Here is a 53,675-nt window from a genome sequence, read left to right as displayed (position 1 = left end):
GAGAGGCGGTCGACCGCTGCCCCTTCCAGGGCGGCCACCGCCTCCAGGATCGCGCGCTTCGCACCGGGGTCGAGAGGGATCATGGAGCCGTCCTGGAAGTCGTGAGGGCGCGCAGGCTACGCCTTCCGCACCGCGTGTCGAGGCATGGGGGCCGCCGCGTGGACAAGAGTCCGGGGCACCCATAGGGTCGGGCGATGCAAGCCTTCGACCACCCCGCGGAATCGGCGCATGCGCCGCGGTTCTTCCTTCAGCGCGGGGTGCTTCGGCCGAATTTCGAGGTGCCGGCCCGCGCGGCGGCGCTCCGGGACGGGCTGAGGACCCTGGGCATCGTGCCCGCCGTGCCCGCCCTGCCCTCGCGCGCGGCGCTGGAGGCGGTCCACGCCCCCGACTACCTGGACTGGCTGCGCGACGGGCCGGCGGAATGGGCGGCCGCGCCCGGCGCCGGCGAGGAGATCGTGGCGAACATCCATCCCTCGCCGGAGATGCTGGCCCAGGGCGCCCGGCCCTCGACGCAGGCCGTCGGCAGGGCCGGATGGTACACGGCCGACACGGCCTGCCCCGTGGGTCCGGGCACCTGGGAGGCCGCGCTGGGCGCCGCCGGCTGCGCCCTGGCCGCGGCCGGGGTCGCATCGAACGGCGGCACCGCCTACGCGCTCTGCCGCCCCCCCGGGCATCATGCCTACGCGGCGCGCGCGGGGGGCCACTGCTTCGTCAACAACGCCTCGCTCGCCGTGCAGGCGCTGCGCGACGCCGGGGCGCGCCGCGTGGCGACGCTCGACATCGACAGCCACCACGGCAACGGCACACAGGGCATCTTCTGGACGCGCGGCGACGTGCTGACCGTTTCTGTCCACGCCGATCCGGACCGCTACTATCCCTGGTTCGTCGGCCACGCCTCGGAGACGGGCGCGGGCGACGGCGATGGGTGCAATCTGAACCTGCCGCAGCCCTTCGGCACCGCCGACGAGGCCTGGCTGGAGGCCGTGGCGGCCGGCATCGCGCGCATCCACGCCTTCGGGGCGGAGGCGCTGGTCGTCTCCCTCGGCTTCGACGCCTCGGAGCACGAGCCGCTGGCCGCGCTGCGCGTGACGGAGAGGGGCTTCGCCCGCGCGGCGGAGGCGATCTCCGCGCTGCGCCTGCCCACCGCCATCATCCAGGAGGGCGGCTACAACGTGGAGGTCATCGGCACCCTCCTCGCGCGGTTCCTGGGAAGCTGGCGCGGGTGAGTCTCGCCCGCGTCACCACCTTCTCCCTCCAGGGCGTCGAGGCGGTTCCGGTGGAGGTGCAGGTGCAGCTCTCCGCCGGGCTGCCCGCCTTCACCGTGGTCGGCCTCGCCAACAAGGCCGTGGTGGAGAGCCGGGAGCGGGTGCGGGCTGTGCTCTCCGGCCTCGGCCTCTCGCTTCCACCGAAGCGCATTCTGGTGAACCTCGCCCCGGCCGACCTGCCGAAGGAGGGCAGCCACTTCGACCTGCCGATGGCGCTCGGCCTGCTGGCCGCGATGGGCGTGATCCCCGCGGACGAGCTGGCCCATTTCGCCGCCATGGGGGAGCTGGCGCTGGACGGCAGCATCCAGCCCGTGGCCGGCGTGCTGCCCGCGGCGCTGGCCTGCGGGGAGCGGGAGCTCGGCCTGGTCTGCCCCGCCGCGCAGGGCGCCGAGGCGTGCTGGGCCGGGATGACGGAGGCCGTCGCCGCGCCGGACCTGCGCGCCCTCATCGCCCACTTCCAGGGCCGGCAGGTGCTGGCGCCCCCTGCGCCGGCCGCGCCTTTGGCCGGTGAGGCGCGCGGCCCCTGCCTCTCCGAGGTGCGCGGGCAGGAGAGCGCGAAGCGGGCGCTTGAGATCGCGGCGGCCGGCAACCACCACCTCCTGATGGTCGGTCCGCCCGGTTCGGGGAAGTCGATGCTGGCAGCGCGCCTGCCGGGGATCCTGCCCGACCTCAGCCCCTACGAGGCGCTGGAGGCCAGCCTCATTCGTTCCGTCGCCGGCGGGCTGGAGGGCGGCCGGATCAGCGCCCGCCCGCCCTTCCGGGACCCGCACCATTCCGCCTCACAGGCCGCGCTGACCGGAGGCGGCCCGAAGGCGCGGCCGGGGGAGATCAGCCTCGCCCATCGCGGCGTGCTGTTCCTCGACGAGCTGCCCGAGTTCCCGCGCCCCGCGCTGGAGGCCCTGCGCCAGCCGCTGGAGACGGGCCGCGTGACGGTGGCCCGCGCCAATGCCCACGTCTCCTACCCCGCGCGCGTCCAGCTCGTGGCGGCGATGAACCCCTGCCGTTGCGGCTACCTGGGCGACGCAGCGCGGGAGTGCGGGCAGGCGCCGCGCTGCGGCGAGGGCTACCAGTCCAAGCTCTCCGGCCCCCTGCTGGACCGGATCGACCTGACGATTGAGGTGCAGCCCATCCCGCCGCGCGAGCTGGCCCGTGCCCCCGCCGGGGAGGCGAGCGCCGCGGTCGCGGCGCGGGTGGCAGCCGCCCGCGCCGTGCAGCGGGCGCGCTACGCCGGGATCGGGATCGCCACCAACGCCGAGGCGCCCGTGGAGGCCATCCGCGACGGCTTCGCGCCCGAGGCGCTGTCCCTGGCTGAGAGCGCGGCGGAGCGGCTGGCCCTCTCCAGCCGCGGCTTCACCCGCGCCCTGCGCGTGGCCCGCAGCATCGCGGACCTCGCGGGCGCCGCGACGGTGGCGCGGGCGCACTCGGCGGAGGCGCTGGGCTACCGGCTGCGGAAGCCGGCCGCAGGCTAGCCGCGGCGGGCCCCGGTGCGGACTGCGAGGACGATGCCCGACATCGTCAGCGCCAGGGCGGCCGCCTGCCGCGGGCCGAAGGGTTCGTTCAGGAAGGTGGCGGCGGACAGCACGCCGATCAGCGGCACCGCGAGGGTGCCGATCGCCGCCACCCCCGCCGGCAGGGCGGCCAGGGCCGCGAACCAGGCGAGGTAGCAGAGGCAGAGCGGCAGCGCCGCCATGTAGAGAAAGGCCGCCCAGCCCGCCTGGGAGACCTGCGAGGCGTCAAAGCTCTCGAGGAAGGGCCCGAGGAGCGCCATGGGCAGGCATCCCAGCCCCACCTGCCACGCCACCGAGGCGACTGGGTGCAGCCCCAGCGGGTGCCGCTTGAACCACACCGTTCCCAGCGCGAAAAGCACGGCGCCGCCGAGGATCATGGCCACGCCCGGCATCTTCGCGGTGTCGAGCGAGACGCCGTTCCCGGTGACGAGCAGCGCCACGCCGCCCATGCCGAGGAGCAGCGCGAGGACGCGCGAGGCGGAGGGACGCTCGCCCAGCACGGGCCAGGCGGCGAGCGCGGTCCAGGCCGGCATGGTGTAGCAGATCATCGCCCCCTCCCCCGCGCCGAGGTAGCGCAGCCCCATCGTCGCCAGCCCCATCCAGGCCGTGACGTTCAGGAGGGAGGCGACGAGCAGCGCGGGCCATTTCCGGCCGGGGACAAGGAGCGGCAGCCCGCGCGAGAGGGCGAAACCGGCCAGGGCCAGGGAGGCCAGCAGCCCCGCGAAGCCGCGCGCCGTCAGCGGCGGCATCTCGGAGAGCAGGAACTTCAGCACCGGCCAGTTCAGCCCCCATCCCAGCGCCGTGACGCCGAGGCAGAGCAGCCCGAAGCGCCGCGCGCCCGGGTCCTGGCCGGGCAGCGCGACGGCCGGTGCGGGGGCGCTAACCGGGGCGCTAGTCGAGATAGCCCGGCTCCTCGCGCGCGAGGATGCGCTTCACGCTCTCCAAGTGCAGCCGCGCGCTCTCGCGGTCGCCTTCGCGCATCTGGGCGTAGGTGCGCTCCGCCACGTCCTTCGCCACGGGCTTGAGGGGGCGGTTGGTGGAGAAGGCCAGGCGCTGCACCTCCGCCGCGCGCTCCAGGTAGTAGAGGTCGTCCCAGGCCTCGGCGATGGAGGGGCCGACGACCATCACGCCGTGGTTCTTCAGGAAGGCGATGTCGGCCTCCCCCATCACCGCCGCGATCCGGTCCCCCTCCGCCTCGTCGAGCGCGAGGCCGTTGTACTCCTCGTCCACGGCGGTGCGGCCGTAGAACTTCAGCGCGGTCTGCCCGGCCCAGACCAGCGGCGGGCCCTCCAGCATCGAGAGCGCCGTGGCATTCGGCATGTGGGTGTGGAAGGCCGCCACGGCGCGGGGGTGGCGCATGTGCAGCCGGGCGTGGATGTAGAAGGCGGTCGCCTCCGGAACCCCCTCCCCGGCCAGGACGTGTCCCTCGAAGTCGCAGACGAGGAGGCGGGAGGCGGTGATCTCCCCGAAGGCCCAGCCATAGGGGTTCACGAGCATCAGGTCCGGCCGGCCGGGGACGAGGGCGGACAGGTGGTTGCAGATCCCCTCCTGCAGCCCCAGCCGCGCCGCCATGCGGAAGCAGGCGGCAAGGTCGATCCGCGCCTGCCGGATCTCCGGCGCGTCCAGCGCGCTGTTGCGGAGGATGGGTGGGGCGGAGGGGAGCGCGTGCGCCATGGTCAGGTCTTCCGGCCGTGCGGGGGGCAGGGTCGCGCCGTCACGGCCGGACTGCAAGGCGGGGCGTCGCTCGTTTCGGCGCTGCCGTGGCCGGAGCGGGAGATGCGGCCGGCCGGGCCCTTGCCTGCCCTTCCCGCCCGCCGCATTCATCGGGAAGCCATCACGGGAGAGCGGGCATGTCCGGTACCAACCAGCGCATCGACGGCCGCCGCCTCTGGGACGCGCTGATGGGCATGGCGGAGATCGGCGCGACGCCGAAGGGCGGCGTGAAGCGCCTGACCCTGACGGAGGTGGACCGCGCGGGCCGCGACAGGTTCCGCGGCTGGTGCGAGGCCGCCGGGCTGACGGTGCGCGTGGATGAGATCGGCAACATGTTCGCCCGCCGTCCCGGACGCGACCCGGGCCGAAGGCCCGTCCTCCTCGGCAGCCACCTGGACAGCCAGCCCACGGGGGGCAAGTTCGACGGCGCGCTCGGCGTGATCGCCGGGCTGGAGGTGATGCGGACGCTGCAAGACCTCAACATCGAGACCGAGGCGCCGCTGGAGCTCATCAACTGGACGGACGAGGAGGGCAGCCGCTTCGGCCACTCCCTCATGGGCAGCGGCGTCTGGGCCGGGGTCTACGACCGCGACGCGACCTACGCGCTGAAGGACTTGGAGGGCACCTCGGTGGTCGAGGCGCTGGAGGGGATCGGCTACCGGGGCCCGGAGCCCGCCCGGCCCTTCGAGGCGGATTCCTACTTCGAGCTGCACATCGAGCAGGGCCCGATCCTCGAGCGGGAGGGGAAGCGCATCGGCATCGTGACCGGCGGGCAGGCACAGGTCTGGTACGACGCGGTGCTCACCGGCCAGGACTCCCACGCCGGCACCACCCCGCCCTCGGCCCGGCGCGACGCGCTGCTCGGCGCCGCCCGGATCGTGGAGCTGGTGGACGCCCTGATGCGCGAGCGCGGCGAGGACGGGCGCGGCACGGTGGGCCGCCTGCAGGTCTTTCCCAACTCCTGCAACGTGGTGCCGGGCGAGGTGCGCTTCTCCGTGGAGTTCCGTCACCCCTCGGGCGAGGAGATCGAGGCCCTGGCGGAAGGCTTCCCGCGCCGGGCGGGGGAGATCGCGGCGGCCCTCGGCCTCTCCCTGGACCTGCACGAGCTGTTCCGTATTCCCGCCCAGCCTTTCGACCCGGACCTTGTCGGGCTGGTGCGGGACGCCGCCGCCCGGCTGGGCCTGCCGGCGCGGGAGATCATCTCCGGCGCGGGGCACGACGCGATCTACGTTGCCCGCCGGGTGCCCACGGCGATGATCTTCACCCCCTGCAAGGACGGCCTCTCCCACAACGAGGCGGAGAGCATCCTGCCGGAGGCGGCGGCGGATGGCTGCCAGGTGCTGTTCGAGGCGGTGCTGGCCCGGGCCAACCGGCAGCTCTGAAGCGGTGGCAGCCGGCGCTGGAGACGGTCCCGCCCGGCGAGGGTCACCGGAACGGGCGGGTCGGCTCCGCGAGGGAAAGGCCGGAGCGGCTGGGGTGAGCCGGGGCGAGAGGAGACGGCCCTAGCGGGCCATCAGCTCGCCCGCCGGCACGGCCCGGCCGAAGAGCCAGCCCTGCATGACCGTGCATCCCTCGGCCAGCAGGGCCTCGCGCTGGGCCTCCGTCTCCACTCCCTCGGCGAGGAGGGGAATCTCCATCCCCCGCGCCAGGGTGGCGACGGCGCGCAGGATCGCCCTTTCCCGCGCCCCTCCGGGAAGGCCGGCGACGATGCTGCGGTCCAGCTTCACCTGGTCCACCGGCAGGCGCAGGAGATGGGCCAGGGCGGACCGGCCGCCGCCGAAATCGTCGAGCGAGAGCCGCACCCCGTCCGCGATCAGTTCGTGCAGCACGGGGGCGATGGCGTCCAGGTCCCGCGCCGCCACGTCCTCGGGGATCTCCACCTCCAGCTCTTCCGGCGGCACCCCGTAGAGGGCGAGGGCCGCCTGCACCCGCGCCGGAAACTCCTGATCCCGCAGCGTGACCGGGGAGATGTTCACGCCCACGATCTCCGGCCCCGTTCCGGCGGCGCGCCACGCAGCCTTCTGGCGCAGCGCCTCGTTCAGCACCCAGGCGTCGATCTCCGGCATCAGCCCCATTGCCTCGGCCTCCGGGAGGAAGTCGGCTGGGGAAACAACGCCGCCGGACCCGAGCGGCCAGCGGATCAGCGCCTCCGCCCCGCGCAGCGAGCCGGTCCGGGCATCGACCTGGGGCTGCCAGGCCAGCTGGAACCCGCCGGCCGCGATGGCGGCCGCGAGCCTCTGCCGCATGGCCAGCCGGCGGGCCACGCGCTCGCCGAGGGCCGGATCATAGGCGACGACGGCGCCGTTGCCGGCCCGCTTCGCCTGCGCCAGGGCCAGGGCCGCCGCCCGGTGCAGGCCGTCCGCATCCGCCGCGTCCTCCGGCAGGCAGGCATGGCCGATGCTGGCCCGCAGCGGCAGGGACCCGCCGTTGAACTCGAAGGGGGCGGCGAGGGAGCGCTGGATCCGCCCCGCGATGGCTCCCGCGGCGTGGGGGGTGCGTATGCCGACGGCGGTGAGAGCGAACTCGTCCCCGCCGAGGCGGAACACGCCGTCCCTCGGCCGAAGCCCCTCGCGCAGCCGTCGCGCCGCTTCCCGCAGCACCGCGTCCCCGGCCCCCTGGCCGAGCGAATCGTTCACCGCCCTGAGCCCGGCGAGATCTAGGACGAGGAGGGACCCGCCATCCGGCGAGGCGGCGAGCTCGGCGAGGGCCTGCTGGAAGCGGAAGCGGTTGGGCAGCCCGGTCAGGGGGTCGTGCCAGGCGAAGTGCAGCGCCTGGGCCTGGGCGGCGTGCAGCCGGGTGACGTCCAGCAGCATCAGCACCGCCTGCGAGCCGCCGGACTCCCCCGGGAGCCAGGGCGAGGCGACCACGATGACCCGGCGCTCCGGCACGCGGCCGCGCGCGGGAAGCAGCCCTTCCACCTCCCGCCCGGGCGGCAGGCCGAAGGGTCCCTCCCCCGGCTGGCCGAGCTGTTGCAGCCCGGAATCCGCCAGCCCCGCCGGGAGCCTGCCGCCGAAGAGGTCGGCGAGCCGGCCATTCCCGGCGATGGTGCGCCCGGTGGGGTCGAGGTGCCAGATCGCGGCCGGCACGCTCTCATGGATGGCGCGCGCGCGCAGGTCCCGCGCGCGGGAGCCGGTGACGTCGAGCGCGAAGCGCGCCACCTCCCCGCCGGAGAGGCGCCGCTTGCTCACCTGCAGGGTGCGGCCGTCCGGCAGGGCGCGGTCGTACTCCGAGCGGGCGTCGTCCTCGTGCTCGACGATCTGCTGGGCCACGGCGAGGGAGGCGTCCGGGCCCCGGCCCTGGGCGGCGGCCAGCAGGTCGTCCAGCTTCGTGCCGGCGGGCACCGGGCGCGGGTCCACGCCCGGCAGGTCATAGCCGGGGCTGCGGTCCAGCAGCGTGCGGTCCCGCGCGAAGACGGCGTAGCGCACGGCGGTGCGGTCCACTGCCTCCCGCAGCAGGGCCGCCCGCCGGAGCCGCGGCCAGGTCGCAAGAAGGGTGACGAGAACGCCGCCCGCGAGCAGCAGGACGAGACCGGCCAGCGCCGCGGCCGCCATCGCGGCCGGCAGGGAGATCAGGGCCAGGGCTGCCGCCAGGACGGAGGCGAGGAGCAAGCCGGAGCCCAGCGCCACCATCCGCCGCAGCCGGCGCATGGGAGCCTCTTCCGGAGGCATCAATGTTCAAATCCCGCTGTTCTGCCGACGCGATGGCACCATTTTGGATCAGCGCGAGAGTTTTTCTCACGCGGTGAGGCATTATGGCAGCTTCGGTCGTGCCGGCCTACGAGAAATCGATGCCTGCCCGCAAGCACGCCCGGCCCGCGCCCCGCCCGGCCCGATCCGGGAGGCAGGGTTGGCATCGGCCCGGCCCGCCTCTATAGCGGCCGCGACGCCCCCCCTGTCGCGACCCCCTGTCGCGAGCCCGCCGCCGGATCACGCCCGGTTGGACGCCCTGGCCGCGAGCGAGGGGTGGCGAGGAGCCGGCGGGCGCCCCCCTGCCCGTCCGGCAACGCCGCCGGAGGACCCCCGACTTGGCCACCACGGAACCCGACCGGCAGCCTTCCACACCCGAGCGAAGCCCCGCGCTCGTCGCGCAGGACGCGATCCTGGCACGGCCCGTGACGCCCGCGCGCCGGATGGCGGACGCCATCCGGGCGCTCGCGATCGATGGGGTGGAGGCCGCCAAGTCCGGCCATCCCGGCATGCCCATGGGCATGGCCGATGCCGCCACCGTTCTTTTCACCCGCTTCCTGAAGCACGACGCGGCCGACCCGCGCTGGCCGGACCGGGACCGCTTCGTCCTTTCCGCCGGCCACGGCTCCATGCTGCTCTATGCTTGGCTGCACCTGTCCGGCCATGCCGGCATGGGGGTGGAGGAGCTGCGCCGCTTCCGCCAGCTCCACTCCCCCGCGGCCGGCCATCCGGAGGTGCATGAGCACCCGGGCATCGAGACCACCACGGGCCCGCTGGGCCAGGGCATCTCCACCGCCGTCGGCATGGCCATGGCGGAGCGGCACCTTGCGGCCCGGTTCGGCAAGAGCCTCGTGGACCACCGCACCTGGGTTATCGCTTCCGACGGCGACCTGCAGGAGGGAATTTCCCACGAGGCGGCCTCGCTGGCGGCGCATTTCCAGCTCGGCAAGCTGACCGTCCTCTGGGACGACAACCACATCTCGATCGACGGCGACACGGCGATCTCCGTCTCCGAGGACACGCTGGCCCGGTTCCGCGCCTATGGCTGGGCCGTGCGCCGCGTGGACGGGCACGACCACGAGGCGATCGCGGCGGCGCTGAACGCGGCCACCAAGTCCCGCAAGCCCACCCTGATCGCCTGCCGCACCATCATCGGCTTCTCCGCGCCGAAGAAGGCGGGCACGGCGGGCAGCCACGGCGCCCCGCTGGGTCCGGAGGAGGCCGCGGCGGCCAAGGCGGCCCTGGGGTGGGAGGGCGGCCCCTTCGAGGTGCCGGACGACATCCGGGCGGAGTGGGAGAAGGCCGGCAGCCGCGGCGGCGGCACGCGCCGGTCCTGGCTCAAGCGGCTGGCGAAGCACCCGCAGCGCGCCGATTTCGAGCGCGCCATGGCGGGCAAGCTGCCGGAGCGCTGGGACGATCCCATCGCCGAGTGGAAGGCCAGGGCGGTGGCCGAGAAGCCGAAGATCGCCACCCGCATCTCCGGCCAGAAGGCCCTGGAGGCGCTGGTGCCGGCCGTGCCGGAGATGATCGGCGGCTCGGCCGACCTCACCGGCTCCAACAACACGAACGTGAAGGGCGTGCCGGCGCTGAACGCCGAGAACTTCGGCGGGCGCTTCGTCCACTGGGGGATCCGCGAGCACGGCATGGCCGCGGCCATGAACGGGATGGCGCTGCACGGCGGCATCATCCCCTATTCCGGCACCTTCCTGGTCTTCTCCGACTACATGCGCCCGGCCATCCGGCTGGCCGCGCTGATGCGCCAGCGGGTGATCCACGTGCTGACCCATGACAGCATCGGCCTCGGCGAGGACGGGCCGACCCACCAGCCGGTGGAGACCCTGGCGGCGCTGCGCGCCATCCCGAACCTCCATGTCTTTCGGCCCGCTGACGTGGTGGAAACGGCCGAGGCCTGGGAATTGGCGGTGAAGCGCGCGGATGGCCCGAGCGTGCTGGCCCTCTCCCGCCAGAACCTGCCGACGCTGCGGAGCGAGGCCGGGGAGAACCACACGGCGCGCGGCGGCTACGTGCTCGCCGAGGCCTCCGGCGAGCGGCGGGCCACGCTGATCGCCACTGGGTCCGAGGTGTCCCTAGCCGTCCAGGCGCGGGAGATGCTGGAGGAGGCGGGGATCCCCACCACGGTGGTCTCCATGCCCTGCTGGGAGCTCTTCGCGCTGCAGGACCCGACCTACCAGGAGACGATCCTCGGCACGGCGCCCCGGGTGGGTATCGAGGCGGCACTGGAATTCGGGTGGTCGCGCTGGCTCGGCCCCGATGGCATCTTCGTCGGCATGACCGGATTCGGCGCCAGCGCGCCGGCGGACGAGCTCTACAAGCACTTCGGCATCACCGCGGACGTCGTGGTGGCGGCCGTGAAGCGCCGCGTGAACTAGAACGACACGGACGGAAGAAGAGGAAAGAACATGGCGGTCAAGGTTGGCATCAACGGCTTCGGGCGCATCGGCCGCCTGGTTCTCCGCGCGGCGATGGAGAGCGGCCGCGACGACGTGGAGTTCACCCACATCAACGACCTCGGCTCCGTCGAGGCGAACGCGCACCTCTTCCGCTTCGACTCCGTCCATGGCCGCTTCCCCGGCGAGGTGCGCGTCGAGGGTGACAGCCTGATCATCACCGTCCACGGCAAGACCCACAAGCCGATCAAGGTCACCGCCGAGCGCGACCCGACCAAGCTCCCCTGGCAGGGCGTGGACGTCGCCGCCGAGTGCACGGGCATCTTCACCGACACGGCGAAGGCCGAGCTGCTGCTGCAGTCCGGCGCGCGCAAGGTGCTCGTCTCCGCCCCCGTGACCTGGGGCGAGACCTATGCCGACGCCTCCGCCCAGGCGACGATCGTCTACGGCGTGAACCACAAGGCGCTGAAGCCCGAGCATAAGATCGTCTCCAACGCCTCCTGCACCACTAACTGCCTCGCGCCCATCGCGAAGGTGCTGCACGAGAAGTTCGGCATCCTGCGCGGCTACATGGTCACCATCCACGCCTACACCGGCGACCAGAACACGGTGGACACGCTGCACAAGGACCTGCACCGCGCCCGCGCGGCGGCGGTCTCGGCCATCCCGACCTCCACGGGCGCGGCGAAGGCCGTGGGCCTCGTGCTGCCGGAGCTGAAGGGCAAGCTGGACGGCACCGCCATCCGCATCCCGACCCCGAACGTCTCCCTCGTCTCCCTGGACTTCGTCCCGGCCCGGACCGAGGGGCTGACGAAGGAGGCGATCAACGCCGCCATGAAGGAGGCGTCCGAGAGCGCCGAGCTGAAGGGCATCCTCGGCTACAACACGGCGCCGCTGGTCTCCATCGACTTCAACCACGACAGCCACTCCTCCACCTTCGACGCCACCCAGACGCAGGTGGTGGATGGCGGGCTGGTCCGCGTGATGTCTTGGTACGACAACGAGTGGGGCTTCTCGAACCGCATGAGCGACACCGCGGCCCTTCTCGGCACGCTCTGATCGACCTGCGGGGGCGCTTCGGCGCCCCCGCTTCGGTTCTGCTGCGGCGCTTCGGCGCCCCCGCCCGTTTCTAAGACCGGATTTCCAGGACAACGCCCATGGCCGCCTTCCGCACCCTCGACGACCTCGACGCCAACGGGAAGCGCGTGCTGCTGCGCGCGGACCTGAACGTGCCGGTGCGGGACGGCGCCATCACCGACCGCACGCGGATCGAGCGCCTCCTCCCGACGATCAAGGAGCTGTCGGACAAGGGCGCGAAGGTAATCATCCTCAGCCACTTCGACCGGCCTAAGGGCCAGCGCGTGCCGGAGATGTCGTTGCGGCCGCTGGCCGAGGCGCTCTCCTCCGTAATCGGCAAGCCCGTGGGCTTCGCCGATGACTGCGTCGGCCCGGAGGCCGGGGCGGCGGTGGCAGGGATGGCCAATGGCGACGTGCTCCTGCTGGAGAACACGCGCTACCACGCCGGCGAGGAAAAGAACGACCCGGCGCTGTCCGCCGCGCTGGCGAAGCTCGGCGACGCCTACGTGAACGACGCCTTTTCCGCCGCCCACCGCGCCCACTCCTCCACCGAGGGCGTGGCGAAGCTGCTGCCCTCCTATGCCGGCCGGCTGATGCAGGCGGAGCTGGAGGCGTTGCAGGCGGCGCTGGGCTCCCCTTCCCGCCCCGTGGTCGCCATCGTCGGCGGGGCCAAGGTCTCCACCAAGCTGGACCTGCTGGGCAACCTGTCCAAGAAGGTGGACGTGCTCGTCATCGGCGGCGCCATGGCCAACACCTTCCTGGCGGCCCAGGGCTACGGCATGGGCAGGTCGCTGCAGGAGGCGGAGATGCACGCCACGGCGCTGCAGATCCTGAACGACGCCAAGGCCGGCAATTGCGAGATCCTGCTGCCGCGCGACCTGGTCGTCGCCGCCGAGTTCAAGGCGCACCCGGCCACCCGCACCGTGACGGTTGATTCCGTGCCCTCCGACATGATGGCGCTCGACGTGGGGCCGGAGACGGTGGACGCGATCGAGGACCGGCTGCGCAAGGCCTCCACGCTCGTCTGGAACGGCCCGCTCGGCGCCTTCGAGACGCCGCCTTTCGACGCGGCGACCGTGGCCGTGGCCGAGAGCGTGGCGGGGCTGACCCAGTCCGCCGGGCTGAAGTCCATCGGCGGCGGCGGCGACACGGTGGCCGCCCTGCGCCACGCCGGGGTGGCGGAGCGGATGACCTACGTCTCCACCGCCGGCGGCGCCTTCCTGGAGTGGCTGGAGGGCAAGACCCTGCCGGGCGTCGCCGCCCTCCAGCAGGACTAGCCCAGGGTCAGGATCCGCTGCCCGGGCCCGGGTTGCAGCACCCGGGGCGGAAGGACGGGGTCGTGGGTGCAGAGGATCGTCACCTCCTCCCCATGGTCCCGCGCCAGAGCGCGCAGACGGTCCCGGCTCTCCAGCCGGGCGTCGCGGTCCACCTGCATGAAGTTGGCGTAGGCCGAGGCGAGCGGCGGCATGCGCGGCGGCTCGTCCAGCTCCGCGTGCATGAACACGGCGTCTCCGGCGTGCAGCACCCAGCCATGGCCCGTGTCGAGCGCCACGCCGCAGTGACCAGCCGTGTGACCGGGCAGCGGGACGAGGAAGATCCCCTCCGGCAACCCGTCCAGCCCGCGCAGGGTGGGAAGGCCGAACCAGGGCTCGCCGGGCGCGTCGTACTCCCGCATGGGATGAGCGAGCTGGGCCGGGCGGTAGCGGCCGCGGGCCTTCGGCGTGGTCCTGCGGCGGGCCGCCGCCGCCTCCTCGGCCGAGACGTGGACGCGCGCGCCGGGGAAGTCCGTCAGGCCGCCGGCGTGGTCGAAGTCGAGGTGCGTTATGACGATGTGGCGCACGTCGCGGGGGTTGAAGCCCAGCGCCCGCAGGCGGGAGATGGCGGTCTCGTCCGCCTCGAGGTGGATGCGGTCGGCGACGAGGAAGGTCCGGCTCAGCCGGGGCACGGGGCGGTTCACGTCGTCCAGGCCGAAGCCAGTGTCCACCAACACCAGCCCTTCCTCCGTCTCCACCAGGAGGCAGCGGCAGGCCAGATGCGCAGGGCCTATGCCGGGCGTTGTGCCGTCCCAGAGCCGCCCGCCGAAGGGGCGCATGGAGCCGCACTCGATGACATGGATCCGCATAGCCCCGCCAACGCCGGGCTCCGGGCCCGGGTTCCGGCGCCGCCGCTAATAACCCTTTGCAGGATCGATGCGATTCGGCAGCGAGCGTCCCTCCCGCAGCGCGCGGATGTTCTCGAACAGGATGTCCAGCGTGCGGTCGTTGTAGCGCGCCCGGTCGTCCGCCGAGACGTGGGGCGTGACCACCATCCCCGGCGTGCGCCAGAGGCGGCTGTCGGCGGGCAGTGGTTCCGGCACGGCCACATCGGTCACGCAGCCGCCGAGGTGCCCGGCCTCCAGCGCGTCGCAGGCCGCGTCCTGATCCCACACGGCGCCGCGGGCGATGTTCACGATTCCGGCGCCGCGCGGCAGCCTCGCGATCCGCTCGCGGGAGAGGAGGTTGCGGGTGCGGTCCGTCAGCGGGCAGGCCAGCACCAGGAACTCGGCCTGGGGCAGCAGGGCATCCAGCGCCTCCGTCGCGTGGGTCTCGTCGCAGTCGGGGTGGGGCTCGGGACCGTTCCGCACGCCGACCACGTGCATCCCGAAGGCCCGCGCCCGCCGGGCGACGCCGCCACCGAGCGATCCCATCCCGACGATGACCACCCGCCGCCCCGCCAGGGTGGAGGAGAAGATCGGCTTCCACTCGCCGCGCCGCTGCGCGTCCGCGAAGGCCGGCATCCCCGTGTTCAGCATCAGGATCGCCATGATCCCGAACTCGCCGGCCTTGTCCGCGTGGGTGCCGCTGTTGTTCAGCAGGGCGATGGAATCCGGCAGCCAGTCGAAGGGGGCCGCGCTGTCCACCCCGGCGGAGGTGCAGGCGATGACCTTCAGCCTTGGCGCCACCCCGGGCAGGGCGCCCACGGGGAAGCGCTGGCGCAGCGGGCGCACCCAGGTCAGCAGCACCTCCGCCTCGGGCAGGGCGCGGGTCAGCCCCTCCTCATCACTGGCGAAGGAGACCTCCAGCCCCGCCATGTCCGGCGCGCGGGCGAGGGCCGCGCTCCACTGCGCCTCGGTCACCGAGAAGTGGGGATCGTTGGCGGGGTTCTGGACGTGGATGCGCATGTCCAGGCTTTGGCACGGCCCATCTTCGGCGGGAAGCGGGGCTTGCACCCGATACGCCGCCTTCCACGTTAATCTGTGACACACCGGAGCGTTCCATGATGCGTCGCGGCATGTTGTTGGCCATGGCAGGCCTACCTTTCCTGGGCGCCCTGCCAGCACTGGCCCAGGGAACGGCGGCACAGGCGGCGCCGCCGCGCCGGATCCGCGGCATCATCCAGTCCGTCAGCGGGCGGGAGATGGTGGTGGCGACGCGGGAGGGGCCCATGGTGAACCTGCGCCTGGGCGACAACCTCGGGGTCTCGGCGCTGCGGCGGCTGAGCCTTTCGGACGTCGCGCCCGGGAGTTTCATCGGCACCGCGGCCGAGCCCGGGCCGGACGGCGTTTGGCGCGCGCTGGAGGTACTGGTCTTCCCCGAGGCGATGCGCGGCACCGGCGAGGGGCACTTCGCCTGGGACCTTACCCCTTCATCCTCCATGACCAATGCCACGGTGGATTCGGCGGTGGAGGGGAATGACGGCCGCAGCCTGACGCTGACCGCCCGTGGACAGCAGGTGAAGGTACTGGTGCCGCCGGACGTGCCGGTGGTGACGCTGATCCCCGCCGCGGCGGAGGACCTGAAGCCCGGCGCCCAGGTGTTCCTGACCGCCGTGCCGGCGGCGGACGGCACCCTGAACGTCGCCCGGGTCACCGTGTCCCGTGACGGCGTGGTTCCCCCGATGTGAGCGACGCGGCCCTCCCTTCCCCCGCCGCCGCCCGGCCGCGCCGCGCCCGCCGGGATGGCCCGCCACCGCCCAAGCCGGGCCCCTGGCCCTGGCTGGACCGGGGCGGGCGCTTCTCCCCGTTCAAGGCAGCGGTGCTGCTGGGCTGCCTGGCGCCGGCCCTGTGGCTGGCTTGGCTCTGGGGCAGCGACGCCATGGGGCCGGAGCCGCTGAAGCTGGCGACGCATGAGACGGGCGACTGGTGCATCCGTCTCCTCCTGATCAGCCTCGTCGTCACCCCGGCCCGCTGGGTGCTGGACTGGCCGCGCGCGATGCAGGTGCGGCGGATGCTCGGTCTGGCGGCGCTCGCCTACGGTCTCGCCCATCTCGCGCTCTACATCGGGAACGAGCATTTCCGCCTCTGGCACGTGCTCCTGGAGACCGTGCGGCGCCCCTACCTGTCCATCGGCTTCACGGCCCTGATCGGGCTGGCCGTGCTGGGCTGGACCTCCACCGACTCATCCCTGCGGCGGCTGGGCAGGGAGTGGAAGCCGCTGCACAAGCTGGTCTACCCGCTCACCGCCCTGGGAATCCTGCACTTCTACCTGCAGTCGAAGATCAACGTGTCGGAGCCGGTGCTGATGACCGGCCTGTTCCTGTTTCTGCTGCTCTGGCGCGTTCTGCCCGCGCGCTGGCGAGGCCTTCCCTGGCCCTTCTTCGCGATCGCCCCGGCGGCGGCGGCCGGAGCGGCGGGGCTGGAGTATCTCTGGTACGCGCTGGCCACCAATCTGCCGGCGGCGGAGATCTTCTGGGCCAATTTCGACCTGGAGTTCGAGATCCGCCCGGCCGTGTGGGTTCTGGTGGCTGGCCTCGCGGCCGCGGGTCTCTCTGCGGCATGGTGGGGGGTGCGGCAAGTGTTCCGGAGAGAGCCAAGCCTGCCCGGGGCACGACCGAGCGCACGACCGAGCGCACGACCGATCGAGGAGTGAGGCGCGGCCGCGACGTGAACCGCCCCGGTCGGGGCGGTTCGGTGCCGTTCTTTCGGGTTACCGCCTCTTAGGACCCGGAAGGAGCCGCCGGAACTTGCGACGCCGTGGCCTGGGGAGAGGCGGGCGGCGCCGCGGGAGCGGCCGGGGCGGACGCCGTGGCCGTGACCGGGGTTGCTGCCGGGGTCGCCGCCTGGGGGGTAGCCGCGTGCGGGGTGACTGCCGGTGCCGCGGCCTGCGCCGCCCCGGCGGGCTCGGCCGGCCGGCCGGCCCCGCCCGGCGCCGTCGCCTCCGCCGGGCCGCCGGGCATGCAGCGCACCGTCCCCGGGTTGAAACGGGCCGGAGTGGGCACGGTGCCGGTCGGGCAGGCGAGCTGCTTGTGGCTCGCCGGAGCGAGATCCGTGTGCCACCCGGCCACGTCCGAAGCAGCGCCGGCCCCGCTCCCGCGCGCCACGCCCCGGCCATCGCACCGGCCGGGACGGCCGCGGACGGGGGTGCCGCCATTCGGGCAGAGCCAGCGATTGATGGAGGCGCGGTCCATGACCATCACCTGCTGCAGCCGGCCCCCGCCGTTGCCGAGGCTGGTGTCCAGGCGCGGCGGCTCGCTTCGCGGGCCCGGCGTTACCTGGAAGAAGCGCCTCTCCTGCGCCTGAGCCGCTTCCGGCCACAGGACCGGCCCGGCCAGGAACGCGCCCAGGCCGAGGCCGACAAGACAACGGGTGCCGATCATGCCGCGGCAGATGGTGCGGCGCGGCACCCTTACCAACCCCGCCCCGCAACCTTTTCCGCGCCGCTTGACGCGCCCCCGCCTCCGCGCGAATCCCGGTGGGTACAGCACCAAGGCAGGAGACCCGCTTGACCCTCGACCCCCAGATCAAGGCGGCGCTGGAAGGCGTCTCCACCGCCACGCTCACGACGGTGCTGCTGAAGAAGGGCCTGCGCAACGTCTGGATGCGCGGCACCCGGCCCATTCGGGAGGGCCAGCCCCGCCTTGTCGGCCGCGCCTTCACCCTCCGCTTCGTCCCCGCGCGGGAGGATCTGGCGACCCCCGCTTCCTGGTCGAACCCCATCTCCACCCGCGCCGCGATCGAGGCGATGCCGGAGGGTTGCATCGCCGTGGTGGACGCCATGGGCTGCACCGACGCCGGGATTTTCGGCGACATTCTCTGCGCCCGCATGGCCAAGCGCGGCGTGGCCGCCCTTATCACGGACGGTGTGGTGCGGGACTTGGCCGGGGTGCTCGGCACCGGCCTTCCGGTGTGGTGCCAGGGCGCGGCGGCCCCGCCCTCCGTCGCCGGGCTGACCTTTGTCGCCTGGGACCAGCCGATCGGCTGCGGCGGCGTGGCCGTCTTCCCCGGCGACGTGGTGGTGGTGGACCAGGACGGCGCCGTGCTGATCCCGCAGGACCTGCTGGAGGCGGTGACGGCCGACGCGGTGGAGCAGGAGCGGCAGGAGAACTGGATCATGGGTGAGGTGGATGGCGGCGCCTCCCTCCCCGGCCTGTACCCGCCGAACGCCGAGAACAAGGCCCGCTACGAGGCCTGGAAGAAGGAGCAGCCGTGATGGCCCTCGATCTCACGCAGGCGAAGGGCGTTTACGCCATCGCCCCGACGGCCTTCCACGAGGACGGGCGGCTCGATGAGGCCTCCAACGACCGTTACACCGACTTCTGCGTCGAGAGCGGGTGCACCGGCATCACCGTCCTCGGCGTCATGGGCGAGGCCCCGAAGCTCGACATGGCGGAGAGCGTCTCCCTGGCTTCCCGCATGATCAAGCGGGCGGGCATCCCGGTGATCGTCGGCGTCTCCGCCCCGGGCTTCGCCGCCATGACCTCCCTCACTAAGGCGGTGATGGACGCCGGCGCGGCAGGGGTGATGATCGCGCCCCCGAACACCCTACGGACGGACGACCAGATCGTGGGCTACTACGCCCAGGCGGCCGAGGCGATCGGGGCGGAGGTGCCCTTCGTGGTCCAGGACTTCCCGCAGACCTTCAGCGTGGTGATGACCCCCGGCGTGATCCGCCGGATTGTGCAGGCCAGCCCGAACTGCGTGATGGTGAAGCACGAGGACTGGCCGGGGCTGGAGAAGATCTCCGCCCTGCGCGGCTTCGAGGCCGACGGGTCGATGAAGCACATCTCCATCCTCTGCGGGAATGGCGGGCTGTTCATCGACTTCGAGTGTGAGCGCGGCGCGGACGGCGCCATGACCGGCTACGCCTTTCCCGACATGCTGTCCGACCTCGTCCGCCTCCAGGCCGAGGGAAAGCGGGACGAGGCACATGACCTGTTCGACGCCCACCTCCCCTTGCTCCGCTATGAGCAGCAGCAGGGGCCGACGGGCCTGGCCGTCCGCAAGTACGTGCTGATGCGCCGGGGCGTGCTGGCCAGCGACGCCCAGCGCCGGCCGGGCGTGGGGCTTTCGGCGAGGGCGCGGGCCGAGGTGGACTACCTGCTCTCCCGCGTGGCCCGCCTCGACAAGCGCGCCGATGTGGGCGCGGTCAGCCGCGCCGCCTGAACAATCGGTGGGGGAACCTTTCCCGGGTTCCCCTATCGGGTGAAGGTCACCGCCGTACTGGCAGCACGGCCGCAGGCTCGATGGCGTAGCCCATGGCGAGATAGCCCGCGCGGTTGGGGTGCAGCTTGTCGCCCGGCCCGCCCGTGGTGCTGTCCGGCACCATCTCTCGCTTCAGCCCACCGGTTCCCGGGTCGAGTGTCGCCCGGTCGAAGTCCACCACCGCGTCGAACAGCCCGCCCTCGCGTATGAAGGCGTTCAGCGCCTTCCGCTTCTCGTCCTGCTCGGCATGGCCATGGGCCGCGCTGGTGCTGCCGAGCGCCGAGGTGACGGTCGCGCCGACGACGCGCAGGCCGGGAATGCGCTCCCGCAGGCGTCGCACGCCCTCCCTCATCCCGTCCCGGACGGCCTCGAAGCTCGCATTCCCGTTGCGGCTGAAGTCGTTCGTTCCCTCCAGCCACACCACCGTCGTGACGCCGGAGAGGGAGATCACGTCCCGCTCCAGCCGCGCCAGTGCCGAGGGACCGCCGGGAAAGGGCCGTTCCGGCCCGTACTGGGCCGGCCCGACCACCTGGTTGCCGCCGATACCCGAGTTCACCACGGCGACGCGGTTGCCCATCGTCGCGTTCAAACGGCGCGCGAGCACGTCGGGCCAGCGGTCGTCCCCGTTCATGGTGGAGGCCGTCCCGTCCGTGATGGAGTCCCCGAACCCGACGATGACCGGCGTGCCGGCCGGCGCCGCCATGTCCACCGCGTCCAGGAAGAACCAGGAGGCTGTCGGGAAGGGAAAGCTCCCCTCGCCTTCCTCGGCGCCCTTCGACCCGGTGCCCGGCCCGGTGGCGTAGGAGGTCTGCAAGGCCTTGGCATGCCAGGTCATCGGCCCGCTCGCCGTCGCGACGTGGAAGGACACGGCGAGCTTTCGCCCCATCAGCAGCGGCGAGTCAGGTTCCGCGGCGAAGGGAAGGTCCACCGGATCGGACCAGGCCTGGCCCCCCGGCGGAACCGTCACCCCATCGGTCCCGCCGAAGCGGACTGGGCGGTTGCTGCCAGGCAGGAGGGCCGCCCCGCCGAGCTGAAGCCCCACATGAACCCCGTCCAGCACCAGCGGGCGCGTTCCGAAGGCGTTGGAGAAGCGCAGCCGCGCCCTGCGCCCCCAGATCGAGGGCCGCACCACCAGCCGCAGGGTCTGGTCACGGGCCCCCTCGGCGGGATTGGGAAAGATGAAGGACTGGTCAGGCTGTGCGGAGGGGTTCCCGACGGGATAGGGGCCCTGCACCGGGCCTGCCCAGCTTGTCACCCAGCCCTCCCCGCCGCCGGATTGGGCAGCCAGTTCCGGGGCGATCGCCTGGGCGAGCGCGAGGGCAGCGAGGCCCTGGCCAAGGGATCGGCGTTCCATGAGCGTCTTCCTCCGCCGGCTCTTGGGACCGGTGGTGGAAGGCTTTCACGCCTGCTGCCGGGCAGCAAGCGGCTGGGATGCCAGGGGGCAAGGGTGCGGCCCGGGCGCGTCAGGCCCCTCAGCCGCGATCGGGCGGCCCATCGCGCGGCGGCGGGAAATCCTCTGGGCGCGAGCGATGGATGCGGCGACGGGTGCGGAGCCCCCGGCGCCGCAGGACCGAGGGGATGAGCAGCAAGGGGGCTGTCAGAATCGGCAGGATGCCCGCCCAGGCCGCGAAACCGCGGGGGGCCAGGATCGCCGCGGAGGCAGCGAACCCGGCGGCGGCCGCATTGGCCATCACGGCGGCAACCCACCAGCGCCGGACATGCGCCTCCAGTGCCTCGAGGGCACCGGGCGGGAGCGGGTCGCTTGTGTAGGGGCGGCCATCCCGCCCCACCTCGTAGAGGCGCCCCGGATCGGGCGTGAAACCGCCGAATCCTTCCGGGCGAGACGCCGCCAAGCCCTAGCGGCGGATGATGACGAAGGCCGGCATGCCCGGGCGGCCACCCGGCCGGCCGCCGCGCCGCGCGCGCCACCAGAGCGTGACGAAGCCGACCAGCCCCGCCACGATCACCACGGGGATCAGCAGGCCGAGCAGCAGCACGGCGGAAGCCGCGAGCACGAGGCCGCCCGCCACCACCGCGGCGAGGACGGCGAAGCCGCCGAGCCGCAGCAGGGTGCGGTCCAGCCAGCCCGCGCGCGGCACGGCCTGCGGGGCGTCCCGGAAATCGCCCTCCGGGGTCATGTCGAGAACCGGGGGCCGGTGCGGAGCCTGGGTCATGGGATCCATGTTGCCGCACCTGTCCCCGGCTTCAAGGGGCGCTCCGGGGGGATTAGAGGAGTGGGATGAGCCCTCCCCGCCTCCGTTCCCTGGACGAGCTGCACCCCGGCGACCGCTACGAGCTGGGCCACCTCTCCCTCTCGCTGGAGGAGATCCGGGACTTCGCCTCGCGCTACGATCCCCAGCCGTTTCACCTGGACGAGGAGGCGGCGCGGGACTCCATCTTCGGCACGGTGGTTGCGGCGGGGCTGCACACCCTCTCCGCCTGCTTCGGGATGCTGATGTCCGGCCCCCTTCTGCGGGACATCAGCCTCGCCGGCTCCGCCATGGACGTGCGCTGGCCCGCCGCGCTGCGACCGGACGAGGAGGTGCTGGTGACGGTGGAGGTGGTGGAGGTGAAGACCTCCCGCGCCCGGAAGGACCGGGGCTCCGCCCGGCTGCGCTACGTGGCCACCCGGGTGGCGGACGGGGTGATCGTGCTGGACGCCACGGGGCTGCACCACCTTCGGCGCTGAAAAGACGAACGGCGCGGGCGATCCCTCGCCCGCGCCGTCCGGAAAGGGTCCGGCCCTGCCCCGTCAGTTGCCTGGGGGCAGGGCCGGGATGGATCAGGCCGAAGCCTTCATGATCTCGTCCGCCACGTTGCGCGGCACCGGATCGTAGTGGTGGAACTGCATGGAGAAGGAGGCGCGCCCCTTCGTCATGCCGCGCAGGTTGGAGATGTAGCCGAACATCTCCTTCAGCGGGACGTGGGCCCGGATGATGACCGAGGTGGAGGCCATGTCCTGGCTCTGGATCACGCCGCGGCGGCGGTTCAGGTCGCCCACGACGTCGCCCACATGGTCCGCGGGTGTGGTCACCTCCACGTCCATGATCGGCTCCAGGATCACCGGGCCGGCCTTCTTCATGCCCTCGCGGAAGCAGGCCTTGGCGGCGATCTCGAAGGCCAGGGCCGAGGAGTCGACGTCGTGGTACTTGCCGTCCACGAGGCTGTACTTGAAGTCCACCGTCGGGAAGCCGGCCAGCACGCCCGTGTCGGCCTGGACCTTGATGCCCTTCTCGACCGCCGGGATGTACTCCTTCGGCACCGAGCCGCCGGCGGTGGCGTTCACGAACTCGACGCCCGTGTTCCGCTCCTTCGGCTCGAAGACGACCTTCACCTCGGCGTACTGGCCCGAGCCACCCGACTGCTTCTTGTGGGTGTAGGTCTCGGTGTGCGGCTTGGTGATGGTCTCGCGATAGGCCACCTGCGGGGCGCCGATGTTGGCGTCCACGCCGTACTCGCGGCGGAGGCGGTCGATGATGATCTCGAGGTGCAGCTCGCCCATGCCGGACAGGATGGTCTGGCCGGTCTCCTGGTCGGTCTTCAGGCGCAGCGAGGGGTCCTCGCCAGCCAGCTTCTGCAGCCCGAGGGTCATCTTCTCGATGCCCTCCTTCGTCTTCGGCTCCACGGAGATGTCGATCACCGGCACCGGGAAGGCCATGCGCTCGAGCACCACCGGGTCCTCGGAGGAGGCCAGCGTGTCGCCCGTGCCGGTGTCCTTCAGCCCCACGAAGGCCGCGATGTCGCCGGCGGAGACCTCCTTGATCTCCTCGCGCTTGTCGGCGTGCATCTGGAACATGCGGCCGACGCGCTCCTTGCCCTCCTTGGTCGTGTTCAGGACGGTGTCACCCGTCTTGAGCACGCCGCGGTAGACGCGGACGAAGGTCAGGTTGCCGTACTTGTCGTTGATGATCTTGAACGCCAGCCCGGCGAAGGGCGCGTTCTCGTCGGCGGGGATGACGCGGCGATCGGCCGTCTCGTCCTGGCCCTCCTCCGGCGCCACCTTGATGCCCTCGATGTCCACCGGGGAGGGCAGGTAGTCGATCACGCCGTCGAGCAGAGGCTGCACGCCCTTGTTCTTGAAGGCGGAGCCGCAGAAGACCGGGCGGAACTCGCCGGAGATCGTGCCCTTCTTGATGGCGCGCTTCAGGGTGGCGACGGAGACGTCACCCTTGTCGAAGTACTCCTCCATGGCCGCGTCGTCGGCGCCGAGTACGGCGTCGAGCAGGGTCTGGCGGTACTCGGCGGCCTTCTCCTTCAGGTCGTCGGGGATCGGGGCCTCGTGGTACTTGGCGCCCAGCTCGTCGCCCTCCCAGATCAGCGCCTTCATCTCGACGAGGTCGACGATGCCCTTGAGGGTGTCCTCGATGCCGATCGGGAGCTGCAGGGCCACCCAGTTGATGCCGAGCTTCTCGGTCAGGGTCGCGGCGGCGCGGTAGAAGTCGGCGCCCGTGCGGTCCAGCTTGTTGATGAAGATAATGCGGGGAACGTTGTAGCGGTCCGCCAGGCGCCAGTTCGTCTCGGACTGCGGCTGCACGCCGGCCACGCCCTCGATGATGAAGACGGCGCCGTCGAGCACGCGGAGCGAGCGGTTGACCTCGATGTTGAAGTCGATGTGGCCCGGGGTGTCGATGACGTTAATGCGGTGGTCGTTCCACTCCGCGGTCACGGCCGCGGAGGTGATCGTGATGCCGCGCTCGCGCTCCTGCTCCATGTAGTCGGTGGTGGTGTTGCCCTCGTGCACCTCACCGATCTTATGGGACTTGCCGGTGTAGTAGAGGATCCGCTCCGTCGTGGTCGTCTTGCCCGCGTCGATATGCGCGGTGATGCCGATGTTGCGGATGCGATCGAGAGGGGTGCGCGCCACTTGGGCCTCCGTCGGTCGCGGCCCCTGGCCGCGAGAGTGGTTCTGCGGCAGCGCCGCGTGGTCGTTGCGGCGCATGGGATGGCCCATGTCCGCGGGTGCTTGCAACGGCTCCAGGGGGGTCCCACCGGGGGTGGCTCCGCCTGCTGGCCTCACGGCGGACGGGCCGGATGCGATGGCACGGGCCGCCGGCAGTTCTGCCGCGCCCGCGCCTCATCCGGCCTGCCTGATGCCGCCGGGCGCCGCTGCCGCGCCCCTGCTGCGGGCGCACACATGCTCTGCCGGGCGGCAATTTGCAAGCATTGCCCGCCCGTTCCGCGCGCATCCGGCACGCAAGGGTCATGCGCGCGTTACGCTTCGAAGCGCCGCCGCGCTTGAGAGGCCGCGCCGGGCGCATGCTACTATCCCCGGCATGAACGCCTCCGGCCACGTCGCGGCCCTGCGCTTCGGCCTGGGGCCGCGGCCCGAATCCCCTAGCCCGGCCGGCGGGCGGGAGGAGGCGCGCGCCGCGCTCCTCGCCCAGCTCGGCGCCCCGCCCGACGCGGCGGCGCCGCCCGAGGGCTGGCAGGCGGACCCGACCCCCGACGAGATCATGGGGCTGACGGTGCTGGACCGGCGCGACCCGCTCCCCAGGCGCGAGGGCAGCCGGCAGAGCCAGCTCTTCCGGGCGGAGGCGCGGGCCTACCTCGCCCGGCTGGTCGCGACACCCACCCCGTTCCGGGAGCGGCTGGTGGCCTTCTGGGCCAACCACCTCACCGTCAGCCGGAAGAAGGCCACGGCCGCCGGGTTCATCGGCAGCTATGTCCGCAGCGCCATCCGGCCGCATGTCACCGCAAGCTTCGGGACCATGCTGAAGGCGGCGGTCCGGCATCCCGCCATGCTGCAGTATCTGGACCAGGCCTCCTCCATCGGGCCCGACAGCCAGTACGGGCGCCACACCGGGCAGGGCCTGAATGAGAACCTGGCGCGGGAGGTGATGGAGCTGCACACCCTTTCCCCGGCGGCGGGCTACACCCAGGCGGACGTCACGGAGTTCGCCCGCGTCCTCACCGGCCTCGGCGTCGGACGGGGCTCGCACCCGCAGCCCACCGTGTTCCGGCCCGGCAGCCACCAGCCCGGGACCAAGGTGGTGATGGGCCAGTCCTTCCCACCCGGCCCGGCCTCCGTCGATGCGGCGCTGGACTGGCTGGCGGCGCACCCCGCCACCCACCGGCACCTCGCCGCCAAGCTGGCGCGGCACTTCGTCGCGGACGACCCGCCGCCGGCCGCGGTGCGGCGGCTCTACAGCGTGCTGCGCGACACCGGCGGCGACCTCGGCGCCGTGTCGCGGGAGATCGTGGCGCTGCCGGAGGCCTGGGACCCGCCGCTTTCCAAGCTGCGCACCCCGATGGAGCTGGTGGTGGCGGCCTACCGGGCCTTCGGGGCCGGGGCGGAGTCGGCGGACGCCGCCTACGGGGCGCTCGGCCCTCTCGGGCAGCCGCTCTGGGCGTCCGAGGCGCCGAACGGCTGGCCCGACACGGCCGCGGGCTGGGTCCATCCGGAAGGGATGATGCTCCGGCTGGACCGGGTGCACGCGATCACCGGCGGCTACGCCCGGCAAGACGCCCGCGAGGCGCTGGAGCGCGCGCTCGGCCCGCTCGCCTCCGAGAGCACGCGCGAGGCGGTGCTGCGGGCGGGATCGAACCGCGAGGCCCTCACCTTCCTTCTCGGCAGCCCGGAGTTCCAGCGGCGATGAGGCGGCACCTTCCCCTGATCGGATCCCTCCTCGGCCGGCGCGGGCTCCTCCTCGGCCTCACGGCGGGGGCGGTGCTGGGTGGAGCGCGCCTGGCGCTCGGCGCCGGGCCCGCCGGGGAGGCGCGCCTCGTCGTCGTCCTGCTGCGCGGCGCGCTGGACGGGATGGCGGCCGTGCAGCCCTATGGCGACCCGGCCCTGACCGCTCTGCGAGCGCCGATCGCGCTGCCGGAGCCGGGGCAGGAGGGCGGAGTGCTCGACCTCGGCGGCTTCTTCGGGCTGCACCCGCGCATGCCGAAGCTGCACGCCATGTTCCGCGCGAACGAGGCCATGCCGATCCACGCGGTCTGCGGGCCCACCCGCTCGCGCAGCCATTTCGAGGCGCAGGACCTGCTGGAGAGCGGGGCGTCGCAGCGAATGACCTCCGGGTGGCTGAACCGCGCCCTGGCCGGGCTGCCGGGCCACGGAAGGGGCGGCAACCGGGCCGCCTTCGCCGTCGGGGACGACCTGCCGCTGATCCTGCGCGGGCCGGAGCCGGTGGGGATGTACGCCCCCACCCGCGCGGATCGCCCCGCCCCCGACCTCTACGCCCGGCTGATGGAGCTGAACCACGCGGACCCCGTGACCGGCCCCGCCATCGCGGAGGGGCTGCGGGCCCGCGGCTTCACGGCCGGCGTGCTCTCGCCGACGGAGCAGCGGGACGGCTTCGTGGAGTTGGCGGGCGCCGCCGGGCGGCTGATGGCGGCCCCGGGCGGCCCGCGCGTGGCGGCGCTGGAGATCGGCGGCTGGGACACGCACCGGGCACAGGTACAGGGACTGCGGCGAGCGCTGGCGCAGCTGGATGACGGGCTGGACGCGCTGCGAGAGCGGCTGGGCCCGGCCTGGGCCCGCACGGCCGTGCTGGTGATGACGGAGTTCGGCCGCACCGCCCGGGTGAACGGGAATGGCGGCACGGATCACGGAACGGCCGGCGCCGCGTTCCTGCTGGGCGGCGCGGTGGCGGGCGGGCGCGTGCTGGCGGACTGGCCGGGACTCGGAGAAGGCCGGCTGCACGAGAACCGGGACCTCGCCCCGACGCTGGACCTGCGAGCCGTGGCCAAGGGGCTGCTGCGGGATCATCTCGGCCTGCCGCCGGCAGCGGTGGACGCGGCCTTCCCCGGCAGCGGCGCCATTTCGGCGCGGAGCGGGCTGCTGCGGGCTTGATGGGCCGAGCGGGGGCTTCCTGCCGGCCCGATCGCCCTCCGGCTCAGTCGTCCCGGTGGACGCGCTCCATACGCTCGTGGCGCTCCTGCGCCTCGATGGAGAGGGTGGCGATCGGGCGGGCCTCCAGGCGGCGCAGGCCGATGGGCTCGCCGCTCTCCTCGCAGTAGCCGTAGGTGCCGTTGTCCACCCGCTCCAGCGCCTGATCGATCTTGGAGATGAGCTTGCGGGCCCGGTCGCGGGTGCGAAGCTCGAGCGCCCGGTCGGTCTCGACGCTGGCCCGGTCGGTCAGGTCGGCCTCGACGATTCCGCCCTGGCCCATGGAGGAGAGGGTCTCGCCGGCCTCGCGGATCAGGTCCCCGCGCCAGCGCAGCAGCTTCTGCCTGAAGTAGGCGAGCTGCCGGGGGTTCATGAAGGCCTCGTCTTCCGAGGGCTTGTAATCCGGCGGCAGGGTGATGAGCATGGCTTGCATCCCGATGGCCTAGCCCGACCCCTCCGGTCCCCCCGGCCGGTCAGGTAGCCGCGTATACAGACGGCACCGGGAGAGAAACAAGAGGAACGCCCCGGCGGGCGGGCGGCCACGGGCTTCCTTCACGGCTTTTCACGTTCCTGCAACCATTATGCCACGCCGCGCCAGCTCCACCCGGGCGCGCAAAGCGATACCGGTCAGCGCGTCCCGGAGCACGGGGTCTTCCGGCGACTCGCCCTCGGCCAGGAGGGCGATGCGCGCCAGGCCGTCCGGATCGACCGTGCCGCGCAGCAGCCCGGCCTGCAGGGCGGAGAGCTCCCTCAGGAGATCCCGCGCACGGGCGGCACCGCGCCGGTCCCGCTCCGCCGCCTCGTCCGCCCCATGCATGGCGAGGAGGCCGATCGGGGCCGCGGCGGCTGTGGGAGCCGCCCCGGCCGCCTCCGCCGAACGCGCCACCCCCGGCAGGCGGAAGGCCCCGCCCGGGCGCGCCGCGCCGCGTGCGCCCTGCCCTCCGCGCGCCCATCCCACGCCGCCGATCCCAGCCATGCCCATCGCAGCCTCCTGCCGCCCTTTGCCGCCGCACCCTGACGTTTCCTGCCGCCCCGGAGGGAAGAGAACTCCCCTACCCCGGCAAGGCCTGCCGACCCTCCCCCGCCCTGCCCTGGCACGGGCGTTGCGCCGGGGGATGCAGGAAGTGTTGGAGGCCAGATTGCCCCGGACGGGTTTCCGAAGCGCGAAGACGGCGATGATCCTGCTGCTCACCCTGCTGTGGCCGGCGCTGGCCGCCGCGCAGGTGCGAATCAAGGACATCGCGGACATCGAGGGCATCCGTGACAACCAGCTCGTCGGCTACGGGCTGGTTGTCGGGCTGCCCGGCACGGGGGACCGGCTGCGCTCCGCGATCTTCACGCGCCAGTCCCTCGTCGGGATGCTGGAGCGGCTGGGGGTGAACACGCGCGACCAGGAGGCGCGGCTGGACACGCGCAACGTGGCCGCGGTGATGGTCACGGCGAACCTGCCGGCCTTCGCGCGGCCGGGCAGCCGGCTGGACATCGCCGTCTCCTCCCTCGGGGACGCGACGAACCTCACGGGCGGCACCCTGCTGGTCACGCCGCTGCTGGGCGCGGATGGCGAGGTCTACGCGGTGGGACAGGGGGCGGTGGCCACGGGCGCGATCGCGGCGCGCGGCCAGGCCTCCTCCGTGCAGCGGGGCGTGCCGACCTCCGCCCGGATCTCCTCCGGCGGGGTGGTGGAGCGCGAGTTGCCCTTCCAGCTCGCGGGGCGCGACCGGATCCGCCTCTCCCTCCGCAACCCCGACCTCACCACGGCGCAGCGCATGGCCGCCGCCATCAACCGCGTGGCGGGCGCCGGCAGCGCGACGGCGACGGACCCGCGCACGGTGGTGGTGCTGACCGGCGGGCGCGACGTGGCGCGGCTGCTGACGGAGATCGAGGGCCTTCGCGTGGAGCCCGACCAGTCGGCGAAGGTGGTGATCGAGGAGGCGTCCGGCACCATCGTCATGGGCGCCAATGTCCGCGTCTCCACCGTCGCCATCGCCCAGGGAAATCTGACCATCCGCGTGACGGAGACGCCGCAGGTGAGCCAGCCCGGCCCGCTCTCGGGCGGCGGGACGGCTGTGGTGCCGCGCACCGGGATTGAGGTGGACGACGCGCGGGACCGGCGCCTGGGCATCCTGCCCCGCTCCGTCACGCTGGAGGAGCTGGTGCGTGGGCTGAACTCCCTCGGCGTCGGACCGCGGGACCTGATCACCATCCTGCAATCGGTAAAGGCCGCCGGCGCGCTGCAGGCCGAACTGGAGGTGCGGTGATGGACCCGGTCGCCTCCAACCATGCCGCCCTGGCCCGCGTGGCCCGCCGCTTCGAGGCGCAGGTGTTGGGCGCGCTGCTCAAGCCCGTCTTCGGGGAGGCGTCGAAGGGGCTGCTCTCCGGCGGCGCCGCGGAGGAGCAGTGGCGGCCGATGCTCGTCGAGCGATACGCCCAGTCCTGGTCGGACAAGGGTGGGGTGGGCATCGCCGACGCCGTGTACCGCGAGCTGCTGCGCGTGCAATCCGCCGCGCAGGCGCCCCAACAGGAGAGGACCGCATGAGCCAGACCCCCGCCCCCATCGTCCAGGCGCTCCTCGCGGCAGGCCAGCGCCTGGCGGAGGCCTTGCGGGCCGAGAACGAGGCGCTCGCGCGGCTCGACCTCGGCCGCGCCGCCACCCTCGCGACGGCGAAGGTGCAGGCGAGCGACGCCTTCACCGCCGCCTACGGCGCCGCGACGAGGACGGGGGCCGCGCCCGGCGCCATGACGGGCGAGCTGCGCGCGGCGGCGGAACGGCTGGCCCTCGGCCTGCGCGGCCTCTCCGACGAGAACCGGCGCCTGCTGGAGCGCGCCATTACCCTGCAGTCCCGCGTGATCGAGACCATCGCGGGCGCCGCCATCCCGGCCAGCCGCCCGGCGACCTATGGCGGGCTGGGCCAGCGCGCGATGCCGCGCCAGGTGCCCTCTCTCACCCTGGCGGCCCGGGCCTGAGCGACCCGGGCGGGCTGCTGGCGCGGGGCGCGGCGCTGGGGCATAGCTGCGCGGGATGGACGCCACGCCGCACAGCGCGCCCGACGGCGCGACCGACAGCGCGCCCGACGGCGCGACCGACAGCGCGCCCGACGGCGCGACGGATCGGGCCTGGGCGGCGCTGCTGGCGCGCCGCGCCGGAGATCCCGCGCCGCTGCCCGACCATCCGCTCTCCTCCCTCTTCACGCCCGTGCTCGCCGCCGGCGCGGGAGAGGATGGCTGCACCCTCGTCGGCCGCCTGGCGCAAACGCTGGACGGGCGCATCGCCACGGCCGGCGGTTCCAGCCAGTGGATCGGCGGTCGAGGCGACATTCTCCACACGCACCGGCTGCGCGCGCTCTGCGACGCGGTGCTGGTCGGCGCGGGCACGGTGGAGAAGGACGACCCGCGCCTGACCACGCGCGAGGTGGCGGGGGCGAGCCCGGTGCGCGTGATCCTCGACCCGCGCCGTCGCCTCTCGCCGTCGCACCGTGTGTTCTCCGACGGCGGCCCGCCCACCCTTCTTGCCTGCCTCGCGGATTCGCCTCTCGGGGATCGCCACGGCGCGGCGGAGGTGCTGCGCCTGCCGCGCGGGCCGGAGGGGATGGACCTGGCCGCGCTGCTGCGCGCCCTGCGCGCGCGCAGGCTCTCCCGGCTCTTCGTGGAGGGCGGGGGGATCACCGTCTCCGCCTTCCTCTCAGCGGGGCTGCTGGACCGGCTGCACGTCACCGTCGCGCCCGTCATCCTCGGCTCCGGCCGCGCGGCCTTCATCCTGCCAGAGGCGGCGCGCATCGCGGACGGGCTGCGTTTCGACTGGACACCCTATCCCCTGGAGGGCGGCGACATCCTTTTCGACATCCCGCTGCGCCGCACGCGCCCCCGCGTCTGCGAGGGCGCTTGAGCCGCACCGCCACCGCCTTCTGGACCACCGGCCCCGGCGAGGGCGCGATCCACGGGGAGACGCTGCGCCCGCCCGGACCCGGCGAGGTGCTGGTGCGGACGCTGGCCAGCGGCATCAGCCGCGGCACGGAGCGGCTGGTGTTCAACGGCCGCGTGCCGGAGAGCGAGTGGGCACGGATGCGCGGCCCGATGCAGGGCGGCGCCCTCCCCTTCCCGGTCAAGTACGGCTACGCGGCCGTTGGCGTGGTGGAAGAAGGCCCGGAGGAGTGGGTGGGAGAGCGCGTTTTCTGCCTGCACCCGCATCAGGACCGCTTCGTCGCGCCCGTCTCCCTCTGCGCCGTCGTGCCGGACCGCGTGCCGGAATGGCGCGCCGTGCTGGCGGCCAACATGGAGACGGCGCTGAACGCCATCTGGGACGCGCAGCCCCTGCCGGGGGAGCGCGCGCTGGTGGTCGGCGCCGGGGTGGTGGGGCTGCTCTGCGCCTGGCTGCTCTCGTGCTTCCCGGCGCTGGAGCTGGCGGTGGCCGATCCGGACCCGCTGCGGGCGCCCGTGGCGCAGCGTCTCGGCCTGCGGCTGGTGGCACCGGAGGAGGCGCCCGGCAATCGCGACCTGATCATCCACGCCTCCGGCAACCCGGAAGGCCTGCGGACCGCGCTGCGCTGCGCCGGGTTCGAAGCCCGGATCCTGGAGGCCTCCTGGTTCGGCGCCGCCGAGTGCGCCCTGCCGCTGGGCGAGGCGTTCCATGCCAACCGGGTCACGATCCGCTCCACCCAGGTCGGGCATGTCGCCGCGCCGATGCGGGGGCGGCGCAGCCACGCGGAGCGGATGGCGCTCGCCCTCTCCCTCCTCTCCGATCCGGCGCTGGATGCGCTCTGCGGCCCGATGATCGCCTTCCGCGACCTGCCGCGCGCCATGCCCGGCCTGCTCGGCGCCCCGCCCGAGGGGCAGGCGGCGCCGCTGCTGCCCGTCGTCACCTACGAACCCTAGACGAGATCCCGATGTACAGCCTCACCGTCGCCGACCACGTGATGATCGCGCACTCCTTCAAGGGAGAAGCCTTCGGTCCCGCCCAGCGGGTGCACGGCGCGACCTTCGTGGTGGAGGCGGAGTTCCGCGCGCCCGCGCTGGACGACGCCAACCTGCTCGTGGACATCGCCGCGGCCCGGGTGGAGCTGCGCCGCATCCTCGACAGCTTCGACTACGATAACCTGGACAACCTGCCCCAGTTCTCCGGCCAGAACACCAGCACGGAGTTCCTGTGCTTCCACGTCCACGGCCTGCTCTGCGCCGCCCTGGCCGAGGGCAGGCTGGGCGAGGGCGGGCGCGCCGTGGAGGCCGTGAAGGTGCTGCTGCGGGAGAGCCCCCTGGCCTGGGCCGCTTACGACGCGCCGGTGCGGAAGGCCGCGACCGCGTGAGGATTGTTCTCGCCGTCCCGGCGCCGCTCTCGGCCACCAGCGGCGGCTACGCTTACGACCGCCGGATCGTCGAGGGACTGCGCGCGGCGGGCCACGCGGTGCGCGTGGAGGAGATGCCCGGACGCCACCCCCTGCCGGACGCTGAGGCGGAGGCGGCCGCGCGCGGCGTCCTGGACCGGCTGCTGGCGACGGAGGCGCTGGTGGTGGACGGGCTCGGGCTGCCGGCCTTCGCGCCGCTGGCAGGCTCCCCTGCCCTCGCCCGCGCGCTGGGGCTGATCCACCATCCCACGGCCCTGGAGACGGGCTTCCCGGAAGGGGAGCGCGAGGCCCTGCGCGAGCGGGAGCGCGCACTGCTTCCCCGGCTGGGCGGGCTCGTCACTACGTCCCGCCTCACGGCGGAGCGGCTGGCGCCGGAGTTCGGCGCCGACCCGGCGCGCATCGGCACGGTGGAGCCGGGCACCGATCCCGCGCCCCGCGCCCGCGGCTCGGGCGGGCCGGGTTGCGCCATCCTCTCCGTCGGCACGATCGTCCCGCGCAAGGGATATGATGTGTTGCTGCGCGCCCTCGGGCGGCTGACCGACCTGGAATGGAGCCTGACGATCGCCGGCCCGGTGCGGGACCCCGTGCACGCCGAGGGGCTGCGGGCGCTGGCGGAGGAGCTCGGCATCGCGCGTCGCGTCGCCTTCGCCGGGGAGGTGGAGGGCGCGGCACTGGAGGCGCTCTACGACTGTGCCGACCTCTTCGCTTCGGCGAGCCACTGGGAGGGCTATGGCATGGCCGTGGCTGAGGCGCTGGCGCGGGGGCTGCCGCTGGCCGTCACCGCCGGTGGCGCGCTGGCGGAGCTGGCGCCGCGCGACGCCGCGGTGATCGCGGCTCCCGGCGACGGGAACAGCCTGTCCCGCGCCATGCGCCGGCCGATCTACGACACCGGGCTGCGGCAGGCGATGGCGGAGGCCGCGTGGCGCGCGGGGCAGCGCCTGCCGCGATGGTCTGACCGCGCGGAGGCCTTCGCCCGCGAGATCGAGAGGGTGCGCGCGTGAGCGAGAGCTTCGACGCCGACTGGCTGGAGCTGCGCGAGCCCTTCGACGCCCGCGCGCGCGACATCGGCCTCGCCCTCGCCCTCTCCGCGGCGCTGCCGGCGCGGCCGCGGCTGCTTGATCTCGGGGCGGGCACCGGAAGCCTGTTCCGCTGGCTCGCCCCCCTGCTGAACCGGCCGCAGGCCTGGACGCTGGTGGACGCGGACGTGACCCTCATCGAGTTCGCCTTCGACACCATTGCCATGCGCGCGGTGGAGGTGGGGTTCGAGGTCTCGGCGCCGAACAAGCGCACGCTGCTGGTCCACACGCCCGCAGGCGCGTGGCGGGTGGACGGGCTGGTACGGGACCTGGCGGACGCGCCGGACGGGCTGCCGCTGGGCAGGGCGGACGGCGTGGTCTGCTCCGCCCTTCTCGACCTCGTTTCCCGCCGCTGGGTGGGGAGATTGGCGGCGGGGCTGCGCCTGCCCTTCTACGCGGCGCTGAACGTGGCGGGCGACGCGCGCTTCCTGCCGCCGCACCCGCTGGACCGGGCCATCGCGCGCGGCTTCCGGCGCGACCAGGGGCGGGACAAGGGATTTGACGGGCCGGCCCTGGGGGGCGAGGCGGTGCGCGCGACCGCCGCCGCCTTCCGCGAGGCGGGCTTCGCCGTGGCCACCGCGCCCTCGCCCTGGCGGATCGGGCCGGCGGAGACGCAGATGCTCAACGCGCTCGCGAAGGGGCACGCGGAGGCCGCGGCGCGCTGGACGCCGCGCGGCGCCAGGAGGATCGGCGCCTGGCCGGCCGCGCGCGCGCTGCAGGCACGGCGAGGGGCGCTGCGCGCCGCGGTCGGGCACGCGGACCTGCTCGCCCTGCCGCCGCGCTAGGGAGCGCGCACGAAAAAGGGGGCGCCGAGGCGCCCCCTTCTCCGTGACGGCGAGCCGATCAGGTCTGGTCGCCGTTCTCCTGCGCCTCGGTCTCCTGCACGGGGGACTCCTGCGCGGCGGCGGCGGCCTCGGCCTTGCGGCGCGCGCGGGTTTCGGCGCCCTTCTTCGCGGCCTCGCTGCGCGAGCTCGTCGCGGCGCTCTTGCGGGCGCCCGTGCTGCGGCTGGCGGCGGCGCGGGTGGCCGTGGTACGGGTCGCCGTGGTGCGGGAGGCCGGGGCCTTGCGGGCCGTCGTCCGCGCGGTGGTGGTCTTCGCCGCGGGCTTGGCGGCGGCGGTGCGCTTCGGCGCGGCCTTGCGGGCGGTGGTGGCCGCCGCAGTGGTGCGCTTGGCGGCCGGGCGGCGCGCGGTGGCGGACTTGGCGGCAGTGCGGGCCGTGGTAGCGCGCTTGGCCGGGGCGGCGCGGCTCGCCGCCGCCTTGCGGGCGGGCGCGGCCTTCTTCGCGGCCGTGCTGCGCGTGCTGGTGGTCTTGCGCGCGGCGGTGGTCTTGCTCGCGGCGGCCTTGCGGGCCGGGGCGGCCTTCTTCGCGGCGGTGGCGCGGGTGGCCGTGCTGCGCGTGGCCGTCGTCTTGCGCGCGGCGGTGGTGGTCTTCTTCGCCGGGGCGGCCTTCTTCGCAGCCGGCTTCTTGGCGGCGGCGGCCTTCGTGGTCTTCGTCGCGGCCTTCGCGGCGGGCTTGGCGCGGCCGGCGGTGCTCGCCTTGCGCGTGCCGCTGCTGCGGCGCGTCGTGCTCATTGCCATGGCGGCGGCGCGGGGGGTCTTCTCTTCGCTCACGTGCTGGATCTCCTGATGGTTCGTGCCTGGTGGGTTCGCGTCATGGATCGCTCTCGACCCGCGGACGCGCCCACCACTCGGGGGGAAGGCATCACAGGGCCTGGTTCCGCCACGCGAGGCGATGGAGCGGGCGCGCCGTGCCGTCACCGGCCTCGCCTTCCCGGGCAGCTCGGCCGGCGCTTCCGCCGCCGTCTCCGCCGCCCACTCTCCGATCCGGCTTGAGACTTCCCGTTCGTGGAAACCCAAGAACCGTCCTTTCGCGTTGCGTCGCGCCGATCACCGCCCCGCTCCCTGCCGCGTCGCTGTCCTGCCGGGTGCATCGTGGCTGCACATGGTGCTTGACAGCATCGCGCGCGAATCGCGTTGGGCAGTTCTTGCGCGCTTCACGCTATCTGCAGCGCACTCCGGCTTGTCAACGAAAAGACTTTGCGCGCGCGCAGATTTTCGCGCGCATCCGACTCGCGTCGTCGCACGTTGCGCCGCGCCGTGCTGTCGTGTTCGTCGCCGCGTGCGGGCGGCGCGCGCGTCGCGCCGCCCGCACGCGGCTCTCTCAGCCGCGCTCCGCCATCGCGGGAACCGCGCGCTGGGCCGCGCCTGTGTAGTGCGACAGCGGGCGGATGAGGCGGTTGTCCGCGGCCTGCTCGATCACGTGCGCCGCCCAGCCGGTGATGCGGGAGGCGACGAAGATCGGCGTGAAGAGCGGGATGTCGAAGCCCATCAGGTGGTAGGCGGGCCCGGCCGGGAAATCGAGGTTCGGGTGGATGTTCTTCTTCGCCAGCATCTCCCCGGCCAGCAGGCGGGACATCTCCATCCAGCGGCGGTCGCCCACCACCTCCGCCATCTTCTCGGCGTATTTGGTCATGGTGGGCACGCGGCTGTCGCCGTTCTTGTAGACGCGGTGGCCGAAGCCCATGACAAGCGCCTTGTGATCGAAGCGGGACTGCAGCCACTCCACGGCCTTGGTGGGGTCGCCGATCTCGCTCAGCATGTGCATCACGGCCTCGTTGGCGCCGCCGTGCAGCGGGCCCTTCAGCGCGGCGATGCCGCCGGTCACCGCCCCGTGCAGGTCACCGCCGGTGGAGGTAATGAGGCGGGCCGTGAAGGTGGAGGCGTTGAAGCCGTGCTCCGCGTAGAGGATGAGGGAGACGTCGAAGGCCTTCACCACCTCGGGCTGGGGAACCTTTCCGAAGACCACGTGGAAGAAGTTCTCCGCGAAGGTCAGGGAGGGGTCGGGCGCGACCGCGTCTAGCCCCTTGGAGGCACGGTGGGCGGCCGCGATCGCGGTCGGGATCTTCGCCAGCAGCCGCATTGCCTTGCGCCGGGTGGCGGGCTCCGACACGTCCGCCGTGTCAGGGTCTTCCATCCCGAGGAAGGAGACGGCGGTGCGGATGGCGTCCATCGGGTGGGCGTCGCGCGGGAAGGCGCGGATCACCTCCAGCAGCGCCGGCGTCAGCGCGCGCTGGGAGGCCTCCTCCCGCCGGAACTCGGCGAGCCGGGCGGCGTCCGGCAGCTCCCCGTTCCAGAGGAGGTAGGCCACCTCCTCGAAGGAGCACCCCTCCGCCAGGTCCTGCACGGGGTAGCCGCGGTAGGTGAGGCTGTTCGTCTCCGGCATGACCTTGGAGACGGCGGAGACGTCGGCGACGACGCCGACCAGGCCCTTCCGGATATCGGGCTGGGCTTCGCTCATGGTTCTTCCTCCTGGTTGTCGCGTGGCGGTTCTGTCGCGTGGCGGTCCCGCGCCGCTGGCCGGGCCGGCGGCGCAGGCATCGGTCAGAAGATGCCGGGCCTGCCGACGGCCAGCTTGCCGTCGGGCAGGCGCACGTTGAGCCCGTCCAGCTCCCCGGCCTTCAGGTTCGGCAGGTTCTCCGCCGCCGCGATGAAGCGGTCCGCCTCCGCCGGGTCGATCAGGCCCTCGGTCAGGATGCGGAACTTGCGGATGTAGTCGGCGCGGCCGAAGGGCTTCGCCCCCAGCGGGTGGGCGTTGGCCACGGCCAGCTCGTCCGTCAGCACCGTGCCGTCCTTGAGGGTGATCTCCACCCGGCCGCCGAAGGCGAGCTCGTTCGGGTCGCGGGAGTGGTAGCGGCGGGTCCACTCCGGGTCCTCCCGCGTCTCCATCTTGTGCCAGAGGCGGACGGTGTTGGGCCGGGCGGCGCGCTCGGGCGCGTAGCTGTCCACGTGGTGCCAGCGCCCGTCCTGCAGGGCGACGGTGAAGATGTACATGATGGAGTGGTCCAGCGTCTCGCGGCTGGCGGTCGGGTCCATCTTCTGCGGGTCGTTGGCGCCCGTGCCGATGACGTAGTGGGTGTGGTGGGAGGTGTGGAGGAGGATCTTCTCTACCTGCTCCAGGTCACCGATCTTCTCCCGCATGCGGAAGGCGAGGTCGATCAGCGCCTGGGACTGGTACTCGGCCGAGTGCTCCTTCGTGTAGCTGTCCAGGATGGCGCGCTTGCCCTCGCCCGGGCCGGGCAGCGGCACCTCATAATAGACCGGCTCGTAGACATCCCCCTGGTAGCGCTGCGTGCGGCCGGCCAGCACCCAGGCGATCACGCTGTCCTCGCCCTCGTAGATCGGGCTCGGCGCGCCCTCCCCGCGCATGGCGCGGTCCACGGCCTCCACCGCCAGCTTGCCGGCATGAGCGGGGGCGAAGGCCTTCCAGCTGCTGATCTCGCCTTTGCGGCTCTGCCGGAAGGTCACGGAGACGTGGAGAGCCTGCTGCACGGCCTGGAAGATCGTCGCCTGGTCCAGCCCCAGCAGCGTGCCGAGGCCGGCGGCCTGGGCGGGGCAGAGATGGGCGATGTGGTCCACCTTGTGCTCGTGCAGGCAGATGGCGCGCACGAGGTCGATGTGGATCTCATAGCCGGTGGCGAGCCCGCGCAGCAGCTCCGCGCCGCTCTTCCCGGTCGTCTGGGCGACCGCCAGGATCGGGGGAATGTTGTCGCCGGGGTGGGAGTAGTCGGCGGCCAGAAAGGTGTCGTGCATGTCCAGTTCGCGGACCGCCGTGCCGTTCGCCCACGCCGCCCATTCCGGCGAGACCCGCACGGCGGGATCGGCGCCGAACACCGTGGCGCCGCCCGGCCGCGGGTGGCCGAGCGCCATCTGCCGCGCGGAGGTGGGGGCGGAGCGGTTGATGGCGGCGATCGCGACGGAGGCGTTGTCGATCACGCGGTTGATGATCATGGCCGCCGTGTCGTCGGGAACCGCCACGGGATCGGCGGCCACGGCGGCGATCTTCCAGGCCAGCTGGTCCTCGCGCTTCAGCAGCGCCTTGGACGGATGGACTTTCACGGGATGCGTCTGCACGGGCGTTCCTTCCTCTCTCGGGACCGCGGTTCTGCACCCGCACCGGATCATCGTCCAATCCGATTGACGGCGCCGCGCGATAGCGTTTCCGTATCGCGCATGGATTTCCGCCTCGTGCGACGCCTGGGTCATTTCCTTGCAGTTGCCGAGGAAGGGCATTTCGGCCGCGCCGCCGCCCGCCTCGGCCTCTCGCAGCCGCCCCTCACCGCGCAGATTCAAGCGCTGGAGAGGGAGCTGGGCGTGCGGCTGCTGGAACGCACGGGTCGCGGCACGCGCCCGACGCGCGCCGGCGAGGCCTTGCTGCCGCTCGCGCGAAGGCTGGCGGAGGATGCGGGCGCGCTGGAGGCGCTGGCGCGGGAACTGCGCGCGGGGCGCCACGCTCCCGTGGCGATTGCCTGCGTCACCTCGGCCCTATTCGACGAGCTGCCGCCGCTGGTGCGTGCCCTCTCCGCCGCGCGGCCGGAGGCGGCGGTCTCCGTTCGGGAGATGGACACGGCGGACGCGCTGGAGGCGCTGCGGCGCGGCGAGGTGGACATCGCCCTGCTGCGCGACGACCGCGCCCGCCTACCGATCCGCATCCGCCCTCTGGGCGAGGACCATCTCCTCGCCGCGCTGCCGGCGGGGCACGCGCTGCTCCACGCGCCCGATCCCCTGCCGCTCGCGATGCTGGCGGACGAGCCGATGCTGTTGCTGCCCCGCGCCATCTCCCCGGCCTACGCGGATTCCATGGTCGCGGCCTGCCGTGACGCCGGCTTCGCGCCCCGCACCTTGCGGGAGGTGGGGTCGGCCATGGCGCAGCTCGGCTTCGTCGCGGCGGGGCTGGGCGTCGCGCTCGTCTCCTCCGGCATGGCGCGGCTGCACCCGCCGGGGGTGGCGTTCCGGGCCCTGGCCGGGCCGATCCGCGCCGTGGGCGTGGCCCTGGCCTGGAACGCGGAGCGGGAGAGCGAGGCGGCAGGCCTCGCCCTCTCCCTGGCGGACGAGCTTTTCCCGGTGCCGGGTGGGTTACGCGCCGCCGCCGATCTGCCCTAACCTTCGCTGCCCCGCAGCAGATCCGGACGCCGCATGAGCCAGCCCTATGACCGCGTGATCCTCGGCGACCTCGTCCTGCCGGACGGGGTGATGAAGGGCGGCTACGTCGCCGTGCGCGGGGAGACGGTCGCGGCCATCGGCAGGGGCGAGCCGCCGCCGGCGGTGGAGACGGAGGACCAGTCCGGCCGCCTGATCTTCCCCGGGCTTGTGGACGGGCACATGCACACCGCCAGCTCCATCGGCTGGCCGGGAATCGAGGGGGCGACGCTCTCGGCCGCCGCCGGCGGGGTCACGACCTGCGTGGACATGCCGTACGACATCCCCCTGCCCGTGACGGACGCGACGATCTTCCGCGAGAAGGTGGAGTGGCTGCACCGGCTGGCCCATGTGGACGTGGCGCTCTACGGCACCATCAGGAAGGACGGCGGCGCGGAGGCGATCGCGCCGCTGGCGGAGGCCGGCGCCTGCTCCTTCAAGTTCTCCACCTACGAGTACGACGCGGTGCGCTTCCCCCGGATCGAGCCGGGGCTGATGCGGGAGGCCTTCGCGGAGATCGCGAGGACGAACCTCATGGTCGCGGTCCACAACGAGGACCAGGAGCTGGTGGTGAAGCTGACGGCCGAGGCGAAGGCGGCCGGCCACACCGATCCCATCTGGCATTGCCGCACCCGCCCGCCCCTGGCGGAGAACCTGGCCAACCTCGCCATCTTCGAGATCGGGCTGGAGACGGGGGCCCATGTCCACATCGCCCACTCCTCCCTCGCCCGCGGCTTCGACATCGCGGAAAGCTTCCGGCGCAGCGGCGCCCGTTCCTCCGGCGAGGGCTGCCTGCACTACTTCTGCATGACGGAGGAGGACATCGTCCGGCTGGAGGGCTTCGGGAAGTGCAACCCGCCCTTCCGCACGGCGGAGGAGGTGGAGCGGATGTGGGCCGCGCTGCTGGCCGGCAAATGCGCCTACATCTCCACCGACCACGCGCCCTGGCAGCGCGAACGCAAGATCTACAAGGGCGACATCTTCGCCCTCGGCGCCGGGCTGACGGGGATGCAGAGCTTCGCCCCGGTCATGTTCACCCTTCTGGAGGAGCGCGGTCTGCCGCTCACCCTCATGGCGAAGTACCTCGCGGCGGAACCGGCGCGCTACCACGGGCTCGACCCGAAGAAGGGTTCCATCGCCGTCGGGTCGGACGCGGACCTCTGCGTGATCGAGCGCGGCAGCTTCACCTTCGACGAGGCGCGGATCCTGGACCGGCCGGAGTTCCGGCACTCCGCCTATCACGGCCGCGCCCTGCGGGGCCGGGTCGCCGCCACCTACCTGCGCGGCCGCCGCATCTGGGACGGCGAGGCGGTGCTGGCCAAGCCCGGCGAGGGACGCTTCGTGCCGCGCCAGCACGACCGGCCCGTGGCGCTGGCATGAAGTACCGCCCGCCCAGGACGCCGGGCCTGCTGCTCGCGATGATCGCGCTGCTCGGCTTCGCCCTCTTCGTCGCCTTCGGCCTCGGCTTCGGCGGCTTCGGAATGGCGCACTTCCTCGCCGGCCTCATCATTGCCGTCGTCGGCGGCGCCTTCGGACTGCTGCGGGGGCGGCGGTGACGCGCCCGCTCCTCATCGCGATCGCCGGCGCGCTGCTCGGCTTCGGCGGCTGGATCTGGCTCACGGGGCCCGGCACCTCCGTGCCGAACGCGCTGATCGCCCTGCTCTGCGCCATCGCTTGCGGGCGGCTCGCCTGGTGGATCGCGGACCGCCTCATGCCCGAGGAGGAGGCACCGGCGCCCGAGGCACCGCCGCCCCCGCCAACCGGGCGCCGTGCCCCGCCGCCGGTGGACCCCGAGCCCTGGCGCAGGCCCGAACGGCGGCGCTAAGACGCCGCGCCATCTATTACGCGCCATCTATTATATGTGCCGCATTATATGTGCCGCATCGCAGGCGCGGCGCGGATCCCAGGGAATGCAGACATGACCCGCCGCCTCACCGTCGCCGCAGCCCAGCTCGGCCCCATCCAGAAGGCGGAGGGCCGCGACGTCTCCGTGGGCCGGATGGTCCGGCTGATGGAGCGGGCGCACCGGCGCGGCGTGGAAGTGGTGGTCTTCCCCGAGCTGGCGCTGACCACCTTCTTCCCGCGCTGGTACGAGGAGGACATCGCCGCCGCGGATGACTGGTACGAGGCCGCGCTCCCCTCCAACCAGACCGCCCCGCTCTTCGAGGCGGCGCGCAAGTTCAACATCGCCTTCCACCTCGGCTACGCCGAGAAGACGCCGGATGGGCGCCGCTTCAACACGGCGGGCTTTTTCCATCCGTCGGGCGAGATGGTGCTGAAGTATCGCAAGGTGCACCTGCCCGGGCACCGGGAGTACGACCCCGTCCGCACGGTCCAGCACCTGGAAAAGCGCTACTTCGAGGTGGGCGACCTCGGCTTCCCCGTGGTGCGCGCCCCCGTGGGCGGCGCCGGCCCCGTCAATCTCGGCATGCTCATCTGCAACGACCGGCGCTGGCCGGAGGCCTGGCGCGTGCTGGGGCTCCAGAGTGTGGAGCTCGTGATGCTCGGCTACAACACGCCGAGCCTGAACCAGGACAATCGCGGCTTTGAGGCGCACCACCTGCGGGTGCTGCACTCCCACCTCTCGATCCAGGCGGGCTGCTACCAGAACGCCTGCTTCGGCGTGGCAACCGCCAAGGCCGGCACGGAGGACGGGCACGAGCTGTTCGGCCACTCCATCATCGTCAACCCGCAGGGCGAGATCATGGCCCAGGCCACCTCGTGGGACGACGAGCTGATCACGGCGGATCTGGACCTCGGCATGTGCGAGCTGGGGCGGAGCACGATCTTCAACTTCGCCGCCCATCGGCGCGTGGAGGCCTATGGCCGGATCACCGCGCAGACGGGAGCGGAGGCGCCGCCGGAATGGGTGCCCTCGGCGGGCTGATCCTGCGCCGGGGCGAGACCCGTTTCCCGGCCCGAACCTTTCGTCCCCGTGCGGCGTTGAAGGGGCGGAGGTATCCCATGCGCCGCACCACTCTCGCCCTCGCCCTTCTCGCCCTGCCCCTTGCCGCCCCGCTCGCGGCGGGCACGGCCCGCGCCGCCAGCCCCGCCCAGGCGGAGGCGCAGCGGCAGGTGGAGCGCGACCAGCGCCAGGACCGCGTGGCCGAGGTCGCCCGCGACCTGGAGCGCGGCGGCCCCGGCGTGCCGGGCGTGGTGGACGACATGAACCGCACCCGCCCGACCCTGGAACCGGGCCGCATCGAATCGCGGAACACGTCGCCCCAGCAGCCGGGCGGTACCAACCTTCCCCTGCTGAGCGACAACCCGCAGCGCTAGGCCTGCCCCGGATCGGCCATGCCGGTGCCGCAACGGCGACACCGGGAGGGCGTTCCATTCCCGCGCGGCCCCGCTGGTGGCCGAAGATGGAGGATTCCATGCACCGTCGTGCCCTGCTGACGATCCCCCTCGCCCTCGCCGTCCTCGGCTCCGCGCCGGCGGGGGCGCAGGACATCAACGGGCTTGTGGGTGAGGCCCTTCGCCAGTTCGGCGGCAACCGGGACGACGCCTCCCGCCGCGCCGAGGACGAGGAGCGCCGCCGCCGCGACGAGGCCCGGCGCGACCGCGACGAGGACCGCCGCTGGGCCGGTGAGCGCGACCGCCGCCGCGCCGAGGAGGAGCGGATGGATTTCGAGCGCCGCCGTGAGGCCTGGGAGCGGGACCGCGCCCGGCGCGAGAGCCGCGGCGAGCGCATCTCCCCGGATGAGCGCTCCCGCTTCGACCGCGAGCGCCAGTCCTTCGACCGGGACCGGCAGTTCTCCGACCGGCAGCGCCAGCTGGAGGATCAGCAGCGCCGCCTGGACGACGAGCGCCGCCGCATCGCCGAGGAACGGCGCCGCTGAGCCGCGCCTGAGGGCGGAGCAGCGGCACCGCTGAACGAAGCCTGAGGGCGGGCGGGCAACCCCCGGCCGCCCGGGCGCGTTGCAGCGGCAGGAGATCAGATCATGTCCAAGCGCAGCATCGCCATCCTCGCCGTCGCGGGCCTCGTTGCCCTGGGCGCCCCGGAGGCTCGCGCGGACAATAGCCTGTTCGGTAATCTCTTCGGCCGCTCCGGGGCCCTGGAAGGCTCCAGGGCCGGCGGGGGCGGCGAGTTGCGCGACCGGGAGCGCGAGACGCGCAATCTGCGGCGTGAGTACTGGGAGCGCGAGCGCGCCCGGATCTCCGGAAATGGCGGCGCCGGGCCCAACGCGCGCGCGGCGCTCTCGACGGATGTCGCCAGCCGCAGTCTCGCAGCCCGCTAGCGGCGCGGCCGCGCTTCAGGCTGCGGCGAGCAGGGCCTGAGCCGCCACGGCGGCGCAGGGCTCGATGACGGGTATCCCGAGTTCGGCCTCGAGGAACGCGCGATGGCTGGCCATGCCAGTGCAGCCGAGCACGACAGCCGGGCTGCCCGCTTCCCTCAGCCTCCGCCCAGAAGCCAGCAACGCCGCACGCGGCGCCTCCGGGTCCGTGAGGGCAGCCATGGGAAGGTTCAGTGCCTCCGAGCCGACAAGGCTGGCCTCGACCCCGAGCGAGAGAAGCACGCGGCGTTGCCTCTCCTTGCTGGCGTCCACGAAGGCGATCACCCCGAAGCGGTCTGCCCGGGCCAGCGCGGTGAGCACGGCGGCGCGGAAGGGTCCGAGCACCGGCCGGCTTGTCACCTCGCGCACCGCCTCCACCCCGGGGTCCGAGACGCAGGCGATCACGTAGGCGTCGGCCACCTCGGCCTGTACGGCGGCGCAGAGCGGCAGGGCCACCCCGTACCAGTCTCGCCATGAGGTGATCGCGTCCGGCCCGTCATCCAGCTGGACCGTGTCGAACCGGGCATGGCCGGGGCGGGCGTAGGGCGCCACCGCGGCCGCGATCCCGGCGGTGCAGGCGGCGTTCCTGTTGGGATTGATGACGAGGATGCGGCGTTCCATCCCGGAAGGGTGATGGTGCCGGCCCGGGGCCGCAACCCTCGTTCGCGCTTGTGCGGCCGCAGCCCGAAGTCCATATTGCGATGCAACAAAGATCGGCAGGGCACGTTCGGAACCCTGCGTCCGGAGGACCGCCCCCATGTCAGGCCAGCAAGCCCCGCCCGATCCTGCCACCGCCACCTGGCGCCCGGCCCCGGCCCCGTCCGAGGCGGCGGACGGCGGCGCGCGCGGCACGACGATGCTGGGCTCGGTTGGCCGCGGGATCATGAACCGCTGCCCGAATTGCGGGGAAGGCCCGGTCTTCGCGGGTTTCCTGCGCGTGGCGGAGGAGTGCCGCGTCTGCCGCGCCCCGCTGGGCAGCCTGCGGGCGGATGACGCGCCGCCCTACATCGTCATCTTCCTCGCCGGCCACCTTCTCATCCCGCCCATCTTCTGGATCGAAAAGGCCTATGAGCCGCCGATGTGGCTGCACATGGCGGTGTGGCTGCCCCTGTTCGCGGTGGTCTGCACCCTGCTGCTGCGCCCCGTGAAGGGCGGGGTCGTCGGGTGGATGTGGAAGCTCGGCTTCGCTGCGCCGGCCGGCCGCGACGAGGCCTCCTCCCCGGCCCCGGGCCCCTCCCGCGATGGCTGAGGCGGCCCTGGCGGCGGAGGCCACCGCGCGGGACATCGTGCGGATCGAGCTGGGCGACAGCGGCCCCCTGCCATCCCCCTTTGCCGAAGCGGACCGCCAGCAGGCCGTGGCGGACCTGCTGACGGGCAATCGCTTCCTGCCCGCCGGCCTGCCGCCTGGCCCCTACGCGCTGCACCTCTGCCTGCGGGACGGGCGCCTGGTGCTGGACGTGCGGGACCAGGCCGACATGCCGTTGCACGCCTATGCCCTCGCGCTCGGCCCCTTCCGGCGGCTGATCAAGGACTACGGCATGGTCATCGAAGGGCACGAGCAGGCGGTGGTCGAGGGCGCGGCGGATGCGCGCATCCAGGCGATCGACATGGGTCGGCGCGGCCTGCACAACGAGGCCGCCGAGTTGCTGCGCGAGCGGCTGGAAGGCCGGGTGGAGCTTGACTTCGAGACGGCGCGCCGCCTCTTCACCCTCGTCTGCGCCCTGCATCAACGGATCTAGACCTTGAAGATCAACGGCACGCCCTATCGCAGCGTCTGGCTCGACGCCGACGGCCATTCCATCCGCATCTTCGACCAGACGAGGCTGCCCTGGGCGGTGGAGGAGCTGGTCCTCTCGGACGAGGAGAGCGTGGCGGCCGCCATCAGGTCCATGCAGGTGCGCGGCGCCCCGCTAATCGGCGCCGTCGGCGCCTATGGGCTGGCCATGGCGCTGCGCCGCGACCCCTCCATCGAGAACCTGGAGCGGAGCGCGGCGATGCTGAACGAGACGCGCCCGACCGCCGTGAACCTGAAATGGGCGCTGGACCGCATCTGCGCCGCGGTCCGCAACCACCCGCCGGAGCGCCGGGCCGACGCCGCCTACGCCGAGGCGGCGGCCATCTGTGACGACGACGTGGAGACGAACCGCAGGATCGGCGAGCACGGGCTGGAACTGCTGCAGGAGATCGCCGCCCGCAAGAAGGCCGAGGGGCGCGGGGACGAGCCCGTGCGGGTCCTGACCCATTGCAACGCGGGCTGGATCGCGACGGTGGACTACGGCACCGCCCTCTCGCCCATCTATCAGGCGCATGATGCCGGCATGGACGTGCATGTCTGGGTGGACGAGACCCGGCCGCGCAACCAGGGCGCGCTGACGGCCTGGGAGCTCGGTTCCCACGGGGTGCCGCACACCTTCGTCACGGACAATGCCGGCGGGCACCTGATGCAGCACGGGATGGTGGACATCGTCATTGTCGGGACGGACCGCGTGACGCGGAACGGCGACGTGGCGAACAAGATCGGCACCTACCTGAAGGCGCTGGCGGCAAGGGACAACGACATCCCCTTCTGGGTCGCGCTGCCCCACTCTACCCTGGACATGTCGGTGCGGGACGGGCTGGCGGAGATCCCGATCGAGGAGCGCTCCGCCGCCGAGGTGACGGCGACGACGGGCCGGCTGCCCGAGGGCGGGGTGGGCGCGATCCGCGTGGCGCCCGAGTCGTCACCGGCCGCCAACCCCGCCTTCGACGTGACGCCCGCCCGGCTGGTGACGGGGCTGATCACCGAGCGCGGGCGCTGCGAGGCGAGCGAGGAAGGGCTTTCCTCGCTCTACCCCGAGAAGGTGTGATTCAGGCCACGGGGGAGAGGGCGCGGCGCTCCAGCATGGCCAGGCCGGCCACGATGCCGGTGCCGGAGACGGCGGCGCCGGCCGCGGCATAGGCCGAGATGTCCGTCGCCGTTCCGCCGAGCACGGCGCCGACGATGGTGAGGATGAGCACGAGGCCCGAGGAGATCAGGGCGAGGGCGATGCGGTCCATGCGGAGCCTCCCTGCCCGCCTGAGAGGATTCGGCGGGCGACGGAGGGATGAGGCACCTTTGCCGCGGCGAAGGCAGGACGGGATGATGGCCGAAACGTGGCGCGGGCCAGCCCCGGCGCGTTCCCGCCATACCGAGACAGCATCCCCGGATTCACGCATGCGAAGGGATGGCGGGCTGACGGAGCGTCGACTCCGGTGCCCGCCGGGCCTGCCCCGTCGGGCAGAGGTCCAGCAGCACGCATCGGCTGCAGGCCGGGGAGCGGAAGTGACAGACGCGCTGGCCGTGCAGCATCAGCACCTCGTGGTTGTCGTAGACCTGCTGCGCGTCCCACTCGGCCGGTAGCATCGCTTCCAGAACCCGGTGGGACGGGCCGACCGAGAGGCTGGCGGGGATGAGGCCGAGGCGCTGCGCCACGCGGTGATGGTGGCTGTCCACCGGCAGGGCGCGCCGGCGAAGGGATGAGAAGGACAGGACGGCCGCGCTCGTCTTCGGGCCGACGCCGGGAAGGGATTCGAGCCATTCGCGCGCTTCGGGCACCGGTAGGTCGGCGAGGTGGTCCAGTTCGATCGACCCGCGACGCTCCGTGATGATCGCCAGGATGCGCTGAAGCGCCGGCGCCTTGGCCTCCGGCCAAGTGCAGGGCGCCAGCGCCTCCCTCACGGCCTCCACCGGGGCATCGCGCACCGCCTCCCAGTCCGGGAAGCGATCCCGCAGGTTGCGGAAGGCACGGGCGCTGTCGGCGTTGCGCGTGCGGTGGGAGAGGAGAGAGGAGACCAGCTCGTCCATCGGCCCGTGCTCGTGGAAGTAGGCGATCGGGCAGCCAAAGGACTCGCAGAGCCGATGATGGACCTCGACGAGCTTCTCCCGCGGGCCCCGCTGGGCGCTGGCAGATGCGGGCATTCGTTCCTCCGTCCGGAATGGGTTTCGAACGCCGCAGGCCTGCGCGGGTTCGCGCGAACGTGCTATGGCAGATTCGGCCGGCTTGCTTGACCCCTCGGGGCCGCACGCCCAGCCTCGAAATGGAAACGGCGCGCACCGAACGCGCCCAGGAAAGGACAGGAATGACCATGCCCGGCCCGATGCGGCGCGCCCTTGTTGGGGCGGCTTTCGCGCTCGCCCTCGCCCCGCTCCCCTCCCTCGCGCAGGACGCCTACCCGAACCGGCCGATCCGCATGATCGTGCCCTTCGCGGCCGGCGGCACCACGGACCTGATCGGGCGCCTCGTCGGCGGCGAGATGTCGAAGCGCCTGGGACAGCCGATCGTGGTGGACAACCGCGCCGGCGCCGGCGGCAATATCGGCGCCGAGGCCTGCGCCAAGGCCGCGCCGGACGGTTACACGATCTGCATGGGCACGATCAGCAGCCACGCGATCAACCCCTCGATCTACCCGCGCATCCCCTTCGACAACCTGCGGGACTTCGCGCCCGTGGCGCTGCTGGGCAGCCAGCCGAACATGCTGGTGGTGGCGAACAACATCCCCGCCCGCACCGTGCCGGAGCTGATCGCGCTGATGAAGCAGCGCCCCGGGCAGATCAACTACGGCTCCTCCGGCGTCGGCACCTCCATCCACTTGGCGGGGGAGCTCTTCAGCCAGCTCACCGGCACCACCTCGGTCCACGTGCCCTATCGCGGCAGCGGGCAGATCATGACGGACATGCTGGCCGGCACCCTGCCCATGGCCTTCGACAACTTCTCCTCCGGTTGGCCGCACGCGCGGGAGGGGCGGATCCGCGCCCTCGGCGTGGGCAGCCTGCAGCGCGTGCCGCAGGCGCCGAACGTGCCGACCATCGCGGAGAGCCTGCCGGGCTTCGAGAGCGTGTCCTGGCACGGCGTCTTCGCCCCGGCCGCCACCCCGCCCGCGGTCGTCGCCCGGCTGAACCAGGAGGCGCTGGCGGCCCTGGGCAGCCCGGACGTGCGCGCGCGCTACGAGGAGCTCGGCATCACCGCCGGCACCTTCTCGCCGGACGCCTTCCGCGAATTCGTAGCGGCGGAGACGAAGCGCTGGGGCGATGTCGCCCGCCGCGCGGAGATCCGGGTCGAGTAGTTCGCCCCGAATTCGGGGCGGGGACGCTCCCCCGCCCCGGCCTCGATCAGCGCTGCCGCCAGGGCAGCTCGCTCGCCTTCCATCCCGCGACCCTGCCGCGGTGGCCTTCCCCGTCCACCGGCCCCTCGAACCCGTCGGCCACGTTGTAGGCCTCCGGGAAGCCCGCTGCCTGGGCGGCCTGCGCGGCGGCGAGGGAGCGCGCGCCGGAGCGGCAGAGGAAGTGCAGCTTCGTCAGCGGCGTCGCCCCGGCGCGGCGCAGCTGCTCCACGAAGGCGCCGTTCACCTGCATGGAAGGGTAGAGCTGCCAGGGGATGAGGACGGGCTGCTTTCCGGTGGCCGAGAGATCGGGGATGCCGACGAAGTTCCACTCGGCATCGGTGCGGACATCCACGAGCATCGTCTCGGGGTCCGTCCGCAGCGCCTCGTAGCTGTCCTCTGGGGAGATGTCCTCGACCGGCATGGCGCGTCCTCAGGTTGTGTGGTCGGGGCAGATAGGCCTCGCCGCCGGCCCGCGCCAGGGGCTCCCGGCCACGACCCTGGCGCGGAGCTTGCAAGGCCCTCTCCATGATGCCGGCAATGAACGGCTGACAGGCCCCGGTCGGGGCCGGTTGGGAGAGTGCTACGGGGATGAACGGGTTCGAGAGGCCCTTCGTGGAGATCGACGACGTCTCCATGCGCTACGGTGGCGCGGAGGGCACGCTGGCCCTGCGGCACACCTCCATGCGGATCGGCAAGGGCGAGTTCGTCGCGGTGGTCGGGCCGTCCGGCTGCGGGAAGTCCACGCTGATGCGCCTGGTGACGGGGCTCTGGCCGTGCTCGGCCGGCAGCGTGATCGTGGCGGGGAAGGAGGTGGCCGGGCCGCTCTCCATCGCCGGCATGGCCTTCCAGGCGCCGACCATGCTGCCCTGGCGCACCATCCTGCAGAATGTGATGCTGCCGCTGGAGGTGGTGGAGCCCCACCGTCGGCGCCTGCGGGGCGAGCGCTCCATGTACGAGGAGAAGGCGCGCAAGCTCCTCGCCCTCGTCGGGCTGGCGGGGTTCGAGGACAAGACGCCGCACCAGCTCTCCGGCGGCATGCAGCAGCGCGCCAGCCTCTGCCGCGCGCTGATCCATGATCCCCAGCTGCTGATGCTGGACGAGCCCTTCGGCGCGCTCGACGTCTTCACGCGGGAGGAGTTGTGGGAGCAGCTGGCCGAGGTCTGCCGCATCCTGAAGCCCACCGTCATCCTCGTCACCCACGACCTGAAGGAGGCGGTGTTCCTGGCGGACCGGGTGCTGATCATGTCCGCCCGCCCCGGCCGGATCATCGCGGAACGCCGGGTGCCCTTCGAGCGGTCGCGCAACCTGGACATCACCTACGGCCAGCCCTTCCAGGAGCTGATCCACGAGCTGCGCGAGCACATCAGCGCCGCGCGGCGGGGCGAGGACGTGCCCGCCGTGCAGGAGGCCCCCCATGCCGCTTGACTCCCCTGCCACGAAGCCGGCCGCCACGGCCGCCCAGCTCCGGGTGGAGGCGATGGCGGCCGCGGCCCGCCGCCGCCGGCGCCTTCAGGCCGCCCTGCCCTGGATCATCATCCTCGGCACCTTCGTGGTGTGGGAGGTGATCTGCCAGGCCTTCCAGATCCCGCAATTCATCCTTCCCGCCCCATCCGCTATCGCGGCCAGCATGTGGAAGTGGTGGCTGCCGCTGCTGGACAATTCCTGGCAGACGCTGATGACGACGCTGATCGGCTTCGCCCTCGCCATCGTCTTCGGCCTGCTTCTGGGCGTGGCGATCGGCTCCTCCACCCTGCTCTACCACGGGCTCTACCCGCTACTGATCGCCTTCAACTCCGTGCCGAAGGTGGCGGTGGTGCCGATCCTCGTGATCTGGTTCGGCATCGGCACCGTGCCGGCCATCATCACCGCCTTCCTCATCTCCTTCTTCCCCATCGTGGTGAACGTCGCTACCGGGATCGCGACGGTGGAGCCGGAGCTGCGGGACGTGCTGCGCGCGCTCGGCGCCCGGCCCACGGACATTATCCGCAAGGTCGGCCTGCCGCGGGCGATGCCCTACTTCTTCGCCTCTCTGAAGATCGCGATCACCGTGGCCTTCGTCGGCTCCATCATCGCGGAGACGGTGGCGGCAAATAAGGGCATCGGGCACCTGATGATGCTTGCCTCCTCCCGCTTCGACGTGCCGCTGGTCTTCGCCGGCCTCATCGTTACGGGGGTGATGGGCGTGATCATGTACGTGGTGGCCGTCGCGATCGAGAACCGCACCACCGGCTGGGCTATGCGCGGGCAGGATTCCGGGCAGGTGGCCGTCGCGGGGGTCTGAACCTCGTCCCTTCCTAGCGTCTTTTCCGATGTCTTTTCCTTCGGGGGAACGCCGTGCTAGGCCTTTGGCCGGCGTTTCCCCCAACGAACCCTTTGCGCGGGGAAGGCCGGGGAGAAAGACGGCCGGATGTTCATCGCGCTACGCGGAATGACGGTGCATGTGCGGGTCGAGGGCCCGCCGGGCGCACCGTCGCTTCTCATGCTCCACAGCCTCGGCACCGCCCTCGCGGTCTGGGATCCCCAGGCGGAGGCGATGGCGCGGACGCACCGCGTCATCCGCTTCGATCTGCGCGGACATGGTTTGACCTCCAACGATTCGGCAGCGGAGCCCGCCCGGGGCAGCATGGCCGCCCTCGCGGAGGACGCCTTCGCGGTGCTGGACGCGCTGGGGGTCGGGGCCACCCATGTCGCGGGCATCTCCATCGGCGGGCGTATCGCGATGGAGATGGCGGCCTCGCGCCCGGACCGCATCCTCTCGCTCTTCCTGCTCGATACCGCGCTGGAATTCGCCCCCGCCTCCAACTGGGAGGCCCGTATCGAGGCGGTGCGCGCGGGCGGCGTGGCCTCGGTTGCCGAGGGGGTGATGGCGCGCTGGGTGGTGGACCCCGCCCTGCCCTCCTCCCGCGCCCTGCGCTCGATGCTGCTGGCGACCCCGGCCGAGGGTTACATCGGCGCGGCCGAGGCGCTGCGGGACGCCCGTGCGCAGCCCCTGCTGGGTCGGCTGAGCGGCCCGGCGACGGTGGTGGTGGGAGAGCTGGACCAGGCCACCCCCATCTCCGCCGCCGAGGCGATCCGCGACGCCATCCCCGGCAGCGACCTCATCGTGCTGCCCGGCCAGGCGCATATCCCGACCTTCGAGGCGGCCGAGGCCGTCACGGCGGCCCTGCGCACCCACCTCTCGCCGGCTCCGGCCGGGGATGCGCTGGCGGCCGGCCTTGCCGTGCGGAAGGCGGTGCTGGGCGAGGCGCACGTCGCCCGGTCCCAGGCAGCCGCCACCCCGCTGGACGCCCCGTTCCAGGACTACATCACCCGCAACGTGTGGGGGCAGATCTGGACCCGCCCGGGCCTGCCGCGCCACACGCGCTCCCTCCTTACCCTCGCCGTCACCGCCGCCCTGGCGCGGGAGGGCGAGTTCGGCCTGCACGTGCGGGCCACGCGCAACACCGGCGTGACGCCGGAGGAGATCGCGGAGGTGCTGCTGCAGGTCGGCGCCTATGCCGGCGTGCCGGTGGCGAACCACGCGCTGAAGATCGCCAAAGAAATCCTGGCGGAGATGGAGAAGACAGCATGAGCGAGGTCGTCCACGGCTATCGCCGCCCGAACGCGGCGCACCAGCCGCCGCTGAACTCTCCGGGCTACGGCAGCACCCGCGCGCGCTTCCCCCAGCAGCCCCTGCTGGAGCTGCCGCACACGCTGACGGAGACGAGCAGCCCGGTCTTCACCCCCGCCCGCTACCCCGAGACGGTGGACCTGACGGTGCTGGAGAACGGTGCCGGCCACGCGATGGGCGAGCGGATCATCGTCGCCGGGCGCGTGCTGGACGAGGACGGCCGCCCGGTGCGCCGCGCCATGGTGGAGGTGTGGCAGGCCAATGCCGCCGGCCGCTACAACCACGAGGGCGACACGCACGACGCGCCGCTGGACCCGAACTTCCGGGGCATGGGCCGCGTCTTCACGGATGAGGAGGGCTGGTACCGCTATCTCACCGTGCGGCCCGGTGCCTATCCCTGGCGCAACCACCAGAACGCCTGGCGGCCGAACCACATCCACTACTCCCTGTTCGGCCGGGGCTTCGCGCAGCGCATGATCACCCAGATGTACTTCCCGGGCGACCCGCTGCTGCCGCTGGACCCGATCTTCCACACCGTGGCGGATGAGGGCGCGCGCAACCGCCTCGTGGCGAAGTTTGACCTCGACATCACCCAGCCCGAGCACGCCCTGGGCTATCGCTTCGATATCGTGCTGCGCGGGCATGAGGCGACGCCGATGGAGGAGAACCACCATGACTGACGCGGCCACTCCCGAGCTCGCGCCGTCCGAGGCCACCCTCGTCGCCTCAGCCCACCAGACCGCCGGTCCCTACTGGCACCTGGTGGACTTCCCGGAATGGGCGGACACCACCCGCCACTTCGCGGATGCCTTGCCCGAGGGTGCGGAGAGGATCACTGTAACCGGCACCATCACGGACGGCACCGGCGCGTTGGTGACCGACGCGATGGTGGAGATCTGGCACGCCGATCCCGCTGGCCGCTACCCGGACGAGAACGGCGATCCCACCGCCTTCCAGGGCTACGGCCGCTGCGCGACGGACAAGGCGGGGCGGTTCCGCTTCGTCACCCTCAAGCCCGGCCCCGTGCCGGTGGGGCCCCATGCCGGCGGCAACGCCATGCAGGCGCCGCACATCGCGCTCGCGGTCTTCGCGCGCGGGCTGTTGCAGCATCTCTCCACCCGCGTCTACTTCGAGGGCGAGCCGCTGAACGCGACCGACCCCGTGCTGCGGGCGGTGCCGGAGGCGCGGCGCGGCACGCTCGTTGCCCGGTTGGCCCGCCCGGGCGAGTGGACCCTGAACCTTCGCCTGCAAGGTGAGGGCGAGACCGTGTGGATGGCCGTCTAGCATGAGCGTTAACCCGGCGGACGCCACGGTCTGGGGCGTTCTCTACGGCACCGACGCCATGCGGGCGACGGTGGGCGAGGCGGCGCTGCTGCAGCGCATGCTGGACGT

59 protein-coding genes (2 of these 59 cut by a window edge) are annotated in these 53,675 nt (G+C 72.8%); 39 read left to right on the top strand and 20 right to left on the bottom strand.

Features of this window, described 5'->3' with window-relative positions:
• Positions 1–83 carry the start of an ArgE/DapE family deacylase gene (locus tag VQH23_RS20625; protein WP_338662545.1) on the bottom strand. It extends 1,210 nt beyond the left edge of the window, so only the first 83 of its 1,293 coding nucleotides appear in the window; it begins with the start codon at positions 81–83; its stop codon lies off the left edge, out of view.
• Between the two features lie 111 nt (positions 84–194).
• Here VQH23_RS20625 and VQH23_RS20620 point away from each other — a divergent pair, with 111 nt between their 5' ends.
• Together VQH23_RS20620 and VQH23_RS20615 are read left to right on the top strand one after the other, a co-directional pair.
• Positions 195–1,226 (top strand): histone deacetylase family protein, encoded by a 1,032-nt coding sequence (locus VQH23_RS20620; protein WP_338662544.1) that lies wholly within the window; start codon positions 195–197, stop codon positions 1,224–1,226.
• Positions 1,223–2,734: a YifB family Mg chelatase-like AAA ATPase gene (locus VQH23_RS20615; protein WP_338662543.1), complete on the top strand. Its 1,512-nt coding sequence runs from the start codon at positions 1,223–1,225 to the stop codon at positions 2,732–2,734. Before VQH23_RS20620 ends, VQH23_RS20615 begins: the two co-directional genes overlap by 4 nt.
• Here the strand turns inward: VQH23_RS20615 and VQH23_RS20610 are convergent.
• Both VQH23_RS20610 and VQH23_RS20605 read right to left on the bottom strand, forming a co-directional pair.
• On the bottom strand, positions 2,731–3,594 hold the full coding sequence (locus VQH23_RS20610; RefSeq protein WP_338666137.1) for a DMT family transporter: 864 nt from the start codon (positions 3,592–3,594) through the stop codon (positions 2,731–2,733). The two genes, VQH23_RS20615 and VQH23_RS20610, sit on opposite strands and share 4 nt — an antisense overlap.
• A gap of 70 nt (positions 3,595–3,664) precedes the next feature.
• Entirely contained in the window at positions 3,665–4,447 is a 783-nt protein-coding gene (locus VQH23_RS20605; RefSeq protein ID WP_338662542.1) for an aldolase, read from the bottom strand.
• A gap of 176 nt (positions 4,448–4,623) precedes the next feature.
• Here VQH23_RS20605 and VQH23_RS20600 point away from each other — a divergent pair, with 176 nt between their 5' ends.
• Positions 4,624–5,868 carry a Zn-dependent hydrolase gene (locus tag VQH23_RS20600; protein WP_338662541.1) on the top strand — a complete coding sequence of 415 codons (1,245 nt, stop codon included), beginning with the start codon at positions 4,624–4,626 and terminating at the stop codon, positions 5,866–5,868.
• 120 nt (positions 5,869–5,988) lie between these two features.
• Here VQH23_RS20600 and VQH23_RS20595 read toward each other — a convergent pair whose 3' ends face one another.
• Entirely contained in the window at positions 5,989–8,133 is a 2,145-nt protein-coding gene (locus tag VQH23_RS20595) for an EAL domain-containing protein (RefSeq protein WP_338662540.1), read from the bottom strand.
• A gap of 482 nt (positions 8,134–8,615) precedes the next feature.
• Here VQH23_RS20595 and tkt point away from each other — a divergent pair, with 482 nt between their 5' ends.
• The 3 genes from tkt (at position 8,616) to VQH23_RS20580 (ending at position 12,934) form a co-directional block, all read left to right on the top strand.
• A complete protein-coding gene (gene tkt, locus VQH23_RS20590) occupies positions 8,616–10,562 on the top strand; it encodes a transketolase (RefSeq protein WP_338666136.1) in 1,947 nt (648 codons plus the stop codon).
• 30 nt (positions 10,563–10,592) lie between these two features.
• Positions 10,593–11,639 carry a type I glyceraldehyde-3-phosphate dehydrogenase gene (gap, locus tag VQH23_RS20585; RefSeq protein ID WP_338662539.1) on the top strand — a complete coding sequence of 349 codons (1,047 nt, stop codon included), beginning with the start codon at positions 10,593–10,595 and terminating at the stop codon, positions 11,637–11,639.
• Positions 11,640–11,737: 98 nt separating this feature from the next.
• Entirely contained in the window at positions 11,738–12,934 is a 1,197-nt protein-coding gene (locus VQH23_RS20580; RefSeq protein ID WP_338662538.1) for a phosphoglycerate kinase, read from the top strand.
• On the opposite strand, the gene VQH23_RS20575 is transcribed toward VQH23_RS20580, so the two are convergent.
• Both VQH23_RS20575 and VQH23_RS20570 read right to left on the bottom strand, forming a co-directional pair.
• The gene (locus VQH23_RS20575) at positions 12,931–13,779 is read right to left on the bottom strand and encodes an MBL fold metallo-hydrolase (protein WP_338662537.1); all 849 of its coding nucleotides are present in this window, start codon (positions 13,777–13,779) and stop codon (positions 12,931–12,933) included. The two genes, VQH23_RS20580 and VQH23_RS20575, sit on opposite strands and share 4 nt — an antisense overlap.
• A 45-nt stretch (positions 13,780–13,824) precedes the next feature.
• On the bottom strand, positions 13,825–14,817 hold the full coding sequence (locus VQH23_RS20570) for a D-2-hydroxyacid dehydrogenase (RefSeq protein WP_338662536.1): 993 nt from the start codon (positions 14,815–14,817) through the stop codon (positions 13,825–13,827).
• 122 nt (positions 14,818–14,939) lie between these two features.
• Between VQH23_RS20570 and VQH23_RS20565 the strand changes: the two genes are divergently transcribed.
• On the top strand, positions 14,940–15,539 hold the full coding sequence (locus VQH23_RS20565) for a hypothetical protein (RefSeq protein ID WP_338662535.1): 600 nt from the start codon (positions 14,940–14,942) through the stop codon (positions 15,537–15,539).
• Positions 15,536–16,504: a protein-methionine-sulfoxide reductase heme-binding subunit MsrQ gene (locus VQH23_RS20560; RefSeq protein WP_338662534.1), complete on the top strand. Its 969-nt coding sequence runs from the start codon at positions 15,536–15,538 to the stop codon at positions 16,502–16,504. Before VQH23_RS20565 ends, VQH23_RS20560 begins: the two co-directional genes overlap by 4 nt.
• Positions 16,505–16,571: 67 nt before the next feature.
• Here VQH23_RS20560 and VQH23_RS20555 read toward each other — a convergent pair whose 3' ends face one another.
• Entirely contained in the window at positions 16,572–17,231 is a 660-nt protein-coding gene (locus tag VQH23_RS20555; protein WP_338662533.1) for a hypothetical protein, read from the bottom strand.
• A gap of 125 nt (positions 17,232–17,356) precedes the next feature.
• Here VQH23_RS20555 and VQH23_RS20550 point away from each other — a divergent pair, with 125 nt between their 5' ends.
• Positions 17,357–18,064, top strand: a complete 708-nt coding sequence (locus VQH23_RS20550) for a ribonuclease activity regulator RraA (RefSeq protein ID WP_338662532.1) — start codon at positions 17,357–17,359, stop codon at positions 18,062–18,064.
• Entirely contained in the window at positions 18,064–19,017 is a 954-nt protein-coding gene (locus VQH23_RS20545; protein ID WP_338662531.1) for a dihydrodipicolinate synthase family protein, read from the top strand. The genes VQH23_RS20550 and VQH23_RS20545 overlap by 1 nt, the downstream gene beginning before the upstream one ends.
• A gap of 46 nt (positions 19,018–19,063) precedes the next feature.
• On the opposite strand, the gene VQH23_RS20540 is transcribed toward VQH23_RS20545, so the two are convergent.
• The 3 genes from VQH23_RS20540 to VQH23_RS20530 all read right to left on the bottom strand — a co-directional run bounded on the left by VQH23_RS20540 (position 19,064) and on the right by VQH23_RS20530 (position 21,230).
• On the bottom strand, positions 19,064–20,410 hold the full coding sequence (locus tag VQH23_RS20540; protein WP_338662530.1) for a GDSL-type esterase/lipase family protein: 1,347 nt from the start codon (positions 20,408–20,410) through the stop codon (positions 19,064–19,066).
• 118 nt (positions 20,411–20,528) lie between these two features.
• Positions 20,529–20,909: a hypothetical protein gene (locus VQH23_RS20535; protein WP_338662529.1), complete on the bottom strand. Its 381-nt coding sequence runs from the start codon at positions 20,907–20,909 to the stop codon at positions 20,529–20,531.
• 3 nt (positions 20,910–20,912) lie between these two features.
• Positions 20,913–21,230, bottom strand: a complete 318-nt coding sequence (locus VQH23_RS20530) for a hypothetical protein (protein ID WP_338662528.1) — start codon at positions 21,228–21,230, stop codon at positions 20,913–20,915.
• 65 nt (positions 21,231–21,295) lie between these two features.
• Between VQH23_RS20530 and VQH23_RS20525 the strand changes: the two genes are divergently transcribed.
• A complete protein-coding gene (locus tag VQH23_RS20525; RefSeq protein ID WP_338662527.1) occupies positions 21,296–21,745 on the top strand; it encodes a MaoC/PaaZ C-terminal domain-containing protein in 450 nt (149 codons plus the stop codon).
• 93 nt (positions 21,746–21,838) lie between these two features.
• Here VQH23_RS20525 and fusA read toward each other — a convergent pair whose 3' ends face one another.
• Positions 21,839–23,995: an elongation factor G gene (fusA, locus tag VQH23_RS20520; protein WP_408904349.1), complete on the bottom strand. Its 2,157-nt coding sequence runs from the start codon at positions 23,993–23,995 to the stop codon at positions 21,839–21,841.
• Between the two features lie 334 nt (positions 23,996–24,329).
• Here fusA and VQH23_RS20515 point away from each other — a divergent pair, with 334 nt between their 5' ends.
• Together VQH23_RS20515 and VQH23_RS20510 are read left to right on the top strand one after the other, a co-directional pair.
• On the top strand, positions 24,330–25,652 hold the full coding sequence (locus VQH23_RS20515) for a DUF1800 domain-containing protein (protein ID WP_338662526.1): 1,323 nt from the start codon (positions 24,330–24,332) through the stop codon (positions 25,650–25,652).
• Entirely contained in the window at positions 25,649–26,851 is a 1,203-nt protein-coding gene (locus tag VQH23_RS20510) for a DUF1501 domain-containing protein (protein ID WP_338662525.1), read from the top strand. Before VQH23_RS20515 ends, VQH23_RS20510 begins: the two co-directional genes overlap by 4 nt.
• A gap of 43 nt (positions 26,852–26,894) precedes the next feature.
• On the opposite strand, the gene dksA is transcribed toward VQH23_RS20510, so the two are convergent.
• Positions 26,895–27,311, bottom strand: a complete 417-nt coding sequence (dksA, locus tag VQH23_RS20505; RefSeq protein WP_338666134.1) for an RNA polymerase-binding protein DksA — start codon at positions 27,309–27,311, stop codon at positions 26,895–26,897.
• Between the two features lie 138 nt (positions 27,312–27,449).
• A complete protein-coding gene (locus VQH23_RS20500; RefSeq protein WP_338662524.1) occupies positions 27,450–27,863 on the bottom strand; it encodes a flagellar assembly protein FliX in 414 nt (137 codons plus the stop codon).
• 199 nt (positions 27,864–28,062) lie between these two features.
• Here VQH23_RS20500 and VQH23_RS20495 point away from each other — a divergent pair, with 199 nt between their 5' ends.
• The 8 genes from VQH23_RS20495 to VQH23_RS20460 are packed head-to-tail and all read left to right on the top strand — an operon-like array spanning position 28,063 to position 34,084.
• The gene (locus VQH23_RS20495) at positions 28,063–29,145 is read left to right on the top strand and encodes a flagellar basal body P-ring protein FlgI (protein WP_338662523.1); all 1,083 of its coding nucleotides are present in this window, start codon (positions 28,063–28,065) and stop codon (positions 29,143–29,145) included.
• On the top strand, positions 29,145–29,423 hold the full coding sequence (locus VQH23_RS20490) for a rod-binding protein (protein WP_338662522.1): 279 nt from the start codon (positions 29,145–29,147) through the stop codon (positions 29,421–29,423). Before VQH23_RS20495 ends, VQH23_RS20490 begins: the two co-directional genes overlap by 1 nt.
• Positions 29,420–29,851 carry a hypothetical protein gene (locus tag VQH23_RS20485; RefSeq protein ID WP_338662521.1) on the top strand — a complete coding sequence of 144 codons (432 nt, stop codon included), beginning with the start codon at positions 29,420–29,422 and terminating at the stop codon, positions 29,849–29,851. Before VQH23_RS20490 ends, VQH23_RS20485 begins: the two co-directional genes overlap by 4 nt.
• Before the next feature lie 55 nt (positions 29,852–29,906).
• Positions 29,907–30,770 carry a RibD family protein gene (locus VQH23_RS20480; protein WP_338662520.1) on the top strand — a complete coding sequence of 288 codons (864 nt, stop codon included), beginning with the start codon at positions 29,907–29,909 and terminating at the stop codon, positions 30,768–30,770.
• Positions 30,767–31,756: a zinc-binding alcohol dehydrogenase gene (locus tag VQH23_RS20475; RefSeq protein WP_338662519.1), complete on the top strand. Its 990-nt coding sequence runs from the start codon at positions 30,767–30,769 to the stop codon at positions 31,754–31,756. The genes VQH23_RS20480 and VQH23_RS20475 overlap by 4 nt, the downstream gene beginning before the upstream one ends.
• Positions 31,757–31,767: 11 nt before the next feature.
• Positions 31,768–32,184, top strand: a complete 417-nt coding sequence (locus VQH23_RS20470) for a 6-carboxytetrahydropterin synthase (RefSeq protein WP_338662518.1) — start codon at positions 31,768–31,770, stop codon at positions 32,182–32,184.
• Positions 32,181–33,224 carry a glycosyltransferase family 4 protein gene (locus tag VQH23_RS20465; protein ID WP_338662517.1) on the top strand — a complete coding sequence of 348 codons (1,044 nt, stop codon included), beginning with the start codon at positions 32,181–32,183 and terminating at the stop codon, positions 33,222–33,224. The genes VQH23_RS20470 and VQH23_RS20465 overlap by 4 nt, the downstream gene beginning before the upstream one ends.
• Complete coding sequence (locus VQH23_RS20460) at positions 33,221–34,084, top strand: class I SAM-dependent methyltransferase (RefSeq protein ID WP_338662516.1); 864 nt, start codon at positions 33,221–33,223, stop codon at positions 34,082–34,084. The genes VQH23_RS20465 and VQH23_RS20460 overlap by 4 nt, the downstream gene beginning before the upstream one ends.
• Positions 34,085–34,142: 58 nt before the next feature.
• Here the strand turns inward: VQH23_RS20460 and VQH23_RS20455 are convergent, their stop codons facing one another.
• The 3 genes from VQH23_RS20455 to VQH23_RS20445 form a co-directional block, all read right to left on the bottom strand.
• Entirely contained in the window at positions 34,143–34,910 is a 768-nt protein-coding gene (locus VQH23_RS20455) for a hypothetical protein (protein ID WP_338662515.1), read from the bottom strand.
• A 550-nt stretch (positions 34,911–35,460) separates the two neighbouring features.
• Positions 35,461–36,597: a bifunctional 2-methylcitrate synthase/citrate synthase gene (locus tag VQH23_RS20450; protein WP_338662514.1), complete on the bottom strand. Its 1,137-nt coding sequence runs from the start codon at positions 36,595–36,597 to the stop codon at positions 35,461–35,463.
• 83 nt (positions 36,598–36,680) lie between these two features.
• Positions 36,681–38,210, bottom strand: a complete 1,530-nt coding sequence (locus VQH23_RS20445) for an MmgE/PrpD family protein (RefSeq protein WP_338662513.1) — start codon at positions 38,208–38,210, stop codon at positions 36,681–36,683.
• A gap of 99 nt (positions 38,211–38,309) precedes the next feature.
• Here VQH23_RS20445 and VQH23_RS20440 point away from each other — a divergent pair, with 99 nt between their 5' ends.
• The 8 genes from VQH23_RS20440 to VQH23_RS20405 all read left to right on the top strand — a co-directional run bounded on the left by VQH23_RS20440 (position 38,310) and on the right by VQH23_RS20405 (position 43,516).
• Entirely contained in the window at positions 38,310–39,239 is a 930-nt protein-coding gene (locus VQH23_RS20440) for a LysR family transcriptional regulator (protein WP_338662512.1), read from the top strand.
• 33 nt (positions 39,240–39,272) lie between these two features.
• The gene (locus VQH23_RS20435) at positions 39,273–40,655 is read left to right on the top strand and encodes an amidohydrolase family protein (protein ID WP_338662511.1); all 1,383 of its coding nucleotides are present in this window, start codon (positions 39,273–39,275) and stop codon (positions 40,653–40,655) included.
• A complete protein-coding gene (locus VQH23_RS20430; protein WP_338662510.1) occupies positions 40,652–40,831 on the top strand; it encodes a hypothetical protein in 180 nt (59 codons plus the stop codon). The genes VQH23_RS20435 and VQH23_RS20430 overlap by 4 nt, the downstream gene beginning before the upstream one ends.
• Positions 40,828–41,100 carry a hypothetical protein gene (locus VQH23_RS20425; RefSeq protein WP_338662509.1) on the top strand — a complete coding sequence of 91 codons (273 nt, stop codon included), beginning with the start codon at positions 40,828–40,830 and terminating at the stop codon, positions 41,098–41,100. The genes VQH23_RS20430 and VQH23_RS20425 overlap by 4 nt, the downstream gene beginning before the upstream one ends.
• 93 nt (positions 41,101–41,193) lie before the next feature.
• Positions 41,194–42,162, top strand: a complete 969-nt coding sequence (locus tag VQH23_RS20420) for an N-carbamoyl-D-amino-acid hydrolase (protein WP_338662508.1) — start codon at positions 41,194–41,196, stop codon at positions 42,160–42,162.
• 77 nt (positions 42,163–42,239) lie between these two features.
• Complete coding sequence (locus VQH23_RS20415) at positions 42,240–42,554, top strand: hypothetical protein (RefSeq protein ID WP_338662507.1); 315 nt, start codon at positions 42,240–42,242, stop codon at positions 42,552–42,554.
• Between the two features lie 98 nt (positions 42,555–42,652).
• Positions 42,653–43,117, top strand: coding sequence for a hypothetical protein (locus VQH23_RS20410; protein ID WP_338662506.1), 465 nt, complete (start codon positions 42,653–42,655; stop codon positions 43,115–43,117).
• A gap of 102 nt (positions 43,118–43,219) precedes the next feature.
• Positions 43,220–43,516, top strand: a complete 297-nt coding sequence (locus VQH23_RS20405; RefSeq protein ID WP_338662505.1) for a hypothetical protein — start codon at positions 43,220–43,222, stop codon at positions 43,514–43,516.
• A gap of 15 nt (positions 43,517–43,531) precedes the next feature.
• On the opposite strand, the gene VQH23_RS20400 is transcribed toward VQH23_RS20405, so the two are convergent.
• Positions 43,532–44,173 carry an aspartate/glutamate racemase family protein gene (locus tag VQH23_RS20400; protein ID WP_338662504.1) on the bottom strand — a complete coding sequence of 214 codons (642 nt, stop codon included), beginning with the start codon at positions 44,171–44,173 and terminating at the stop codon, positions 43,532–43,534.
• A 136-nt stretch (positions 44,174–44,309) separates the two neighbouring features.
• Here VQH23_RS20400 and VQH23_RS20395 point away from each other — a divergent pair, with 136 nt between their 5' ends.
• Genes VQH23_RS20395 through mtnA form a run of 3 tightly spaced genes read left to right on the top strand, consistent with a single transcriptional unit; the run spans position 44,310 to position 46,398 of the window.
• Positions 44,310–44,801, top strand: coding sequence for a DUF983 domain-containing protein (locus tag VQH23_RS20395; RefSeq protein ID WP_338662503.1), 492 nt, complete (start codon positions 44,310–44,312; stop codon positions 44,799–44,801).
• Entirely contained in the window at positions 44,794–45,291 is a 498-nt protein-coding gene (locus tag VQH23_RS20390) for a UPF0262 family protein (protein ID WP_338662502.1), read from the top strand. Before VQH23_RS20395 ends, VQH23_RS20390 begins: the two co-directional genes overlap by 8 nt.
• Before the next feature lie 3 nt (positions 45,292–45,294).
• Positions 45,295–46,398 carry an S-methyl-5-thioribose-1-phosphate isomerase gene (gene mtnA / locus VQH23_RS20385; protein WP_338662501.1) on the top strand — a complete coding sequence of 368 codons (1,104 nt, stop codon included), beginning with the start codon at positions 45,295–45,297 and terminating at the stop codon, positions 46,396–46,398.
• Position 46,399: 1 nt separating this feature from the next.
• Here the strand turns inward: mtnA and VQH23_RS20380 are convergent, their stop codons facing one another.
• Positions 46,400–46,588 (bottom strand): hypothetical protein, encoded by a 189-nt coding sequence (locus VQH23_RS20380; protein WP_338662500.1) that lies wholly within the window; start codon positions 46,586–46,588, stop codon positions 46,400–46,402.
• Between the two features lie 151 nt (positions 46,589–46,739).
• A complete protein-coding gene (gene nth, locus VQH23_RS20375) occupies positions 46,740–47,489 on the bottom strand; it encodes a Fe-S cluster assembly protein HesB (RefSeq protein ID WP_338662499.1) in 750 nt (249 codons plus the stop codon).
• Between the two features lie 161 nt (positions 47,490–47,650).
• On the opposite strand from nth, the gene VQH23_RS20370 reads away from it, so the two are divergent.
• Positions 47,651–48,634: a tripartite tricarboxylate transporter substrate binding protein gene (locus tag VQH23_RS20370; RefSeq protein WP_338662498.1), complete on the top strand. Its 984-nt coding sequence runs from the start codon at positions 47,651–47,653 to the stop codon at positions 48,632–48,634.
• Positions 48,635–48,680: 46 nt separating this feature from the next.
• On the opposite strand, the gene VQH23_RS20365 is transcribed toward VQH23_RS20370, so the two are convergent.
• Positions 48,681–49,094 (bottom strand): rhodanese-like domain-containing protein, encoded by a 414-nt coding sequence (locus VQH23_RS20365; RefSeq protein ID WP_338662497.1) that lies wholly within the window; start codon positions 49,092–49,094, stop codon positions 48,681–48,683.
• Between the two features lie 167 nt (positions 49,095–49,261).
• Between VQH23_RS20365 and VQH23_RS20360 the strand changes: the two genes are divergently transcribed.
• The 6 genes from VQH23_RS20360 to pcaB all read left to right on the top strand — a co-directional run.
• The gene (locus VQH23_RS20360) at positions 49,262–50,098 is read left to right on the top strand and encodes an ABC transporter ATP-binding protein (protein ID WP_338662496.1); all 837 of its coding nucleotides are present in this window, start codon (positions 49,262–49,264) and stop codon (positions 50,096–50,098) included.
• The gene (locus VQH23_RS20355) at positions 50,088–50,954 is read left to right on the top strand and encodes an ABC transporter permease (RefSeq protein ID WP_338662495.1); all 867 of its coding nucleotides are present in this window, start codon (positions 50,088–50,090) and stop codon (positions 50,952–50,954) included. The genes VQH23_RS20360 and VQH23_RS20355 overlap by 11 nt, the downstream gene beginning before the upstream one ends.
• Positions 50,955–51,080: 126 nt before the next feature.
• A complete protein-coding gene (gene pcaC / locus VQH23_RS20350) occupies positions 51,081–52,244 on the top strand; it encodes a 4-carboxymuconolactone decarboxylase (RefSeq protein WP_338662494.1) in 1,164 nt (387 codons plus the stop codon).
• Positions 52,241–52,963, top strand: a complete 723-nt coding sequence (gene pcaH, locus VQH23_RS20345) for a protocatechuate 3,4-dioxygenase subunit beta (RefSeq protein WP_338662493.1) — start codon at positions 52,241–52,243, stop codon at positions 52,961–52,963. Before pcaC ends, pcaH begins: the two co-directional genes overlap by 4 nt.
• Complete coding sequence (gene pcaG / locus VQH23_RS20340; RefSeq protein ID WP_338662492.1) at positions 52,956–53,567, top strand: protocatechuate 3,4-dioxygenase subunit alpha; 612 nt, start codon at positions 52,956–52,958, stop codon at positions 53,565–53,567. The genes pcaH and pcaG overlap by 8 nt, the downstream gene beginning before the upstream one ends.
• Position 53,568: 1 nt before the next feature.
• On the top strand, positions 53,569–53,675 hold the beginning of the coding sequence (pcaB, locus tag VQH23_RS20335) for a 3-carboxy-cis,cis-muconate cycloisomerase (protein ID WP_338662491.1). It continues 1,240 nt past the right edge of the window; 107 of the gene's 1,347 nt are visible here — the first part of the coding sequence; it begins with the start codon at positions 53,569–53,571; its stop codon lies off the right edge, out of view.

Source organism: Pararoseomonas sp. SCSIO 73927 (assembly GCF_037040815.1).
Lineage (GTDB): Bacteria > Pseudomonadota > Alphaproteobacteria > Acetobacterales > Acetobacteraceae > Roseomonas.
This window is presented reverse-complemented; position numbering and strand designations above follow the sequence as displayed.

What these genes read in the sequence shown, in the direction of transcription:
- VQH23_RS20620 (WP_338662544.1), top strand. Translation starts at nt 195, where the DNA reads ATGCAAGCCTTCGACCACCCCGCGGAATCGGCGCATGCGCCGCGGTTC.
- VQH23_RS20605 (WP_338662542.1), bottom strand. Translation starts at nt 4,447, where the DNA reads ATGGCGCACGCGCTCCCCTCCGCCCCACCCATCCTCCGCAACAGCGCG.
- VQH23_RS20600 (WP_338662541.1), top strand. Translation starts at nt 4,624, where the DNA reads ATGTCCGGTACCAACCAGCGCATCGACGGCCGCCGCCTCTGGGACGCG.
- VQH23_RS20595 (WP_338662540.1), bottom strand. Translation starts at nt 8,133, where the DNA reads ATGCGCCGGCTGCGGCGGATGGTGGCGCTGGGCTCCGGCTTGCTCCTC.
- tkt (WP_338666136.1), top strand. Translation starts at nt 8,616, where the DNA reads ATGGCGGACGCCATCCGGGCGCTCGCGATCGATGGGGTGGAGGCCGCC.
- gap (WP_338662539.1), top strand. Translation starts at nt 10,593, where the DNA reads ATGGCGGTCAAGGTTGGCATCAACGGCTTCGGGCGCATCGGCCGCCTG.
- VQH23_RS20580 (WP_338662538.1), top strand. Translation starts at nt 11,738, where the DNA reads ATGGCCGCCTTCCGCACCCTCGACGACCTCGACGCCAACGGGAAGCGC.
- VQH23_RS20575 (WP_338662537.1), bottom strand. Translation starts at nt 13,779, where the DNA reads ATGCGGATCCATGTCATCGAGTGCGGCTCCATGCGCCCCTTCGGCGGG.
- VQH23_RS20570 (WP_338662536.1), bottom strand. Translation starts at nt 14,817, where the DNA reads ATGCGCATCCACGTCCAGAACCCCGCCAACGATCCCCACTTCTCGGTG.
- VQH23_RS20565 (WP_338662535.1), top strand. Translation starts at nt 14,940, where the DNA reads ATGGCAGGCCTACCTTTCCTGGGCGCCCTGCCAGCACTGGCCCAGGGA.
- VQH23_RS20555 (WP_338662533.1), bottom strand. Translation starts at nt 17,231, where the DNA reads ATGATCGGCACCCGTTGTCTTGTCGGCCTCGGCCTGGGCGCGTTCCTG.
- VQH23_RS20545 (WP_338662531.1), top strand. Translation starts at nt 18,064, where the DNA reads ATGGCCCTCGATCTCACGCAGGCGAAGGGCGTTTACGCCATCGCCCCG.
- VQH23_RS20540 (WP_338662530.1), bottom strand. Translation starts at nt 20,410, where the DNA reads ATGGAACGCCGATCCCTTGGCCAGGGCCTCGCTGCCCTCGCGCTCGCC.
- VQH23_RS20530 (WP_338662528.1), bottom strand. Translation starts at nt 21,230, where the DNA reads ATGACCCAGGCTCCGCACCGGCCCCCGGTTCTCGACATGACCCCGGAG.
- VQH23_RS20525 (WP_338662527.1), top strand. Translation starts at nt 21,296, where the DNA reads ATGAGCCCTCCCCGCCTCCGTTCCCTGGACGAGCTGCACCCCGGCGAC.
- fusA (WP_408904349.1), bottom strand. Translation starts at nt 23,995, where the DNA reads ATGCGCCGCAACGACCACGCGGCGCTGCCGCAGAACCACTCTCGCGGC.
- VQH23_RS20515 (WP_338662526.1), top strand. Translation starts at nt 24,330, where the DNA reads ATGAACGCCTCCGGCCACGTCGCGGCCCTGCGCTTCGGCCTGGGGCCG.
- VQH23_RS20510 (WP_338662525.1), top strand. Translation starts at nt 25,649, where the DNA reads ATGAGGCGGCACCTTCCCCTGATCGGATCCCTCCTCGGCCGGCGCGGG.
- dksA (WP_338666134.1), bottom strand. Translation starts at nt 27,311, where the DNA reads ATGCTCATCACCCTGCCGCCGGATTACAAGCCCTCGGAAGACGAGGCC.
- VQH23_RS20500 (WP_338662524.1), bottom strand. Translation starts at nt 27,863, where the DNA reads ATGGCTGGGATCGGCGGCGTGGGATGGGCGCGCGGAGGGCAGGGCGCA.
- VQH23_RS20495 (WP_338662523.1), top strand. Translation starts at nt 28,063, where the DNA reads ATGATCCTGCTGCTCACCCTGCTGTGGCCGGCGCTGGCCGCCGCGCAG.
- VQH23_RS20490 (WP_338662522.1), top strand. Translation starts at nt 29,145, where the DNA reads ATGGACCCGGTCGCCTCCAACCATGCCGCCCTGGCCCGCGTGGCCCGC.
- VQH23_RS20485 (WP_338662521.1), top strand. Translation starts at nt 29,420, where the DNA reads ATGAGCCAGACCCCCGCCCCCATCGTCCAGGCGCTCCTCGCGGCAGGC.
- VQH23_RS20480 (WP_338662520.1), top strand. Translation starts at nt 29,907, where the DNA reads ATGGACGCCACGCCGCACAGCGCGCCCGACGGCGCGACCGACAGCGCG.
- VQH23_RS20470 (WP_338662518.1), top strand. Translation starts at nt 31,768, where the DNA reads ATGTACAGCCTCACCGTCGCCGACCACGTGATGATCGCGCACTCCTTC.
- VQH23_RS20450 (WP_338662514.1), bottom strand. Translation starts at nt 36,597, where the DNA reads ATGAGCGAAGCCCAGCCCGATATCCGGAAGGGCCTGGTCGGCGTCGTC.
- VQH23_RS20440 (WP_338662512.1), top strand. Translation starts at nt 38,310, where the DNA reads ATGGATTTCCGCCTCGTGCGACGCCTGGGTCATTTCCTTGCAGTTGCC.
- VQH23_RS20435 (WP_338662511.1), top strand. Translation starts at nt 39,273, where the DNA reads ATGAGCCAGCCCTATGACCGCGTGATCCTCGGCGACCTCGTCCTGCCG.
- VQH23_RS20430 (WP_338662510.1), top strand. Translation starts at nt 40,652, where the DNA reads ATGAAGTACCGCCCGCCCAGGACGCCGGGCCTGCTGCTCGCGATGATC.
- VQH23_RS20420 (WP_338662508.1), top strand. Translation starts at nt 41,194, where the DNA reads ATGACCCGCCGCCTCACCGTCGCCGCAGCCCAGCTCGGCCCCATCCAG.
- VQH23_RS20415 (WP_338662507.1), top strand. Translation starts at nt 42,240, where the DNA reads ATGCGCCGCACCACTCTCGCCCTCGCCCTTCTCGCCCTGCCCCTTGCC.
- VQH23_RS20410 (WP_338662506.1), top strand. Translation starts at nt 42,653, where the DNA reads ATGCACCGTCGTGCCCTGCTGACGATCCCCCTCGCCCTCGCCGTCCTC.
- VQH23_RS20405 (WP_338662505.1), top strand. Translation starts at nt 43,220, where the DNA reads ATGTCCAAGCGCAGCATCGCCATCCTCGCCGTCGCGGGCCTCGTTGCC.
- VQH23_RS20400 (WP_338662504.1), bottom strand. Translation starts at nt 44,173, where the DNA reads ATGGAACGCCGCATCCTCGTCATCAATCCCAACAGGAACGCCGCCTGC.
- VQH23_RS20395 (WP_338662503.1), top strand. Translation starts at nt 44,310, where the DNA reads ATGTCAGGCCAGCAAGCCCCGCCCGATCCTGCCACCGCCACCTGGCGC.
- VQH23_RS20390 (WP_338662502.1), top strand. Translation starts at nt 44,794, where the DNA reads ATGGCTGAGGCGGCCCTGGCGGCGGAGGCCACCGCGCGGGACATCGTG.
- VQH23_RS20380 (WP_338662500.1), bottom strand. Translation starts at nt 46,588, where the DNA reads ATGGACCGCATCGCCCTCGCCCTGATCTCCTCGGGCCTCGTGCTCATC.
- nth (WP_338662499.1), bottom strand. Translation starts at nt 47,489, where the DNA reads ATGCCCGCATCTGCCAGCGCCCAGCGGGGCCCGCGGGAGAAGCTCGTC.
- VQH23_RS20370 (WP_338662498.1), top strand. Translation starts at nt 47,651, where the DNA reads ATGACCATGCCCGGCCCGATGCGGCGCGCCCTTGTTGGGGCGGCTTTC.
- VQH23_RS20365 (WP_338662497.1), bottom strand. Translation starts at nt 49,094, where the DNA reads ATGCCGGTCGAGGACATCTCCCCAGAGGACAGCTACGAGGCGCTGCGG.
- VQH23_RS20360 (WP_338662496.1), top strand. Translation starts at nt 49,262, where the DNA reads ATGAACGGGTTCGAGAGGCCCTTCGTGGAGATCGACGACGTCTCCATG.
- VQH23_RS20355 (WP_338662495.1), top strand. Translation starts at nt 50,088, where the DNA reads ATGCCGCTTGACTCCCCTGCCACGAAGCCGGCCGCCACGGCCGCCCAG.
- pcaC (WP_338662494.1), top strand. Translation starts at nt 51,081, where the DNA reads ATGTTCATCGCGCTACGCGGAATGACGGTGCATGTGCGGGTCGAGGGC.
- pcaH (WP_338662493.1), top strand. Translation starts at nt 52,241, where the DNA reads ATGAGCGAGGTCGTCCACGGCTATCGCCGCCCGAACGCGGCGCACCAG.
- pcaG (WP_338662492.1), top strand. Translation starts at nt 52,956, where the DNA reads ATGACTGACGCGGCCACTCCCGAGCTCGCGCCGTCCGAGGCCACCCTC.